This is a genomic window from Pseudomonas paraglycinae (assembly GCF_021601625.1).
In the GTDB taxonomy this organism is placed as follows: Bacteria; Pseudomonadota; Gammaproteobacteria; order Pseudomonadales; family Pseudomonadaceae; genus Aquipseudomonas; species Aquipseudomonas paraglycinae.
Genome location: NZ_BQHR01000005.1, coordinates 168,614 through 225,439, shown reverse-complemented (window position 1 = coordinate 225,439; position 56,826 = coordinate 168,614). Strand labels below are relative to the sequence as shown.

The 56,826-nt window shown below is 61.4% G+C and carries 51 protein-coding genes (2 of these 51 only partly in view); 28 read left to right on the top strand and 23 right to left on the bottom strand.

Going from position 1 to position 56,826, the window contains the following annotated elements:
• Nucleotides 1-1,034, bottom strand: partial view of an acetaldehyde dehydrogenase ExaC gene (gene exaC / locus L6D82_RS09750; protein WP_007958625.1) — the 5' portion only. The gene continues 487 nt to the left of window position 1, outside the view; the window shows 1,034 of its 1,521 coding nt (coding positions 1-1,034); its start codon is at nucleotides 1,032-1,034; its stop codon lies beyond the left edge, outside the window.
• Between the two features lie 299 nt (nucleotides 1,035-1,333).
• Here exaC and L6D82_RS09745 point away from each other — a divergent pair, with 299 nt between their 5' ends.
• From L6D82_RS09745 to L6D82_RS09730, 4 genes are all read left to right on the top strand, one after another.
• Nucleotides 1,334-3,253 carry a sigma-54-dependent Fis family transcriptional regulator gene (locus L6D82_RS09745; RefSeq protein ID WP_236188894.1) on the top strand — a complete coding sequence of 640 codons (1,920 nt, stop codon included), beginning with the start codon at nucleotides 1,334-1,336 and terminating at the stop codon, nucleotides 3,251-3,253.
• A gap of 298 nt (nucleotides 3,254-3,551) precedes the next feature.
• Nucleotides 3,552-4,901 carry a UDP-N-acetylmuramate:L-alanyl-gamma-D-glutamyl-meso-diaminopimelate ligase gene (gene mpl, locus L6D82_RS09740; protein ID WP_007958628.1) on the top strand — a complete coding sequence of 450 codons (1,350 nt, stop codon included), beginning with the start codon at nucleotides 3,552-3,554 and terminating at the stop codon, nucleotides 4,899-4,901.
• On the top strand, nucleotides 4,898-5,545 hold the full coding sequence (gene ubiX / locus L6D82_RS09735) for a flavin prenyltransferase UbiX (RefSeq protein ID WP_007958630.1): 648 nt from the start codon (nucleotides 4,898-4,900) through the stop codon (nucleotides 5,543-5,545). Before mpl ends, ubiX begins: the two co-directional genes overlap by 4 nt.
• Nucleotides 5,538-5,822 carry a YceK/YidQ family lipoprotein gene (locus tag L6D82_RS09730; protein ID WP_236188892.1) on the top strand — a complete coding sequence of 95 codons (285 nt, stop codon included), beginning with the start codon at nucleotides 5,538-5,540 and terminating at the stop codon, nucleotides 5,820-5,822. The genes ubiX and L6D82_RS09730 overlap by 8 nt, the downstream gene beginning before the upstream one ends.
• Nucleotides 5,823-5,865: 43 nt before the next feature.
• Here L6D82_RS09730 and L6D82_RS09725 read toward each other — a convergent pair whose 3' ends face one another.
• The 4 genes from L6D82_RS09725 to L6D82_RS09710 form a co-directional block, all read right to left on the bottom strand.
• Complete coding sequence (locus L6D82_RS09725) at nucleotides 5,866-8,451, bottom strand: hypothetical protein (RefSeq protein ID WP_236188889.1); 2,586 nt, start codon at nucleotides 8,449-8,451, stop codon at nucleotides 5,866-5,868.
• A 244-nt stretch (nucleotides 8,452-8,695) separates the two neighbouring features.
• Nucleotides 8,696-9,337 (bottom strand): oxidoreductase, encoded by a 642-nt coding sequence (locus tag L6D82_RS09720; RefSeq protein ID WP_134020942.1) that lies wholly within the window; start codon nucleotides 9,335-9,337, stop codon nucleotides 8,696-8,698.
• A gap of 27 nt (nucleotides 9,338-9,364) precedes the next feature.
• Complete coding sequence (locus tag L6D82_RS09715; RefSeq protein ID WP_236188887.1) at nucleotides 9,365-11,092, bottom strand: C13 family peptidase; 1,728 nt, start codon at nucleotides 11,090-11,092, stop codon at nucleotides 9,365-9,367.
• Nucleotides 11,093-11,202: 110 nt separating this feature from the next.
• Complete coding sequence (locus L6D82_RS09710) at nucleotides 11,203-11,658, bottom strand: MaoC family dehydratase (RefSeq protein ID WP_007909575.1); 456 nt, start codon at nucleotides 11,656-11,658, stop codon at nucleotides 11,203-11,205.
• Between the two features lie 193 nt (nucleotides 11,659-11,851).
• Between L6D82_RS09710 and L6D82_RS09705 the strand changes: the two genes are divergently transcribed.
• From L6D82_RS09705 to L6D82_RS09695, 3 genes are read left to right on the top strand one after another with little or no spacing between them, the layout of a single operon-like run.
• Entirely contained in the window at nucleotides 11,852-12,214 is a 363-nt protein-coding gene (locus L6D82_RS09705; protein ID WP_007958636.1) for a CidA/LrgA family protein, read from the top strand.
• Nucleotides 12,214-12,930 (top strand): LrgB family protein, encoded by a 717-nt coding sequence (locus L6D82_RS09700; protein WP_007958637.1) that lies wholly within the window; start codon nucleotides 12,214-12,216, stop codon nucleotides 12,928-12,930. Before L6D82_RS09705 ends, L6D82_RS09700 begins: the two co-directional genes overlap by 1 nt.
• Before the next feature lie 10 nt (nucleotides 12,931-12,940).
• Nucleotides 12,941-13,531 (top strand): LON peptidase substrate-binding domain-containing protein, encoded by a 591-nt coding sequence (locus tag L6D82_RS09695; RefSeq protein WP_085747646.1) that lies wholly within the window; start codon nucleotides 12,941-12,943, stop codon nucleotides 13,529-13,531.
• Between the two features lie 12 nt (nucleotides 13,532-13,543).
• Here L6D82_RS09695 and L6D82_RS09690 read toward each other — a convergent pair whose 3' ends face one another.
• Together L6D82_RS09690 and L6D82_RS09685 are read right to left on the bottom strand one after the other, a co-directional pair.
• Entirely contained in the window at nucleotides 13,544-14,953 is a 1,410-nt protein-coding gene (locus tag L6D82_RS09690) for a hypothetical protein (RefSeq protein ID WP_236188885.1), read from the bottom strand.
• Nucleotides 14,954-15,218: 265 nt separating this feature from the next.
• The gene (locus L6D82_RS09685; protein WP_236188883.1) at nucleotides 15,219-18,668 is read right to left on the bottom strand and encodes a phage tail tape measure protein; all 3,450 of its coding nucleotides are present in this window, start codon (nucleotides 18,666-18,668) and stop codon (nucleotides 15,219-15,221) included.
• Between the two features lie 166 nt (nucleotides 18,669-18,834).
• Between L6D82_RS09685 and L6D82_RS09680 the strand changes: the two genes are divergently transcribed.
• Complete coding sequence (locus L6D82_RS09680) at nucleotides 18,835-19,044, top strand: hypothetical protein (protein WP_236188882.1); 210 nt, start codon at nucleotides 18,835-18,837, stop codon at nucleotides 19,042-19,044.
• Nucleotides 19,045-19,092: 48 nt separating this feature from the next.
• Entirely contained in the window at nucleotides 19,093-19,671 is a 579-nt protein-coding gene (locus L6D82_RS09675; RefSeq protein ID WP_236188881.1) for a hypothetical protein, read from the top strand.
• Here L6D82_RS09675 and L6D82_RS09670 read toward each other — a convergent pair.
• Entirely contained in the window at nucleotides 19,668-20,984 is a 1,317-nt protein-coding gene (locus tag L6D82_RS09670) for a bifunctional DedA family/phosphatase PAP2 family protein (protein WP_085608764.1), read from the bottom strand. The two genes, L6D82_RS09675 and L6D82_RS09670, sit on opposite strands and share 4 nt — an antisense overlap.
• A gap of 54 nt (nucleotides 20,985-21,038) precedes the next feature.
• Nucleotides 21,039-21,734: a DNA-3-methyladenine glycosylase gene (locus L6D82_RS09665; RefSeq protein WP_007958648.1), complete on the bottom strand. Its 696-nt coding sequence runs from the start codon at nucleotides 21,732-21,734 to the stop codon at nucleotides 21,039-21,041.
• 177 nt (nucleotides 21,735-21,911) lie between these two features.
• Between L6D82_RS09665 and L6D82_RS09660 the strand changes: the two genes are divergently transcribed.
• The 13 genes from L6D82_RS09660 (at nucleotide 21,912) to L6D82_RS09600 (ending at nucleotide 34,486) form a co-directional block, all read left to right on the top strand.
• On the top strand, nucleotides 21,912-23,183 hold the full coding sequence (locus L6D82_RS09660; protein WP_236188880.1) for a glutamate-5-semialdehyde dehydrogenase: 1,272 nt from the start codon (nucleotides 21,912-21,914) through the stop codon (nucleotides 23,181-23,183).
• The gene (gene nadD / locus L6D82_RS09655; protein ID WP_039771865.1) at nucleotides 23,152-23,874 is read left to right on the top strand and encodes a nicotinate-nucleotide adenylyltransferase; all 723 of its coding nucleotides are present in this window, start codon (nucleotides 23,152-23,154) and stop codon (nucleotides 23,872-23,874) included. Before L6D82_RS09660 ends, nadD begins: the two co-directional genes overlap by 32 nt.
• A 72-nt stretch (nucleotides 23,875-23,946) precedes the next feature.
• Complete coding sequence (rsfS, locus tag L6D82_RS09650) at nucleotides 23,947-24,441, top strand: ribosome silencing factor (RefSeq protein ID WP_007958654.1); 495 nt, start codon at nucleotides 23,947-23,949, stop codon at nucleotides 24,439-24,441.
• A 9-nt stretch (nucleotides 24,442-24,450) separates the two neighbouring features.
• Nucleotides 24,451-24,918, top strand: coding sequence for a 23S rRNA (pseudouridine(1915)-N(3))-methyltransferase RlmH (gene rlmH, locus L6D82_RS09645; RefSeq protein WP_003185785.1), 468 nt, complete (start codon nucleotides 24,451-24,453; stop codon nucleotides 24,916-24,918).
• 9 nt (nucleotides 24,919-24,927) lie between these two features.
• Entirely contained in the window at nucleotides 24,928-26,823 is a 1,896-nt protein-coding gene (gene mrdA, locus L6D82_RS09640) for a penicillin-binding protein 2 (RefSeq protein ID WP_007958656.1), read from the top strand.
• 31 nt (nucleotides 26,824-26,854) lie between these two features.
• Nucleotides 26,855-27,958, top strand: coding sequence for a rod shape-determining protein RodA (gene rodA / locus L6D82_RS09635; RefSeq protein ID WP_052026248.1), 1,104 nt, complete (start codon nucleotides 26,855-26,857; stop codon nucleotides 27,956-27,958).
• 17 nt (nucleotides 27,959-27,975) lie between these two features.
• Complete coding sequence (mltB, locus tag L6D82_RS09630) at nucleotides 27,976-28,986, top strand: lytic murein transglycosylase B (protein ID WP_007958658.1); 1,011 nt, start codon at nucleotides 27,976-27,978, stop codon at nucleotides 28,984-28,986.
• Entirely contained in the window at nucleotides 28,986-29,993 is a 1,008-nt protein-coding gene (locus L6D82_RS09625; protein ID WP_011336096.1) for a septal ring lytic transglycosylase RlpA family protein, read from the top strand. The genes mltB and L6D82_RS09625 overlap by 1 nt, the downstream gene beginning before the upstream one ends.
• 183 nt (nucleotides 29,994-30,176) lie before the next feature.
• Nucleotides 30,177-31,334: a D-alanyl-D-alanine carboxypeptidase family protein gene (locus tag L6D82_RS09620; RefSeq protein WP_011336095.1), complete on the top strand. Its 1,158-nt coding sequence runs from the start codon at nucleotides 30,177-30,179 to the stop codon at nucleotides 31,332-31,334.
• 84 nt (nucleotides 31,335-31,418) lie between these two features.
• On the top strand, nucleotides 31,419-31,694 hold the full coding sequence (locus tag L6D82_RS09615; RefSeq protein WP_007958664.1) for a DUF493 domain-containing protein: 276 nt from the start codon (nucleotides 31,419-31,421) through the stop codon (nucleotides 31,692-31,694).
• Nucleotides 31,694-32,341, top strand: a complete 648-nt coding sequence (lipB, locus tag L6D82_RS09610) for a lipoyl(octanoyl) transferase LipB (protein ID WP_039771855.1) — start codon at nucleotides 31,694-31,696, stop codon at nucleotides 32,339-32,341. Before L6D82_RS09615 ends, lipB begins: the two co-directional genes overlap by 1 nt.
• Before the next feature lie 25 nt (nucleotides 32,342-32,366).
• Nucleotides 32,367-33,365, top strand: a complete 999-nt coding sequence (lipA, locus tag L6D82_RS09605; protein WP_162130488.1) for a lipoyl synthase — start codon at nucleotides 32,367-32,369, stop codon at nucleotides 33,363-33,365.
• A 173-nt stretch (nucleotides 33,366-33,538) separates the two neighbouring features.
• The gene (locus L6D82_RS09600; protein WP_236188879.1) at nucleotides 33,539-34,486 is read left to right on the top strand and encodes a S66 peptidase family protein; all 948 of its coding nucleotides are present in this window, start codon (nucleotides 33,539-33,541) and stop codon (nucleotides 34,484-34,486) included.
• 51 nt (nucleotides 34,487-34,537) lie between these two features.
• Here L6D82_RS09600 and L6D82_RS09595 read toward each other — a convergent pair whose 3' ends face one another.
• The 5 genes from L6D82_RS09595 to leuS form a co-directional block, all read right to left on the bottom strand.
• Nucleotides 34,538-35,860 carry a lytic murein transglycosylase gene (locus L6D82_RS09595; protein WP_102716652.1) on the bottom strand — a complete coding sequence of 441 codons (1,323 nt, stop codon included), beginning with the start codon at nucleotides 35,858-35,860 and terminating at the stop codon, nucleotides 34,538-34,540.
• Nucleotides 35,861-35,921: 61 nt separating this feature from the next.
• The gene (gene arfA / locus L6D82_RS09590) at nucleotides 35,922-36,086 is read right to left on the bottom strand and encodes an alternative ribosome rescue factor ArfA (protein WP_134020947.1); all 165 of its coding nucleotides are present in this window, start codon (nucleotides 36,084-36,086) and stop codon (nucleotides 35,922-35,924) included.
• 141 nt (nucleotides 36,087-36,227) lie between these two features.
• Nucleotides 36,228-37,265, bottom strand: coding sequence for a DNA polymerase III subunit delta (holA, locus tag L6D82_RS09585; protein WP_007958673.1), 1,038 nt, complete (start codon nucleotides 37,263-37,265; stop codon nucleotides 36,228-36,230).
• A gap of 39 nt (nucleotides 37,266-37,304) precedes the next feature.
• The gene (locus L6D82_RS09580; protein WP_085747653.1) at nucleotides 37,305-37,910 is read right to left on the bottom strand and encodes an LPS-assembly lipoprotein LptE; all 606 of its coding nucleotides are present in this window, start codon (nucleotides 37,908-37,910) and stop codon (nucleotides 37,305-37,307) included.
• 87 nt (nucleotides 37,911-37,997) lie between these two features.
• The gene (leuS, locus tag L6D82_RS09575) at nucleotides 37,998-40,604 is read right to left on the bottom strand and encodes a leucine--tRNA ligase (RefSeq protein WP_236188878.1); all 2,607 of its coding nucleotides are present in this window, start codon (nucleotides 40,602-40,604) and stop codon (nucleotides 37,998-38,000) included.
• A 254-nt stretch (nucleotides 40,605-40,858) separates the two neighbouring features.
• On the opposite strand from leuS, the gene L6D82_RS09570 reads away from it, so the two are divergent.
• Nucleotides 40,859-41,182, top strand: coding sequence for a hypothetical protein (locus L6D82_RS09570; protein ID WP_085747655.1), 324 nt, complete (start codon nucleotides 40,859-40,861; stop codon nucleotides 41,180-41,182).
• Nucleotides 41,183-41,287: 105 nt separating this feature from the next.
• Nucleotides 41,288-42,067, top strand: a complete 780-nt coding sequence (locus tag L6D82_RS09565; RefSeq protein WP_085747656.1) for a YdcF family protein — start codon at nucleotides 41,288-41,290, stop codon at nucleotides 42,065-42,067.
• A 35-nt stretch (nucleotides 42,068-42,102) separates the two neighbouring features.
• Here L6D82_RS09565 and lnt read toward each other — a convergent pair whose 3' ends face one another.
• The 5 genes from lnt to miaB all read right to left on the bottom strand — a co-directional run bounded on the left by lnt (nucleotide 42,103) and on the right by miaB (nucleotide 47,504).
• Nucleotides 42,103-43,626: an apolipoprotein N-acyltransferase gene (gene lnt / locus L6D82_RS09560; RefSeq protein ID WP_102716649.1), complete on the bottom strand. Its 1,524-nt coding sequence runs from the start codon at nucleotides 43,624-43,626 to the stop codon at nucleotides 42,103-42,105.
• A 17-nt stretch (nucleotides 43,627-43,643) separates the two neighbouring features.
• Entirely contained in the window at nucleotides 43,644-44,483 is an 840-nt protein-coding gene (locus L6D82_RS09555) for an HlyC/CorC family transporter (protein WP_007909641.1), read from the bottom strand.
• Nucleotides 44,484-44,488: 5 nt separating this feature from the next.
• Complete coding sequence (ybeY, locus tag L6D82_RS09550; protein WP_007958682.1) at nucleotides 44,489-44,983, bottom strand: rRNA maturation RNase YbeY; 495 nt, start codon at nucleotides 44,981-44,983, stop codon at nucleotides 44,489-44,491.
• Nucleotides 44,976-45,980, bottom strand: a complete 1,005-nt coding sequence (locus L6D82_RS09545) for a PhoH family protein (RefSeq protein WP_085747658.1) — start codon at nucleotides 45,978-45,980, stop codon at nucleotides 44,976-44,978. Before L6D82_RS09545 ends, ybeY begins: the two co-directional genes overlap by 8 nt.
• Nucleotides 45,981-46,175: 195 nt before the next feature.
• Nucleotides 46,176-47,504, bottom strand: coding sequence for a tRNA (N6-isopentenyl adenosine(37)-C2)-methylthiotransferase MiaB (gene miaB / locus L6D82_RS09540; RefSeq protein ID WP_074691567.1), 1,329 nt, complete (start codon nucleotides 47,502-47,504; stop codon nucleotides 46,176-46,178).
• Nucleotides 47,505-47,636: 132 nt separating this feature from the next.
• Between miaB and L6D82_RS09535 the strand changes: the two genes are divergently transcribed.
• The gene (locus tag L6D82_RS09535; RefSeq protein ID WP_007958692.1) at nucleotides 47,637-47,966 is read left to right on the top strand and encodes a DUF1820 family protein; all 330 of its coding nucleotides are present in this window, start codon (nucleotides 47,637-47,639) and stop codon (nucleotides 47,964-47,966) included.
• Nucleotides 47,967-48,064: 98 nt separating this feature from the next.
• On the opposite strand, the gene L6D82_RS09530 is transcribed toward L6D82_RS09535, so the two are convergent.
• From L6D82_RS09530 to L6D82_RS09515, 4 genes are all read right to left on the bottom strand, one after another.
• Complete coding sequence (locus tag L6D82_RS09530; protein WP_003228518.1) at nucleotides 48,065-48,619, bottom strand: tetratricopeptide repeat protein; 555 nt, start codon at nucleotides 48,617-48,619, stop codon at nucleotides 48,065-48,067.
• A 226-nt stretch (nucleotides 48,620-48,845) separates the two neighbouring features.
• Complete coding sequence (gene hemL / locus L6D82_RS09525; protein ID WP_064382167.1) at nucleotides 48,846-50,129, bottom strand: glutamate-1-semialdehyde 2,1-aminomutase; 1,284 nt, start codon at nucleotides 50,127-50,129, stop codon at nucleotides 48,846-48,848.
• Nucleotides 50,130-50,139: 10 nt separating this feature from the next.
• A complete protein-coding gene (thiE, locus tag L6D82_RS09520; protein ID WP_007958698.1) occupies nucleotides 50,140-50,763 on the bottom strand; it encodes a thiamine phosphate synthase in 624 nt (207 codons plus the stop codon).
• A 24-nt stretch (nucleotides 50,764-50,787) separates the two neighbouring features.
• Entirely contained in the window at nucleotides 50,788-51,585 is a 798-nt protein-coding gene (locus L6D82_RS09515) for a hydroxymethylpyrimidine/phosphomethylpyrimidine kinase (RefSeq protein ID WP_236188870.1), read from the bottom strand.
• Between the two features lie 304 nt (nucleotides 51,586-51,889).
• On the opposite strand from L6D82_RS09515, the gene L6D82_RS09510 reads away from it, so the two are divergent.
• From L6D82_RS09510 to amn, 3 genes are all read left to right on the top strand, one after another.
• Nucleotides 51,890-54,238, top strand: a complete 2,349-nt coding sequence (locus L6D82_RS09510; protein WP_236188864.1) for a hybrid sensor histidine kinase/response regulator — start codon at nucleotides 51,890-51,892, stop codon at nucleotides 54,236-54,238.
• A 95-nt stretch (nucleotides 54,239-54,333) separates the two neighbouring features.
• Nucleotides 54,334-55,983, top strand: a complete 1,650-nt coding sequence (locus tag L6D82_RS09505; protein ID WP_236188856.1) for an acyl-CoA dehydrogenase family protein — start codon at nucleotides 54,334-54,336, stop codon at nucleotides 55,981-55,983.
• A gap of 59 nt (nucleotides 55,984-56,042) precedes the next feature.
• Nucleotides 56,043-56,826: the 5' portion of an AMP nucleosidase gene (amn, locus tag L6D82_RS09500; protein ID WP_162130486.1), read on the top strand. The gene runs 716 nt beyond the window's last position; the window shows 784 of its 1,500 coding nt (coding positions 1-784); the start codon lies at nucleotides 56,043-56,045; its stop codon lies off the right edge, out of view.

Here is a 56,826-nt window from a genome sequence, read left to right as displayed (position 1 = left end):
GATGCCTGGGCGCCAACCATGGTGTCGGTGTCGAGCGGGTCGCCACGTTTGATCTGGCTGACCTTCTTCATCACCGCTTCCATGAACTGCGGATAGATCGATTCCTGAACCAGTGCGCGGGACGGGCAGGTGCAGACTTCGCCCTGGTTGAAGAACGCCAGCACCAGGCCTTCGGCGGCTTTTTCGATGAAGCTTGGCTCGGCCTGCATGATGTCTTCGAAGAAGATGTTCGGCGACTTGCCGCCCAGTTCCACGGTGGACGGAATGATGTTTTCGGCAGCGCATTTCATGATGTGCGAACCGACCGGAGTCGAGCCGGTGAAGGCGATCTTGGCGATGCGTTTGCTGGTGGCCAGGGCTTCGCCGGCTTCTTTGCCGAACCCTTGCACCACGTTGAGCACGCCCGGCGGCAGCAGGTCGCCGATCAGTTCCAGCAGCACGCTGATGCCCAGCGGGGTTTGCTCGGCAGGTTTGAGCACCACGCAGTTGCCGGCGGCCAGGGCCGGGGCGAGTTTCCACGCGGCCATCAGGATCGGGAAGTTCCACGGGATGATCTGGCCGACCACGCCCAGCGGTTCATGGATGTGATAAGCGACGGTATTGCCGTCGATCTCGGCAGCACTGCCTTCCTGGGCGCGCAGGCACCCGGCGAAATAGCGGAAGTGGTCGGCAGCCAGCGGGATGTCGGCGTTGAGGGTTTCGCGGATGGCCTTGCCGTTGTCCCAGGTTTCGGTGATCGCCAGGGTTTCGAGGTTCTGTTCGATGCGGTCGGCGATTTTCAGCAGGATCAGCGAACGGGCCTGGGCAGAAGTGGAACCCCAGGCGTCGGCAGCAGCGTGGGCGGCGTCCAGGGCCTTTTCGATGTCTTCGGCCGTGGAACGCGGGAATTCGGCAATCGGTTGGCCATTTACTGGCGAGGTGTTGGTGAAGTACTGACCTTTGACAGGCGCGACGAACTCGCCGCCGATGTAGTTACCGTACTTGCTCTTGAACGAGACTTTGGCGCCTTCAGTACCGGGGTGAGCGTAACGCATGATGTTCTCCTTGGCTGTTGTACTTATCAGAGAGACGCGCATGAGCGCTTGCTATAAGCGTAGAGCAAAGGTCGGGCCACTGCCGTGCAGGTCAGGCAAATCAAGGCCTTGCGCGATTTGTGTCGGACAAGTGGCAAGCGTCCGTGACGGTATCGGTACAGCTCTGGTGACAGTTTGTACCGCTTCTGGCACAACCCGTGACCGGGCGGTCTTGCCAGCATTGCAAAGACCGGTTGGCTGGAGGATGCTGGGCACCACTTCACGCATGGGCCGATGAGCCTCGGGGAGAATAATAAGAAATGCACGACAACCATTTGAGTCGCCATGCCCAACAGGTTCTCACCGTCACCCAGGGCAAGCCGCACCTGCATGGCCCCGGTGCCGACCCGTCGATCGCCCGCTCGTGGCTGCGTTGTCTTGAGGACTATCACCTCGACCCGGCCCTGACCATGGCGCCGACCGTGCTCGAACACGGTCGAATCCTCGAAAGCCGCGAGCGTTTGCAACAGGTGTTGCAGATTGCCGGCAATGAAATGAGCAGCCTGCATCAACAACTCTCCGGCGCCGGCCACGCGGTGCTGCTGACCGACGCGCGCGGGGTGATCCTCAACTGCGTCACCGCCCCCGCCGAACGCAAGATTTTCGAACGCGCCGGCCTGTGGTTGGGTTCCGACTGGAGCGAGGCCTGCGAAGGCACCAACGGGATCGGCACCTGCCTGGTGGAACGTCAGGCCCTGACGATTCATCAGGACGAACACTTTCGCGGTCGTCACACCGGCCTGACCTGCTCGGCGAGCCCGGTGTTCGACCCGCACGGCGAGCTGCTGGCGGTGCTCGATGTTTCCTCGGCTCGGCATGACGTCTCGCGCCAGAGCCAGTTCCACACCATGGCGCTGGTCAATCTGTCGGCGAAGATGATCGAGAGCTGCTACTTCCTGCGCTGCTTCGATAACCAATGGTTGTTGCGATTCCATCTCCAGGCCGAGTCCGTCGGGCTGTTCAGCGAAGGGTTGCTGGCGTTTGACGGGGAAGGGCGGATCAGCGCGGTCAATCAGAGTGCCTTGAACCTGCTCGGCCATATTCGCGGTGGTTTGCTGGGCAAACCGGTGGAGGCGTTTTTCGATTGTTCGCTGGATGAGTTGCTCGGGCGCGCCAGTGCCAATGCCAGCGCCAGTTGGCCGCTGCGTACTCGCGATGGGCGGCATCTGTTTGCGGTATTGCGCGGCGAAACCCGTCGGCCGCTGCCAGCAGTGCCGGCTCCGGCGCCTTTGGAAGCGCCGCGTCTTGCGGGCATTTGCCTTGGTGATGCGGCGTTGCAGTCGGATTTCCGCAAGTCGCTGCGGGTGTTCGAGCGTGACGTGCCGCTGCTGATCAACGGCGAAACCGGTTCTGGCAAGGAAGCATTCGCCAAGGCTGTGCATAACGCCAGTCAGCGCGCCGGCAAAGCGTTCGTCGCCCTCAACTGCGCGGCAATTCCCGAAAGCCTGATCGAGAGCGAACTGTTCGGTTATCGCGGCGGCAGCTTCACCGGCGCGCGCAAGGACGGCATGCGCGGCAAGCTGCAGCAGGCCGATGGCGGCACGTTGTTCCTCGATGAAATCGGCGACATGCCGCTGGCTCTGCAGACTCGCCTGTTGCGGGTGCTGGAAGACCGGCAGGTGGTGCCGATCGGCGGCGAGCCGGAAGCGGTCAACGTGCGAATCATCAGCGCCACCCACCGCAATTTGCTGGAGCGGGTCGGTGATGGCAGTTTCCGGGAAGACCTTTACTACCGGCTCAACGGGCTGGAAGTGGCGCTGCCGCCGTTGCGCGAGCGCAGTGATAAGTCCCAGCTGCTGGATTTTCTGCTGGCCGAAGAGGCGGGCGGGGAAACGATCCTGATCGAGGAACCGGCGCGCCAGGCTTTGCTCGGGTTCAACTGGCCGGGCAATGTGCGGCAGATGCGCAATGTGCTGCGTACGCTGACGGCGTTGTGCGATGAAGGGCGGATCGGGCTGGAGGATCTGCCCGCGATGTTTCGGCATGTGCAGCCGCTGTTGGTGAAAGCCGATGAAACTGCATCCGAACATCCGCTGGAAGATGCCGAGCGGCTGGCCTTGCTCAGTGCGCTGGAGCAAACGCGCTGGCACATGACCCACACGGCGCAGCAACTGGGCGTCAGCCGCAATACGCTCTATAGAAAGCTGCGCAAGCACGGGATTGAGCGGCGTGTCAGTTAAAAGCCCCTCACCCTAGCCCTCTCCCAAAGGGAGAGGGAACTGACCGCGGTGTCTTTTGGCATACATCGACCTGAGCGACCGAGTCGATTATGGATTCGGGCCGGAGTTCACCGTGATGTGTCAGGTCGGCGTACCTCGAGAGAACACGACGGTCGGTTCCCTCTCCCTTGGGAGAGGGCCAGGGTGAGGGGCGCGATCTCAAGTCGGACACAAATCCAGACCTCCACCCTCAATCAGCTAAAGAGTGCGATTTCCCCCTCCCTGCGCTAACCTGCGGCCATGTTTTACGAGGTCGACTATGCACATTCATATTCTGGGTATCTGCGGGACTTTCATGGGCTCGATGGCGGTTCTGGCCAAAGAGCTGGGCCATCACGTGACTGGCTCCGATGCCAACGTCTATCCGCCGATGAGCACCCAGCTCGAAGCCCAGGGCATTCAGCTGACCCAGGGTTACGACCCGGCGCAGCTTGATCCGGCACCTGATCTGGTGGTGATCGGCAACGCCATGTCCCGCGGCAATCCGGCAGTGGAATATGTGCTGAACAAAGGCTTGCCGTACGTGTCCGGCCCGCAATGGCTGGCCGACCATGTGCTGCAAGGTCGCTGGGTGCTGGCGGTTGCCGGTACGCACGGCAAGACCACCACCAGCAGCATGCTCGCCTGGGTGCTGGAGCACGCCGGCATGAGCCCGGGTTTCCTGATCGGCGGCGTGCCGCAGAACTTCTCGGTGTCGGCGCGTCTGGGCGGCACGCCCTTCTTCGTGATCGAGGCCGACGAATACGACAGCGCGTTTTTCGACAAGCGTTCGAAGTTCGTCCACTACCGTCCGCGCACGGCGATCCTCAACAACCTCGAGTTCGATCACGCTGACATCTTCCCCGATCTGCCAGCCATCGAGCGGCAGTTCCACCACTTGGTGCGCACCATTCCGAGCGAAGGCCTGGTGATTCACCCGACCACCGAACCGGCCTTGCAGCGTGTGATCGAGATGGGCTGCTGGACCCCGGTGCAGACCACCGGTGCCGGCGGTCAATGGCAGGTCAAGTTGCTGAAAGACGATGGCTCGGCGTTCGAAGTGATGTTCGAAGGCGTTTCCCAAGGCGTGGTCGAGTGGGAATTGACTGGCCAACATAACGTTGCCAACGCCCTGGCCACTCTGGCCGCAGCACGTCACGTCGGCGTTGTGCCGTCGATGGGCATTGCCGGATTGAGCGCATTCAAGAGCGTCAAACGCCGGATGGAAAAAGTCGCGGAAGTGCGCGGTATTACCATCTACGACGACTTCGCCCACCACCCGACCGCGATTGCCACCACCCTTGATGGCCTGCGCAAACGTATCGGCGATGCGCCGCTGATCGCGATCATCGAGCCGCGCTCCAACTCGATGAAGCTCGGCGCCCACCGTGACGGTCTGCCGGACAGCGTGGTCGATGCCGATCAGGTGATCTGGTACGCCCCGGCCAACCTCGGCTGGGATCTGGCAGGCACCGCCGCACTTTGCACCGTGCCGTCGATTGTCAGCGATTCGCTGGAAGGCATCATCGAACGCGTGAAGAGCCAGGCTCAGCCCGGTACTCACGTGGTGATCATGAGCAACGGCGGCTTCGGCGGCCTGCACGGCAAACTCGCCGAGGCGCTGAAATGAACACTCGTCTGGCGAGCAATGGCCCGGAACGCATAACGCTGGCGATGACTGGCGCGTCCGGCGCCCAGTACGGCTTGCGCCTGCTGGATTGTCTGGTGCGCGAGGATCGCGAGGTGCATTTCCTGATCTCCAAGGCCGCGCAACTGGTTATGGCCACCGAGACCGACGTGTCGCTGCCGGCCAAGCCACAAATGATGCAGGCGTTCCTCACCGAATACACTGGCGCGTCCGCCGGGCAGATCCGTGTGTACGGCAAGGAAGACTGGATGTCGCCGGTGGCCTCGGGCTCTGGCGCCCCCGCCGCCATGGTGGTGGTGCCGTGCTCGACCGGCACCTTGTCGGCCATTGCCACCGGCGCCTGCAACAACCTGATTGAGCGGGCGGCGGACGTCACCTTGAAGGAGCGTCGCCAGTTGATTCTGGTGCCGCGCGAAGCGCCGTATTCGAGCATTCACCTGGAGCACATGCTCAAGTTGTCGAACATGGGCGTGACCATCCTGCCGGCCTCGCCGGGCTTCTATCACCAGCCGCAGACCATCGATGACCTGATCGATTTCGTGGTGGCGCGGATTCTCAATCTGCTGGGCATTCCCCAAGACATGCTGCCGCGTTGGGGCGAACACCATCTGAGCAGCGATGAATAAGCTGCTGGCGATGCTGCTGATCTTGCAACTGACCGGCTGCGCCACCGTGCGCACGCTCGATGCCGCCAAGTCCGGCGCGCCGGTGGTGTATTCCGGCACGCGGCTGGATCTGTATGCGATGAATGGCGGATGTTGTGCGATGGATCGATTCGGCGTCGAGGCACCGAGCTATCCCGGTGTGGATCTGCCGGCCAGCGCATTGCTCGATACGCTGCTGTTGCCGTTGTCGTTGCTGACGGTCATCGGTGTAGGGTTTCAGGCGACTGGCGGGTTATGAAAATCAATGGCACGACCCCGCAGGGGCGTGCCATTGAAGCTCCCTATAACGTGATCGTTTCGGGCGGAAAGACGATGTCGTCGGAGAATATGTCCTGTCCCGCCGGCAATTCGATAACGCGCTTGCCGGCGTTCGCCACTTCATCGATCAACCCGTCATATTCGTCCCGGTTCAATTCTCCTGCCCGCGTGCGGGACTCGATGGCGTCGGCAGGGTTTTGATCCGATCCCGTGGCGTGCTTCAACGCCTGCAAATGGATATCTTCCACTGTCGCCGCGCGGGTCATGCCCGAGTTGACCAGCCAGACGCGCCTCGACGTGAAGCCGATCGACGACATCGATACATGGCCTTCCATCTTCATGCTCGGGAACCACGTTTTGCCATCCGCAGGGCTTCGTTCGAGCCGCGTCGGGTTGTAGACGCGGTTGTCCTGTCCCGCAACGACTTCCACATTGCGGGTATCGAGCAGGTAGCAAAACCGGATGCGTTGAGCGGGGGGCGTCGAAGTGCCGCTGGTTGTCTGGTGCGCCTCTATGCCTGTCACTCCTCTGGTTTCATTCGCAAAGTCCATGGCGGTCTTCAGGCTGAACATTGCACTGACGGGTGTCTCGCTCGTGGTGCCCACAGCCGATACCACGCTTGGGACCATGGCCCCGGGCCGGGCTATTTCGAAAGGTGTCCGGTCATCCACTTTGAACACGGCAGGAATGTCGGTTCTGTACAGATAATTGTGCGTGTTGCGCTTGAAGCCGCTGAGCCGCAACAGCTCCTGAAAGAAGGGTTCGGTCAGACTCGCCTTCAGCAGGCTGGTGCCTTCTCCCTGATTTCTCAGCTGGATGATTTCAGCATCGATTTCCGGCAGAAACGGTTCGAAGAGTTTTTCGTTGGTTACCAGCCGGGTGCGATCCTGATAGGTCTTGACCCATCCAGGCATTTCATCATTGATCAGGTTCTTGAACTGCCCTGTCGGCGACAGCTCCTTGCACAGTCGTATTAGTTGCTGGACGGAAAGATTGTAGGGCTGGAACCGGGCGAGGATTTGCTCTCGTGTTTTGAGCGGAGAATCAGGGTTGGTCCACAGCCGCAGGTAGTCGAACAGTTGTTCACGCTGGGAAGGGTATTCCCGTTGTTTGACCCAGGCAGGCGGTTTCTGATGGCGCGCAACCTCCCGACGAAAGCGCACGATGTCGGGTCCTTCGATCCGATAGAGGTTCCAGATGTCGATGTCCCGCCAGAACGGGCGCAGAACATTCTCTTTGTAGATCGGATAATCGGTGGCTTTGACGACAGTCAGTCTGGCACCTTCACGAAACGCCAGTTGTGTGAGCGGTCCATGATTGTCATTCAAGCCAGGCTTGCGTTGCATTTCGACATAACCATGGAAATTCGACTTGTCGAGATCCCAGGTGTAGTGGCGCTGATCACCGTAGGCAAGCGTGGCGTCCGCTGTCCCGGACGTGTCGGGTGTTGATGTGCGTGGAGAGGGCGAGCCGGGTGTTGGCGGGCTTGGCAATGGCGTTTGTGGGCCAGATGGGCTGCGGTGCAAGGTGACGGACTGGAGGTGTTCTGCCCATTGGGCGGGCGTGCGGTTCTGATGGTTCAGGAGGCTGTTGAACAGGTCGCGATCCATGTCCATGCCAGACCAGCGGTACAGCTCGTCAAACAGGTAGGCGTTTTCCATCCGTTGTGTCCGAACGGTAGCCCATAGAGGTTTCTTCCCGGTGCTGTGCGCTTCGCTGCGGAAACGGGTGATTTCTGCGCCCTGTATCCCGTAGAGATCCCAGATATCGCGGTCTGTCCAGGCTGTTAACAGTTCGGCTGGCTGATCGATTCGCGAAGCGGAAGGCTCGACACTGACAAACGAGCCGCTTTCGTCCATGAATGCATGATGCAGCGGCGGTCCGATCTCTTCGGTCCGGCGCATTTTTCGGTGCAGGACCACATAGCCATGGTGATTGTTGGCCTTCTCGTTCCATACGTAATGTTGGGTATCGACGTAAATCGGTGCAGTGTTCGGCTGCGTCCTGGCCGGTCCCGGCAGGTGGGGCTGTGCTGCGTTATCGTCGGTATTGTCTGCCTGCCGGTGTACCGTGGACTCGAGGGCCTGACTGATAACCCATGGCTCAGCGACCCGCCAGGTATTGCTTTCGGTGTCGAATTGCAGGACGGGGCCCGAGGGCTGCGCTTCCTGTGGGCGCATCGCTCGGTAGGTTCCTAGGCCTTCGTCCCAGGCCACCATGACCGTCGTGGTCGTGGTGTATTGGACCTCGGCATAAATGCGTCCCCTGTGAACCCGCAACCCTTCGGTGTTGACGGCGGGTAATCGCGTTCGCAGTTGCGCCGGTAACTCGTAGTGACGGATCGATCCGCTCGCATGTGGGTCGCTGGATGAGCTTCCTTGAGTGTCTCCAGGCGGGTGGGTCAGATCCTGAATCTGTATCGCGGGCAATGTGTCACTTGAAGAAAGTGGGGCAGGCGCCTCCGTGGGGCGGCTGGCGCTGTCTGTTTCCGGGGATCGAATCAAACCCGGGAAATCATGACGCTGAGTCGGCGATGTTTCCGGAGTCGACCTGTCGAGGGTGGGTGGCGTTTTGCTGGTGCCTTTCGACGTTTTTGTTTGCGGTGCCATCAAGGAGTCCTTTCATTGATTGCCTGACGTGCTGTGGTGTCATCCCATGGCGGAATGGCCGTAGACGCAGGTGTGCTGGAGGGCACGTTATCCATGAAAGGGAAGGGGCACGTGGTAGATAGCTACGACACGCGGGTTGATTCGATTCACTTTATTTCGAATGTCGGCCAGTTCACGCAAGATCCTCGGGCTTCATTGGAAATGGTTACCCGGGATCCGCGTTGAACCGCTGTGGCGAGTGAGCTTACTTGCCGAGTTTTCTCAGTTCGTCCGACTCGACAATCCGCACACCATCCTGCTCCTCCAGCGCCAGACGCCACATGGCGCGGGCCAGTTGGCAGGCTTCGATGCCACGGTATTTGCCGGGGATCAATTTAGAGAATGGCGCGGCGAGCTGTTCGCCCAGACGGGGCTCGCTGCGTTCGCCGAGCAACAGCGATGGCCGGCAGATGGTCAATTGCGGCCAGTCCTGCGCGCGCAATGCGTATTCCATTTCTCCTTTTACCCGGTTGTAGAACACCGAGGACCGGCGATCTGCCCCCAGGGCGCTGATCACGATCAGGTGCCGTGCTCCCATTTCCCGGGCGCGCTTGGCGAACGCCACCACCATGTCCAGATCCACGGCGCGAAACGCCTCTTCGGAGCCGGCCTGTTTGATCGTGGTGCCGAGACAGCAATAGGCAATGTCGACCCGACCGGTCAGTTGCGGCAGGAAGGTCTGTGGATCGCCGACCGGGTTTTCCAGATGCGGATGTTCAGCCAGCGGCCGGCGTGAGGGGGCAAGGACGCGGCTGATCGTCGGCTCGTTGAGCAGGCGGTCGAGCAGATGTTCACCGGTCAATCCGGTGGCTCCGGCAAGCAAGACATGCTGAGGCGTCAAGTACATAGTGTCTCTCCCTTGATACTGTTCAGCTTAGTTGCTCTTTATCGCTCCGTCGTTCAACGCAGCACTTTGCAATGCTTTTCTCGCTTGCTGTTTACGCAGCAGTTGCCAGTGCGCCAGCACGGTTTTCGGCGCCCAGATCTGCGGTTCAGAGGCTTCGAAGTTGTCCGCCAGTTCGCGCTCGGCGACGGTGGCCTTGGCCAGTTTGAAGGCTTGCTCCAGGTCGTCGGTCTGGTTCAGCGCCTGGGCAAACAGGGCATCGCCGAAGTAGGTGAAGTTGGCCTCCTCGGAGCAACCGAACGACACGCGATCGGCGCGCGAGGCGGTCATGATCAGCGTGCGCTCGTCCTTCAGCGCCGGAATGAAACCGCCGGAATAGCACGAAGAGATGACGATGATCTTGTCGCGATTCTTCAGCGGTGCGAGCACAGCGGCGAGTTCGTCGGCGGGCAGGTCGGCCAGTTCCATGCGCGGCTGGTCGAGCACCAGTTCGTGTTCGGCGGTGCCGTGGCTGGTCAGGTAAATGAACACCAGGTCTTCCGGGCCGCTGCGTTCGGCCAGGGTTTGAGCGGCGCGCCGCAGGTTTTCGCGGGTGGCCATCGGCCGGTCGCCGAGGTGGTCGCGATGGTTGACCAGGCGAATCTGGCCAAACGCGCCGAAACGGCTGGTGAGCATGTTGGCCACGTAATCGGATTCGCGCAGGAACACGCTCTGCTTGCCGTCGCCGCCGAGGGTCAGGGTGTACAGCTCCACCGCCGGAGTCGAGGCCGGCACATTGGCCAGCGCCTCGTCGAGCAGGCGACCCTGGGCCAGCAGGCCGAGTTCTAGGGTGTCCGGCAGCAACTTGCCGTCGGCATCGCGTACCCGCTGGCCGTTGATCCAGGTACCGCTGAGCACACTGCCATCGGTGAGCACCAGGGTGCCGCGTCCGGAATAACTGTCGCTGTCGAATCCACCGACGTAGAAGCTGCCATCGGACAGGTTCAGGCGACCCTGACCGCTGAAGCGCCAATCATTGAAGTAACCGATGTAGTGGCTGCCGTCGGCGCCGATCAGTTCGCCCTTGCCGGTCAGCGCGCCTTCCTTGAACTGCCCGAGCCAGACATCGCCATCGGCGTTTTCGTAGCGACCCTTGCCGTGCAGTTGATTGTTCTTGAAGCCGCCGACGTAGATGTCGCCGTCGGCACTGTTGAAGGTGCCGTTGCCTTCGAGCTGGCCGTTGACGAAGTGGCCGGTGAACTGATTGCCGCTGGCATCGCCGCGCTGGCCTTCGCCGTTGGGTTTGCCGTGGGCGAACTGGCCCTGATAGGAACTGCCGTCATCCAGCTCGAGGCGACCGAGCCCGGAATACTGGTCGGCCTTGAATTCGCCGCGATAGGTCATCGCGTTTTCTTTAAGGGTGCCTTCGCCGTCACGTCGGCCCAGCTTGAAACCGCCGGTGTAGCTGCCGGCCGTGGTGGTCAGCGCGCCCTGGCCGTCGAACAGCCCTTGCTGGAAGTTGCCGCGATAGACCTCGCCATTGCTGCCGTGCCATTCGCCCTGACCATGCCATTGCCCCTTGTCGAACGCCCCGGCGTACCAGCTGCCGTTGGGGTAGTCGACCCGGCCCTGGCCTTGCAGCAAACCATCGACCAGTTCACCGCGATAGCGGCCGCCGTCGGGCAGGCGTGCATCCGGCGGCAACAGCGATTCGCCGTCGCCACACGCGGCCAGCAACAGGGTCAAGGCAAGGGGAGCAAGAGGAGCGAATGAGCGCATAGCGGGATCCGGGCAATTAGGCGACCGAGTATGCCGCAGCTATGTGACCTAATACAGCCGGCGGGGAGGAGCGGATGCGAAACAGCGTGAGCCGCTTCGCATCCAGGCGCTTAAACGAAGCAGAGCGACAGCGGTTCGGCGATGTAGGCCGGTTTGTCCGAGCCTTCGATCTCCAGGGTGGCGGTGGCCTTGAGCAGCCACTGGCCAGGTTTTTTCTCGGTCACTTCACCGAGGTCGACCTTGAGCCGGACCTTGGAGTTGACCTTGACCGGCTGGATGAAACGCACGCTGTCCAGGCCGTAGTTGACCACCATCTTCACGCCTTGCGGCAGGATCAGGATGTCTTCCATCAGTTTGGGGATCAGCGACAACGACAGGAAACCGTGTGCAATGGTGCTGCCAAATGGCGTTTGCGCGGCTTTGACCGGGTCGACATGGATGAACTGGTAATCCCCGGTGGCTTCGGCGAACAGGTTGATGCGCTCCTGATCGATGGTGAGCCATTCGGAACGTCCGAGTTCCTTGCCGACATAATCTTTGAGCTCTGCAACTGGAACATAGGGCATTGAGACTCTCCTTGGGTTCATCGGTTTTATAGTTTTTCAGGTGGGGGATTTGACCGCCCTGCGAACCACTGTAGATCATCATGGCGATTTGCTCAGGTCAACCGACCATGCTTTTGGCGAATGCCGATCCATAGCGCAGGCGTGCTTATAATGCGGGCGACTTGCGAGGCGAAAAGTAAGACGGAGATGACGGATGTTGCTACGCGGCCTGACCATGCTGGTGCTGTTTCAATTGCTCGGCACGGCCCTCAATCATTTGCTGTTGCCGGTACTGCCGGGGCCGATCATCGGCCTTTTGCTGTTGCTGGTATTTCTGATCGTGCGCGGTGAAGTCGGCGAGCCGCTGAACCTTGCGGCCGGCAGCCTGCTGCGTTATCTGCCATTGCTGCTGGTGCCGCCGGCGGTGGGCGTGATGGTGTATGCCACGGCGATTGCCGCGGATTTCTGGGCCATTGTCGGTGCGCTGGTGGTCTCGCTGATTCTGTCGATGGCCTTCGCCGGCGTGCTGATGCAACGGCTGGTCAAGCGTCACGCGCCGCATTCGGAGGAGTCCTGATGCTGTTCGACTGGCAAGGTGCCTGGGCTTCGGTGATTCACCATCCCCTGTTCGGCATCGGCATCACCCTCGGTGCCTATCAACTGGTGCTGGCGGCATTCGAGAAAACCCGCTGGATCTTTCTGCAACCGGTGCTGGTCTCGATGCTGTTGGTGATCGGCGTGCTGGTCGGCTGCGGCCTGACCTACGCCGAGTACCGCAAGAGCACCGAGATCCTCAGTATTCTGCTGGGCCCGGCGACCGTTGCGCTGGCAGTGCCGCTGTATCTGAATCTGCGACGCATCCGGCAATTGTTCTGGCCGATTTTTACTACGCTGGTGATAGGCGGCGTGGTCGCCACGGGCATGGGCGTGGCGCTGGGCTGGTGGTTCGGTGCCGATCACATGATCCTGATGACCATGGCGCCCAAGTCGGTGACCTCACCGATCGCCATGCTGGTGGCCGAACAGATCGGCGGTGTCGCGGCACTGGCGGCGGTTTTCGTGTTGATCACCGGGGTGATCGGCGCGATCTTCGGGCCGGCGCTGCTGACCCGTCTCGGTGTGCACAGCCCGGAGGCGCGCGGCATGGCGCTGGGCATGACGGCACATGCGGTCGGCACCTCGGTGGCGTTGCAGGAAAGCGATGAGTGCGGCGCCTTCGCGGCGCTGGCGATGAGTCTGATGGGCGTGGCCACGGCGGTGTTCCTGCCGTTGGCGGTGTCGATGGTGGTGTAAGGAAATGTCTATGAGTCTGCCGCTTTTTCCGCTGAACACGGTGCTGTTTCCCGGCTGCAATCTGGATCTGCAGATCTTCGAAGCACGCTACCTGGACATGATCGGCCGCTGCATGAAACAGGGCGGCGGGTTCGGCGTGGTGTGCATCCTGGAAGGCAGCGAAGTCGGCGTCGCGCCGGAAGGTTTCGCCATGGTCGGCTGCGAAGCGCGCATCACCGATTTCCAGCAGCAGGACAACGGACTGCTGGGCATCCGGGTGCAGGGCGGGCGGCGCTTCATCGTGCAGAGCACCGACGTGCAGCGCGATCAATTGATCATGGCCGAGGTCGAGTGGCTGGACGAAGAACCCGAGCAACCGCTGCAGGATGAAGACGCCGATCTGGTGGCGCTGCTCAAGGCTCTCGCCGAGCACCCGATGGTCGAGGCGTTGAACATGGGCATCGAAGCGGCGGGGCAGCAATCACTGGCCAATCAGTTGGCGTATCTGCTGCCGTTCGCCGAGGAAGACAAGATCGATTTGCTGCAACTCGACGACCCGCAGCAGCGACTGGATGCGATTCAGGCGCTGCTCGATGAATTGCAGGGCGAGTTGTTCGCTTAAGACTCGACCCGGTTATACGGGCCAGACGATGTCATTGGCGAACCAGTCCCGGCCACCTGGAAATGCAAGGATCGGCTTGCCGGCCCTGGCCACCGCATCGATCAAAGCGTCGTATTCATGTTGATTGGAAATGCCGCTGTGGGTCCGCGCCTCGATGTCATTGCCGATGTAGCTGGTTTGGGCTTGAGCGGCGACATCGTCGACTCTGGCGGCACGCGTGAAGGTCGAGTCGAGCAGCCACAGACGCTCTGATTCGATACCTCGCTTGGACGTTGAAATCAGGGCTTCGAGTTCGTCATCTGGAAACCAGGCATTCCTTTCCCGTGCCGCCAGATTGAGCAAATGGTTCTCTTCGTTGAGGACCACCTCCATCCTTCGGGTATCGATGACGTAAGAGAAGATGAACTGCTGATCGTGGCGGATCGTCTCGTAATTGCGTTCGGTGTCCAGTTCTACGTCCGATGCATCGGACCAGTCGTTGTCGGAGTTCCCTGACTCGTTGTCCGATTCACCCGGTTTTTTGCCGGGATATTTGTTTCTCTGGCTGTTGTAGCGCAGGTACTCCGGATCGGGAGCCTCGGTGCCCCTGGCGCTATATCTCTTGACCAACTGATGGCTGACCGTGGCACTGATCGGTTTTTCGGTCGTGGCGCCGCGCGGGTGTTTCAGGCGAGGCAGCATGCGTCCGTCGTTGTAGAACTCGAAAGGCGTGCGTTCATCGGCCCTGAACAGACCCGGAATATCCGTGCGATACAGGCAGTCGCTGCTGTTGCGCAGGTAACCGAGTCGGGTCAGAAAGGCGTCGAGAAATTCCCGGGTGACGCTTTTGTCGAAGTCGATCAGGTCGCTGCGCAGTGTTCCGTTCCGCACGGGCAGTAGCAGCGGTTCGATTTCTTCATACAGTTGATCGAAGCGGGTCGGATCGTTCTCGTCCCGAGAGCGTAAGTGATGCTGCTCGGCCCACTCCGGCATCACCCGGGGATCGGCGGTCAGATCACTGTGCAACCGGATGTGTTGTCGTGGCGACAGGTTATAGGCGCGCAAAAACTCGACGCGCTGGCCGAGCGTCATCAGTGGATGCATCGTGAGCAACGAGTCGTTCAGCAGTCGGGTGGTGGCTTCATGCGCCGACAAAGGAGAGGTCTGCGCTTGTTTGGCTGGCTCCGGCGTATCAACGTCACTGACCTGGGAATGGGGGCGTTTCGAGGGGGTATGTGAGGCCGGGCTCCAGGTCGATTCACCGGTATTTCTGTAGAGCACCGGCCCGGGAGACAGCTTTTTGTATAGATCCATGGCCCGATAGGTGCCCAGGTTCGCATCGAATTCCACATACACCGTGCCGCTGTCTTTCACATCGACGAACGCGCGTCCGACGATGTAGCGCAGACCCTCCTCGTTGGGCGGTTGCAGGTTGCGCAGCAATCCGGGGTTCAAACGGTAACTGTCCAGTCCGGTCGCCGTTTCACGGGAAGCGACCGGCAGGTCAGACACTTCGATTTTCGGTGTGTCCGCGAGGGGCGGGGTGTGTCCCGGGTTTCGCGGATGCGCGGCCGTCAGGTCTGGCGACGAATGCGGTAGCTGTGGGTCTGGCGCTTGCGGTCGCAATCGTGGGAGTTCAGCAAGCGAGTCGGCGGGCGTATTACCCTTGGAAAAGCCTGGCGGTGAGGGTGGTTTTGGTCGCATGGTGTCATTCCTTGACGATGATCAGGTGCTCGACAGGTATCGAGCGGGTCGGAGCGGTTTCGCTGCTCCAGACGTGGGTGGCAACGTTGTATGAAATCTTGCCGGCAGCGGTTTCGCTCAGGCGAATGTGGTGAACGGACACTTCGTCGGACTCAAGCTCTTCACGCCGTTGATGCTCACGAATGTCCTGGGCGATGGCCTGAACCGATGGGTAGGCTCGGGCATTGATGGCGCACAGACCGATCACCTCGAACAGTGCATTGATCCGATAACGGTTTCCCGAGGAGACCACGACTTCGATGGTTTCCAGTGGCGTCAGCGGATCGTTGCTGTCCGGCAGTTGAATCCGGATGCTGCCGATTCTGAGCAGGTTGTCCTTGATGGAAAGATCGCGGTGGCTGATCTGCTCTTGCAGATGTTGCGTGTGAATGAACCAGGTGGAAGAGCCCGAGACGTTGGCATCCGCTTCTGCGGTGGACAGCCGGATGGACGTGGCGCTGGCGGGAAACAGTTCATAGCTCGACGATCGTCCCTCCAGCCAATAGGTCGCATTGTGCTCGGCTGCCTGAAAGTCGACCCGCTGCGAGGTTGCCTTCAGCGTGCGCTTCTCGACAGAGGGCCTGACGAAAATATACCGGCCGGCTCGCTCGCGCAGCGAGGTGCGGCTTTGCACTACGGTATAACCCGGGTTCCTTGCGTCGTTTAGATACGTGGGATGTGGAAAGTCGAGGTGATAGGAAATCCCGTCTCGCATGACCAGCGTCATCGGGTGATTCATCTGCCAGCCGGAGGCCAGGATTCCGGCTCCCATGTCGCGTTTCTTGCCCGGATTTTCTCTTGCAGCACCGTGCAACGAGAGCAAGCCACCACTTTCGTGGAACGTGATGGTGTGGTGAATGTCCGTGTAGCTGAGCAGCGTGAATGCGTTTGGCCTGGTTTTGGTAACGGTATAAATCGCCCGGACTTCATCGATTTCCGTGCTGTCGCGGTCGACGTACAGAGTGCTTCGGGTCGGATTTGCGTGTGGCGTTGCCATCAGGATTGCATGACGGATCTGGCGCGAGATGAAGTAGTACGAGTGCGGTTTGTTGGAAATCCTGCGAGGGAGATCATTGACCGGCACCGGCGAGGATTTCGTTGTGCCGACGGTCAGAACGGTCACTTTCACGGTCAGGTCGGCCAGGTCCGGGGTATCGGCAGGCCACGCCGGCAGCAAGTGGTAGCCGTCCTGTGTAATGAACGTCCATTTGTCGTTGCGCAAGGTGCGTTTGCCATCGACCGTCCGGTACACCGCCTCCAGCACCAGTTCCCGCATGGGCGACCGGATGTCGTCGTCGCGCAGGGATTCAATGACCAGCGCGTCATTGCGCACGTACCAGCGCTGGATGGCTTCGAGCGTCACGCCCAGATAGACCGTGCTCGGTTCCTGACCATCCTCGTGGAGGGAAACCTTGAGGCAGTTCGGGGCAATTTCGTAGGTGTCGCGGCCGCTGCCTCCATCGACGGTGCTACGAAGGCCGCGGACGGCGATGCGGTCATCGCCGGCTCCGGCATCGACGCGGTCATCGCCATTGGCGGCAATGGTGTCGGCGTGGTCGGAACCGGTCACGCGGTTGAGCGCGCCAGCCAGTGTCTCGACCTTTTCGACGGACCTGAAGGTTGAATGCAGCACCGGCGCACGCGCCGGATCGACAGGACGCACCGCCAGCCTGCCTTTTTTCAGGTCGACATCAAAACCGATATGGCGCGGCGGGCTAGCGAGAGGGTCTTCGTTTTTATGTTTGCCTTGCAGCCAAAGCAGGTCGGTGCCGTCACCACCGGACAGCTCACTGACGGTGGTCGGGTCATCAGACAGCGCTTCGGAAGCCGACTGAAACAGAAAGGAGTCATCCTTGTTGCCGCCGTCCAGGGTTTTACGGCCACTGGCATAGCTGAAGAAATTCGGCTTGTCCTCGACGCCTTGCACCGTGTCATGGCCGCCGCCCAGGTTCCAGAAGACCCCTTTCGCCGGGTCGCTTTTGGTCTGGGCGATGACGGCGTCCGAGCCTGATACGCCCTTCCTCGCATCGCAGGTATCGTCCGTATCACTGATGACGGGGAGATTTTCGGTGGTATAGGGTGTTTCTCCTTTGGCCTCATCCCATTGGAAGCGATAAAGACGAGTTGGCTGCAACGTGACCTCGTAACGGCCATTGACGATCACATCGACACTTTCCTTGAATTCATTGTCGAGCCAGCCAAGGCTGCGGGTTTTCAAGGCTTTGGCATAATCGCTCGTGGTCTTGGCGATCAGGTAGCGCTCCATCAGCGCCTTGTCCTGGCTTTGTCCGGTGAACGCGAACCAGCCGGCACGCCAGCGTTCGTTCACGGTCAGCTCGATGTATTCGTCGATATCTTCGACCATGCGGGCGGCACCGTAGATTCGGGCACCGACAATCATGATCGCCGCCGCTGCAATCCCCACCGGGCCCGCCGCCTGAAAACCCATCAGTGCTGCGCAGCCAAGGGCAATGGACAGGGCACCGCTGAACACGCTCAAGCCGCCGGTGACGTACAGATCCTGAGCTTCCTTGCCCTGGGCCCTGGCCGCATCGTTGAAGGATTTGATGGCGGTGTAGATGTCGAAGGGCAACGTCAGCAAGCTGGCGATCAGGCCTGCGCCCCGGCACAGCCATTTGCCCATGGTGGTCTTGCCGAATTGTTCGAGGGCCATGGAACCCTGACGGATCATCTGTTCGCCGGTCTTGTTCAGCGCGTATTCGAGGCCCAGTGAAGTGATCTCTGCGAAAGCGCCCCCCGCATTGATCAACACTTCGCCCATCTGACCTTTCTTGAGGCCGTCGATGGCGCCCATGTAGGCGCTGTACAAACCGTAGGCCTGCAGCCCGGCGCCCATACTGGTCATGCCGCGACTCTTGGCTTTGTCTACCCAGCCCGGCAAATGTTCGGGCAGCGGGCTTCTTTGGATATCCAGCTGTTGAGTGGCGGTCAGCAGTTTGCCGATTTTCTGCATGGGGTGCTCAGCATCACTGGCGGATATTTCGCGCAGAAGCGGTGCTGCGTCGGGGGAGCGCAGAGTGACGATTTCGTAGAGTAATTCCGGTACCCGTTGGTGCTCCTGACCATCGACTGACTTGATCCGCCGCTCAACCTGGGCGGGATCGAATTGCAGCCCATCGATAAAGGCCTGATCGGGCTCGGGGAAGTACGTGTTGGCTGCTGTAATGGCCTCGCCGTTGACCCGGGCACCCAGCGCCTGAAGTGTCTGGCGGCTCACGGTCAGTTCGCCAAATCGCAGGGGCCCGAACAGTTTGTCCAGATCGTTCAGGTCCGACATTTTGCCGGACGGTACATCGGTTTCCGCCGTTGCTGAATTTGATGGAGTGTTAATGTCGGAAATTGTTATGGGGGCTGTAAGAATAGTTTCAGAGTTGATGTTAAAAGGTTTGGCCAAAATCAATACTCGTTGATGAAGTGTCTGGAGACTTTGGCATGTTGAGCAGGTGTGTTCGGTTGTTATTGTTTTTCCGTTTGTATTGTTGTTTTTTGTATTGTCTTTGAAGTGGTTTGTCGGGTGCTTTTGATTTAGCGTTGAACCCGGCTCGCAGGAAGCGGGTTTCATGAACAAGGAGAACAATGTGACAATTTATGAAGATGAATGGGCGTTCTGGGATGATATTGCCGGGAAGTATATTTTTAAACATGCAGGCGTTGATCTGAATATCGACATTGTCCTCAAGGCCGCCGGCTACTACGCGGATTCCATGGTGCTTGAGCGCCGCAAACGCAGACGTGTGAAGAACGATCCGGCCCAGGCTGCTGGTAAATGAAATCCTGTCTGTTGTTCAGTCCGTTTTTAACAAGAAGAGAACCTTCACATGTCTGATGCCAATAATATTACCTTCACGGGGCAACTGTTCGCGGATGGACTTCCGCTGGTGCTCAATTATCAAGTCATGGAACAACGTTTGAAGCAGCCGCGGATCACCACGGGGCAGAGGTTGAATGCGGAGATTTCCCTGAATGACGAAATCAGTTCGCCAATCGTGACACTCGCGGATCATGATGATGCCGAGCCGCTGTTATTGGAGTTTGTTCCGGATTATCAGGGGCGATATGCCCTTAATGTCAAAGCGGCCGGTCGTTACTTTAATTGGCAGCTGCGACTTGATCAAAGTACAAGGCATCTTCTGGCCGCGAAAAGTGGCGGTAGTTACTTTGAGCTGGAAACTTATGCCGGAAAGCTCAAGTCGTTTGGTGACTTGCCGTCCAATCCGGTTTCTGTGGCGCTGTTCAGCGTAGAGAAGAAGATGCGCCTGTTTCAGCATGAGACAAAGGAAGGGCTCACCTACTTCCTGGACAAGAATCCGAACGACACCGGGCACAATGCCTACAACCCTTCGTCGGTATCGTTCGTCTTGAGGAGCAATCCTTCGCTGCTGTCTGCCGTCGCCTAGTACGAATAGCGCAGCATGGTATGCGGCAAGTGTCGCAGCACGAAGAAACCGAACAGGGCGACCAGCGCCGGCAACACCAGCCACCAGACTCTCTGCGGCATGGCGCCGAGCGGTGATTGCCGCTGGCTGAGCCAGAGCCCGGCGGCACACACGCACGCGGCAAGCATGGCGCCGGCCAGCACATCCGTCGGCCAGTGCGCGCCCAGATACACCCGCGACAAGGCAATCGCCAGTGCCGGAATGCAGCCGATCAGCAACCATGTCAGTCGCAGTCTCGGCGGTTGCCCGCGTCCGGCGAGTACGGCCAGGGTCAGGAACAGCGCGAACGATCCGGACGCATGGCCGCTGGGCATGCTGTAGCTGGTGAGCGGATCGGTCAGGACTTCCGGGCGCACCCGGGCGAAAAACATCTTGGTGCCGGTGTTGGCCAGGGCCGTGACGAGCAGGGTGCCGCCCACGAAGATCGCGTGGCGCCACTGACGGCACAGCAACAGCAGCGCGGTCAGCAGGGCACTGAACAGCAGCATGTTGCGGAACTCGCCGATCAGGGTGAACACCACCGCCACCTCATCCAGCGCCGGGCGGCGGTGTTCCTGCACCAGGGTCATGACGCCCTGATCGAGGGCGGTCAGATACGGGTAACCGATGAACAGGCCGATCAGGATCAACAGGCTCATGCTGCTGATCCAGATCGTCGCCCGCCGATGGCGGCGCAGGCTGCTGTTGGCGCTCAGGCCGACCATCACCGCAATGCTGCCGGCGACGATTCCGGCCTGCAGCCAGAAACCTTCCGGCAACGGCAGGCGAATCGCCGCCCCGGTGGCCCAGCCCGGCAGCAGGTACGCGAGGCTCCAGCCGGCCGCTGCCAGCAGACTCACGGCCGCGAAGCGCGGGAAGGGCATGTCGCACATCCCGGCGACCATCGGCAGCATCGGCCGCAACGGCCCGATGAAACGCCCGACCAGCAGGCTGGCGATGCCGTAGCGCTGGAAATAGGTTTCCGCGCCGGCCATCCATTCCGGATGATGGCGCAGGCCCGGCAGACGCCGGATGTTCTGGTGGAAGTGGCGGCCGAGGAAATACGAAATCACGTCGCCGAGAATCCCGCCGAGGAAACCCAGCAACAGGGTTTCGCTCAATGACAATGCACCGCTGCCGGCCAGCACCGCCACGGCAAACAGCAGCACCGTGCCGGGCACGATCAAACCGGCAATCGCCAGGCATTCCACGCAGGCCACGACAAACACTGCAGCGGCCAGCCACTGCGGATTGGCGGCCAGCCACCCGGTCACGCTATCGAGCCATGGGCCCATACAAACCACTCCATTTCATTGATGTCCCTGATCGGCGAGCCGAAGGGTGTGCATTCACAGCAAAAAATAATCGCGACCTTCGACCTGACCCCGGCGCAGCGGGTTCCGCGTGCACCACTGGGCATAGGCGGCATCGACGAAGCGATACATCAAGTGTTCGTCACGGCCATGGGGAATGCCCAGGCGGGTGGTCTGAATCACATGAGTTGGCGCAGGGCCGGTGTCCTCCACCAGCAGAATTTCGTGGTCGAAGCGCTTGGCATCCCACACCGGCACTTTCAGCCCCAGCGCCTTGCACAACAGCGTCTGTCCGGCACAGAGTTTCTGCGACGGACGCGGGCGCCCCTGGGCATCGGGGTTGTTCAGCAGCATCTGCGCCAGACTGGCCGGGCCACTGATCTCGTCGACCCACGGATAAGCCGATTTGATCAGCACCGCATTGCCCGGGCCCTGCGCGCTGAAGTTCAGCGAATCGCCGCCACGGGCGTAGTACATATAGATGTGGCCGCCGTCCAGAAACAAAGCCTTACGCTTTTCTGTGTAGCCGAGGGACGCGTGGCTGCCTTTTTCTTCGCAGTAATACGCTTCGGTTTCGATGATTCGGGCGCTGAGCCACAAATCGCCGACGCGGTGGCGGATGACTTTGCCGAGCAGATCGCGGGCCAGTGTCTGGGCGTCACGGTCGAAAAAAGCGTCCGCAAGGCCGACAGGCTGGCGCGCGGAGGTGGCGCGAACGGTCAGGTTGGACATGGCAAACAATGTTTATCCAGGCGAAGGAGGTCGTGATGATAACAATTGACGGCTTAATCCCGGCTGAACGTCGGCAAATCGCCGTCCATTTCGACCATCCGCCCGTCACCGCTGTTAGTCCCGGGACGCGACAGCTATAATCTGCCGCTTTCCTCTTTGCCAAGACCCCAGCAGACTATGACTGAGTCCGTTCTTGACTACATGACCCGATTGGGTCGCGCCGCCCGCGAAGCTTCCCGCGTCATCGGCCGTGCCAGCACCGCGCAGAAAAACCGCGCCCTGCTGGCTGCCGCCAATGCCCTGGACGCCGCCCGCCCCGAGCTTGCGGCAGCCAATGAACAGGATCTGGCCGCCGGTCGCGCCAACGGTCTGGAGCCTGCGCTACTGGAACGTCTGGAACTGACCCCGGCGCGCATCGACGGCATGATCGTCGGTCTGCGTCAGGTCGCAGCGCTGCCGGATCCGGTCGGTGCGATCCGCGACATGAGCTTCCGTCCGTCGGGCATTCAGGTCGGCAAGATGCGCGTACCGCTGGGCGTGATCGGGATCATCTACGAATCCCGTCCCAACGTGACCATCGATGCCGCGAGCCTGTGCCTGAAGTCCGGCAACGCGACCATCCTGCGCGGCGGTTCCGAAGCGATTCATTCCAACCGCGCGATTGCCGCCTGCATCCAGCGCGGTCTGGCTGTAGCCGAACTGCCGGCTGCCGTGGTGCAAGTGGTGGAAACCACCGACCGCGCCGCCGTCGGCGCGCTGATCACCATGCCTGAATACGTCGACGTGATCGTGCCGCGCGGTGGCCGTGGCCTGATCGAGCGCATCAGCCGTGACGCCCGGGTGCCGGTGATCAAGCATCTTGACGGCATCTGCCACGTGTATGTCAGCGAACACGCCGACCTGCCGAAAGCCCAGCGCATCGCCTTCAATGCCAAGACCTACCGCTATGGCATCTGCGGTGCGATGGAGACCTTGCTGGTCGATCAACGTGTTGCGAAGGATTTCCTGCCGTCGATGGCGAAGCAGTTCCGCGAAAAAGGCGTCGAGCTGCGCGGTTGCGAACGCACCCGGGCGATCATCGAGGCCGTAGCGGCAACGGAGGAAGACTGGAGCACCGAGTACCTGGCGCCGATTCTGTCGATCCGCGTGGTGGATGGCCTGGATCAGGCCGTCGAACACATCAACCATTTCGGCTCCCACCACACCGACTCGATCGTCAGCGAAAACCTCGCCGACACCCGTCAGTTCGTGGCTCAGGTCGACTCGGCGTCGGTGATGATCAACACCCCAACCTGCTTCGCCGATGGATTCGAATACGGATTGGGTGCCGAGATCGGCATTTCTACTGATAAGCTGCACGCCCGTGGCCCGGTGGGCCTGGAAGGACTGACCTGCGAGAAGTACATCGTGGTAGGTGATGGCCAGTTGCGCGGCCAGGCGACGGTCTGACTTGTCCGACCTCGACCTGAAAGCGCCGAAACCCGGCAAGAGGTCCCGTCCCCGGCGCATTGGCGTTCTGGGCGGGACGTTCGACCCGGTGCACGTCGGCCATTTGCGTGGCGCGCTGGAAGTCGCCGAAGCGCTGGGGCTTGATGAGCTGCGCATGATGCCCAGCGCCCGGCCGCCGCACCGCGATACGCCGCAGGTGTCGGCGCAGGACCGGCTGGCAATGGTTGAATGTGCGGTGGCCGGTGTGCCGCCGCTGGTGGTGGACGCCCGCGAATTGCAGCGGGACAAACCGTCCTGGACCATCGATACCCTGGAGTCGCTGCGTGCCGAAATGGCCGCCGAGACCCAGGTTTTTCTGCTTCTGGGCTGGGACGCATTTTGCGGCCTGCCCACTTGGCACCGCTGGGAAGAGTTGCTCCAGCATTGCCACATCCTGGTGCTACAGCGCCCGGACGCCGACAGCGAACCGCCGGATGCCTTGCGCAACCTGCTGGCAGCGCGTTCGGTGAGCGACCCGCTGGCCCTGAAGGGGCCGAGCGGACAGATTGCATTCGTCTGGCAGACACCGCTCGCGGTTTCCGCCACCCAGATCCGTCAACTGCTGGCCAGCGGTAAGTCGGTACGTTTCCTGGTGCCCGACGCGGTCCTGGCCTACATCGATGCGCACGGTCTGTACCGTGCGTCGAACTGAACAAGGCGTGCTTCACTGATACGAATCCACGTGTCGCCAAGCCGCCGAAAATATGAGCAAAACGAGTTTTATATGACTGACAAAGACCAAACCAAAGTAAAGCGCAAAGGCACATTCAAGAGCGCCCCGCTGCCAGAACCGGTCAACACCAACGAACCGCTGAAGGGCGACGAGCTGGTCAAGGTGGCCGTTGCAGCCCTGGAAGACGTGAAGGCCCAGGATATCCAGATCATTGATGTGCGCGACAAGCAGAGCATCACCGACTACATGATCATCGCCACCGGTACTTCCAACCGCCAGATCAACGCGATGCTGGACAAGGTTCGCGAAGAGGTCAAAAAGAACGGCGCCAAGCCGCTGGGCGAAGAAGGCAAGGGCGACAGCGACTGGGTGCTGCTGGACCTGGACCTGGTGATCGTGCACATGATGACCGCCTCGGCACGTCAGTTCTACGACCTGGAGCGCCTGTGGGCCGGTGCCGAGCAAAGCCGTGCGGCGGACGCCAAGCACCACAGCCCGGAAAACACCCACGAGCATTTCACCAAGCTCAACAAAGACCAGCTGTAAGGGATTGCTGTGCGACTGCGACTGATCGCCGTCGGTTCACGCATGCCCAAGTGGGTGGAAGAAGGCTGGCATGAATATGCCAAGCGTCTTCCGTCCGAGCTGGCGCTGGAACTGGTGGAAATTCCGCTCAATACCCGTGGCAAGAACGCCGACGTGGCCCGCTTCATCCGTCAGGAAGGCGAAGCCATGCTGGCCAAGGTCGGGCCGAACGAGCGGATCGTCACCCTCGAAGTTCATGGCAAGCCGTGGAGCACCGAGCAACTGGCGGTCGAACTCGATCGCTGGCGCCTGGACTCGCGCACGGTCAACTTCATGGTCGGTGGCCCGGAAGGGCTGGCGCCGGAAGTCTGTGCCCGCGCGGATCAGCGCTGGTCGTTGTCGCCGCTGACGCTGCCGCACCCGCTGGTGCGCATCCTCATCGGCGAGCAGTTGTATCGTGCCTGGACCGTGCTGTCCGGCCACCCTTACCACAAGTAATCCGCCCTCATGTCTCAGCCGATCCGCATCAAGGACCACGAAAAAGACGCCCGTCTGGTGCGTGGTCGCGTCGTGTTCGGTGCAATTGCGGTGGTGGCGCTGATCTGCGTGCTGATTGCGCGGCTGTATTACCTGCAGGTGATTCAGTACGAATATCACTCGACCCTGTCGGAAAACAATCGGGTGCATGTCCAGCCGATCCCGCCGACCCGTGGCCTGATTTTCGACCGCAACGGTGTGGTGGTGGCGGACAACCGTCCGAGCTTCAGCCTGAGCATGACCCGCGAGCGCTCCGGCGACTGGCAGCAGGTGCTCGACGTGATCGTCGAGGTCTTGCAGCTGACGCCGGAAGACCGGGTGATCTTCGAGAAACGCATGCGTCAGGGTCGCCGGCCGTTCGAACCGGTGCCGATCCTGTTCGAGCTGAGCGAAGAGCAGATCGCCCGGATCGCGGTGAACCAGTTCCGTCTGCCGGGCGTCGAGGTGGTCGCGCAACTGGTGCGTCATTACCCGCAGGGCGCGCATTTCGCGCACTCGGTGGGTTACATGGGGCGGATCAACGAGAAAGAGCTGAAGACCCTCGATCCGGTCAACTACAGCGGCACCCACCATATCGGCAAGACCGGCATCGAGCGCTTCTATGAAGCCGAGCTGCACGGCCAGGTGGGTTACGAAGAGGTCGAGACCAACGCCCGTGGCCGCGTCCTGCGCGTGCTCAAGCGTACCGATCCGGTGCCGGGCAAGGACATTGTCCTGAGCCTCGACATCAAATTGCAGGAAGCTGCCGAGGCCGCGCTTGGCGGTCGACGTGGGGCGGTGGTGGCGCTCGATCCGAAAACCGGCGAAGTGCTGGCGATGGTCAGCCAGCCGAGCTTCGACCCGAACCTGTTCGTCACCGGCATCAGCTTCAAGGCTTACGCCGAGCTGCGCGATTCGATCGACCGGCCGCTGTTCAACCGCGTGCTGCGCGGCCTGTACCCACCGGGTTCGACGATCAAACCGGCGGTGGCGATTGCCGGTCTCGACGCGGGCGTGGTGACGGCGTCGAGCCGGGTATTCGACCCCGGTTACTACATGCTGCCCAACTACGATCACAAGTACCGCAACTGGAACCGCACCGGCGACGGCTTCGTCGACCTCGACACGGCGATCATGCGGTCCAACGACACCTACTTCTATGATCTGGCGCACAAGCTGGGCATCGATCGGTTGTCGGCCTATATGAACAAGTTCGGCATCGGCCAGAAAGTCTCGCTGGACATGTTCGAAGAGTCCCCCGGCCTGATGCCGTCCCGCGAGTGGAAACGCGCGACCCGGCGTCAGGCGTGGTTCCCCGGCGAAACCCTGATTCTCGGGATCGGCCAGGGCTACATGCAATCGACCCCGCTGCAACTGGCCCAGGCCACGGCGCTGGTGGCCAACAAGGGCGTGTGGAACCGTCCGCACCTGGCAAAATCCCTCGAAGGCGTGAAACCGGTGGATGAGAATCCGATGCCGGACATCATCCTGCGCGATCCGTCGGACTGGACCAAGGTCAACCATGGCATGCAACAGGTGATGCACGGCGCACGGGGTACGGCGCGTAAAGCGGCCATCGGCGCGCAATACCGGATCGCCGGCAAGTCGGGTACGGCGCAGGTCGTGGCGATCAAGCAAGGTGAAAAGTACGACCGCTCCAAGGTTCAGGAACGCCACCGCGACCACGCCTTGTTCGTCGGTTTCGCGCCGGCGGATGACCCGAAAATCGTGGTGTCGGTGATGGTCGAGAACGGTGAGTCCGGTTCCGGCGTCGCTGCACCGGTGGTGCGGCAGGTCATGGATGCCTGGCTGCTGGATCAGGACGGACGGTTGAAGGCCGAATACGCCAGCCCTATCAGTGCGGAGGCTACGGCCCGTGATGAATAATTTCGATCGCATGCTCTCCAGCGAGGATGTGATGCGTCGCCGGGCGACGCTGTTGCAACGTTTGCATATCGACGGCCCGTTGCTGGTGCTGCTGCTGATTCTCGCGGCCGGCAGCCTGTTCGTGCTGTATTCGGCCAGCGGCAAGAGCTGGGATCTGCTGGCCAAACAGGCCACGTCGTTCGGTATCGGTCTGGTGTCGATGATCGTCATCGCCCAGTTCGAGCCAAGGTTCATGGCGCGCTGGGTGCCGCTCGGCTACGTGATCGGGGTGGTGCTGCTGCTGGTGGTGGACATCATGGGCCACAACGCCATGGGCGCGACCCGCTGGATCAACATTCCCGGGGTGATCCGCTTCCAGCCCTCGGAGTTCATGAAGATCCTGATGCCGGCGACCATCGCCTGGTACCTGTCCAAGCGCACGCTGCCGCCGCAGCTCAAGCATGTCGGCATCAGTCTGCTGTTGATCGGCGTGCCGTTCGCCCTGATCGTGCGTCAGCCGGATCTCGGCACTTCGCTGCTGATTCTGGCCGGCGGCGCCTTCGTACTGTTCATGGGCGGGCTGCGCTGGCGCTGGATTCTCAGCGTGCTGGCGGCGGCGATTCCGGTATCGGTGGCGATGTGGTTCTTCATCATGCACGACTACCAGAAGCAGCGGATCCTGACGTTCCTCGACCCGGAAAGTGATCCACTCGGCACTGGCTGGAACATCATCCAATCGAAAGCCGCCATCGGTTCCGGCGGCGTATTCGGCAAGGGCTGGCTGCTGGGCACCCAGTCGCACCTGGACTTCCTGCCGGAAAGCCACACCGACTTCATCATCGCCGTGCTCGGCGAAGAGTTCGGGCTGGTGGGCATCTGCGCACTGTTGCTGATCTATCTGTTGCTGATCGGTCGCGGCCTGGTGATTACCGCCCAGGCGCAGACGCTGTTCGGCAAATTGCTGGCCGGCGCTCTGACCATGACGTTTTTTGTTTACGTTTTCGTCAACATCGGTATGGTCAGTGGCCTGTTGCCGGTGGTGGGGGTGCCGTTGCCGTTCATTAGCTACGGCGGAACTTCGCTGGTGACGCTGCTGTCAGCGTTTGGGGTTTTGATGTCGATCCATACCCATCGCAAGTGGATCGCACAGGTTTGAATAAGGTGAAGAGTTCAATGCAAGTAATGCGTGACTGGGCGACACGATACGCACCGTGGCTCGGCCTGGTAGGCATCCTTGGCAGCGCGCAGGAAGCGTTGGCCGGCGATTACGAAGGCTCGCCCCAAGTGGCCGAATTCGTCGGTGAAATGACCCGCGACTACGGTTTTGCCGGCGAACAGCTGATGGCTGTGTTCCGCGAGGCCCAGCGCAAACAGGCGATTCTCGACGCCATTTCCAAACCGGCCGAACGGGTCAAGCAGTGGAAAGAATACCGGCCGATGTTCATCACCGACGCGCGCATCGCCCGCGGTGTGGACTTCTGGCGCCAGCATGAGGCGACCTTGGCCCGCGCCGAGCAGGAATACGGCGTTCCGGCCCAGGTGATCGTGTCGATCATCGGCGTTGAGACCTTTTTCGGACGTAATACCGGCAATTACCGGGTGATCGATGCCTTGTCCACGCTGGGTTTCGACTATCCTCCCCGTGCCGAATTTTTCCGCAAGGAGCTGCGTGAGTTCCTGCTGCTGGCGCGTGAAGAGCAGGTCGACCCGCTGACCCTCAAGGGTTCCTACGCCGGGGCGATGGGTCTGCCGCAGTTCATGCCGAGCAGTTTCCGCGCCTATGCGGTGGATTTCGACGGCGACGGCCACATCAATATCTGGAACAACCCGGATGATGCGATCGGTAGCGTCGCCAGCTATTTCAAGCGTCACGGCTGGGTCGCCGGCGAGCCGGTGGTCAGTCGCGCGGATGTACGCGGCGAGCAGGTGGATGAAGGCCTGACCACCGGCATCGAGCCGACGAAAACCGTCGGGGAGTTGCGAGCGCTGGGCTGGTCGAGTCATGATGCGCTGCGCGATGACATGCCGGTCACCGCATTCCGCCTCGAAGGCGACAATGGCCCGGAATACTGGATGGGCCTGAAGAATTTCTACGCGATCACGCGTTATAACCGCAGCGTGATGTACGCCATGGCCGTACATCAACTGTCTGAACAGCTGGTACAAGCACGGGGCGTCAAGTAATGCGGGCATTGCCTATCAATAAACCCCTGAAGCTGGTGGCTTTCGCTGCGTTGGCGGTGCTGGTCGCCAGTTGTTCGACCAGCCGTTCGCCGAGCCAGAAGCCGACCACCGCCGTTCGCTCGCAGCCGGGCCTGGACATCAACCGGGCCCACAAGGACGGCGCGCCGTGGTGGGACGTCGACGTATCGCGCATCCCGGATGCCACGCCGACCCTGCACACCGGCCCGTACAAGGCCAACCCGTACACCGTGCTGGGCAAGACCTACTTCCCGTTGCAGGAATCCAAGACGTACGTGGCTTCCGGCACCGCGTCCTGGTACGGCACCAAGTTCCACGGTCAGAACACCGCCAACGGCGAGGTCTACGACCTGTACGGCATGAGTGCCGCCCACAAGACATTACCGCTGCCGAGTTACGTTCGGGTGACCAACCTGGACAACAACAAGAGCGTGATCCTGCGGGTCAATGACCGCGGGCCGTTCTACTCGGACCGGATCATCGACCTGTCCTACGCCGCCGCCAAGAAGCTCGGTTATGCCGAAATCGGTACCGCGCGGGTCAAGGTCGAAGGCATCGACCCGCAACAATGGTGGGCCGCCAAGGGCCGCCCGGCGCCTTTGATGCTCAACGAGCCGCAAGTCGCGCAGAATAGCGCCCCGGTGATCACGGCCTCGGCCGGTACCGTCGAGCAATGGACTCCACCGCCGCAGCAGCACGCCGCGGCCGTCGTGCCAGTTCAGCTCGATGCAAAAAAAAACGCTTCTGCACCAGCGTCTGGCCAGTATCTGCAGGTGGGCGCGTTCGCCAACCCGGACGCTGCAGAACTCCTGAGGTCGAAGCTCAGCGGGATGGTGAGCGCTCCGGTGTTCATCAGCTCGATCGTGCGCAATCAGCAGACCCTGCACCGGGTTCGCCTGGGACCGATCGGTTCGCCGGGTGAAATTGCCCAGGTACAGAACAGCGTGCGCCTGGCCAACCTGGGTTCGCCAAGTGTGGTCACCGAGTAAACGTAGGACTTGATTGACGGTTCACCAGCGATTGGGGGGTGAACCAGGTTGTTGGCTCGTCGAAGAACAAAAGCCCGGCAAGGGTGACTGGAGTGAGCAACTGAACACGCGATGGCCCGTTAGAAAGCCATCTGATTAATTTTGCCCGCAAGGGCAGTTTCCATTAGCGATTTCGAGAGACGGATGAACATCACCACCTTTGCCAAACGCCTGTGTCTGCTAGTCCCGCTGCTCCTCTCGCCTGCCGCGTTCGCGGCCGAGATGATGCCGTCGCCACCACAACTGGCCGCCAAATCCTACGTGCTCATGGATGCCAACAGCGGCAACGTGCTGGTGGAGAACAACGGTGACCAGCGCCTGCCACCGGCCAGCCTGACCAAGCTGATGACTGCGTACATTGCCACGCTGGAAATCCGTCGCGGCCAGATCGGTGAAAACGACCCGGTGACCGTCAGCGAAAACGCCTGGCGCACCGGCGGTTCGCGGATGTTCATCAAGGTCGGCTCACAAGTCACTGTCAGCGACCTGCTGCACGGCATCATCATCCAGTCCGGCAACGACGCCAGCGTCGCGGTGGCTGAACACATCGCCGGCAGCGAAGACGCGTTCGCCGACCTGATGAACAAGACCGTCGCCGATCTGGGCATGACCAATACCCACTTCATGAACCCGACCGGTCTGCCGAACCCTGAGCACTACTCGTCGGCTCACGACATGGCGATCCTGGCTCGCGCGATCATCCACGAAGACCCGGCTCACTATGCGATCTACTCGCAGAAAGAGTTCTTCTGGAACGGCATCAAACAGCCTAACCGCAACCTGCTGCTGTGGCGCGACAAGACCGTCGACGGTCTGAAAACCGGTCACACCGACGAAGCCGGCTACTGCATGGTGTCCTCGGCCGTACGTGACGGCATGCGCCTGATCGCCGTCGTGTTCGGCACCAACAGCGAAGTGGCCCGTGCCGCCGAGACCCAGAAGCTGCTGACCTACGGTTTCCGCTTCTTTGAAACCCAGACCTTCTACCAGAAGGGCACTGAACTGGCTCAGGCCCCGGTGTGGAAAGGTACCACCAGTCAAGTCAAGGCCGGCCTGGCACAAGACCTGACCATGACCCTGCCGAAAGGCCAGCTGAAGAAGCTCGCTGCCAGCATGACCATGAACCCGCAACTGACCGCGCCAATCGCCAAGGGCGACGTGATCGGTAAAGTCGAAGTGAAACTGGACGACAAGGTGGTGCACAGCGCCGACCTGATCGCCCTGGACGCTGTCGAGGAGGGTGGTATCTTCCGCCGCATGTGGGATAGCATCCGTCTATTCTTCTACGGCTTGTTCAACTGATTCGAGTTGACCTGCATGGCCCCGTTCCGGTCCGGAGCGGGGCCTTGTTCGTTACCGGGCTTACGCTTACGAGGCCGTTACGCCATGACCGATACCGAAGTAAAGGCGCCAAAGATCGAATTTCCCCAGGTTGATTATCCGGTTAAGGTGATCAGCGATACGGGCGTCGGCAACAAAGACAAGATCATCGACATCGTCAAGAAACACGCCAAGATCAACGATGAGCGTGTCGACGAGCGTCAAAGCAGCAACGGCAAGTACACCACCATCCAGTTGCACATCGTCGCGACCGACCAGGATCAGCTGTACAACATCAACAGCGAACTGCGGGCCACCGGTTTCGTGCACATGGTGCTGTGATGCCGGGCACGCTGGGCTTTCGCGAGCTTGGCCAGATGGCTTACGAGCCGGTCTGGCAGGCCATGCAACGTTTTACCAACGAGCGTGGCACCACGGCCCCGGACGAAATCTGGCTGGTGGAACACCCGCCGGTGTTCACCCAGGGCCAGGCCGGCAAGGCCGAGCACCTGTTGCTGCCGGGGGATATTCCGGTGGTGCAGGTCGACCGCGGCGGTCAGGTGACCTACCATGGCCCAGGCCAGTTGGTAGCCTATCTGCTGCTGGACGTGCGCCGACTCGGTTTCGGCGTGCGCGATCTGGTCAGCCGCATGGAGCGCTGCCTGATCGAACTGCTGGCCAGCTACGGCGTGACCGCCGTGGCCAAGCCGGATGCTCCCGGCGTCTACGTCGACGGAGCGAAGATCGCTTCTCTGGGTTTGCGGATTCGCCATGGTTGTTCCTTTCATGGCCTGGCCCTGAACGTGGACATGAACCTGGAGCCGTTTCGACGGATTAATCCCTGCGGCTATGCCGGGCTGGCGATGACCCAGCTGAGCGAGCACGCAGGATCGATTGAATTTGCCGAGGTAAGTGCCCGGCTGCGCGCGCAGCTCGTCAAACACCTCGACTATGCTGAGCAGACGACCCTGACGGGCGGAATCGACTGATATGACTACTGATGCAGTGCAAACCATGATCCCGACGCTCGACGTGACCGAGCGCCCGGCCCCGCGTCCCAAGGTTGAAGCCGGCGTCAAGCTGCGCGGCGCCGAGAAGGTTGCACGCATCCCGGTGAAGATCATTCCGACCACCGAACTGCCGAAGAAACCCGACTGGATCCGCGTGCGCATCCCGGTTTCGCCGGAAGTCGACCGCATCAAGAGCCTGCTGCGCAAGCACAAGCTGCACAGCGTCTGCGAAGAGGCGTCCTGCCCGAACCTGGGCGAGTGCTTCTCCGGCGGCACCGCGACCTTCATGATCATGGGTGACATCTGCACCCGTCGTTGCCCGTTCTGTGACGTTGGCCACGGTCGTCCGAAGCCACTGGACGTCAACGAGCCGGAAAGCCTGGCCATCGCCATCGCCGACCTGAAACTCAAGTATGTGGTGATCACCTCGGTTGACCGCGACGACCTACGTGACGGCGGTGCCCAGCACTTCGCCGACTGCATCCGCGAAATCCGCAAACTGTCGCCGAACGTGCAGCTCGAGACCCTGGTCCCGGACTACCGTGGCCGCATGGACATCGCCCTGGAAATCACCGCGGCCGAGCCGCCGGATGTGTTCAACCACAACCTGGAAACCGTACCGCGCCTGTACAAGGCTGCGCGTCCGGGTTCGGATTACCAGTGGTCGCTGACCCTGCTGCAACGCTTCAAGCAGATGATGCCGCACATTCCGACCAAATCCGGCCTGATGCTGGGTCTGGGCGAGACCGACGACGAAGTCATCGAAGTCATGAAGCGCATGCGCGAACACGACATCGACATGCTGACCCTGGGCCAGTACCTGCAACCGTCCCGCAGCCACTTGCCGGTGCAGCGTTTCGTGCACCCGGACACCTTCGCCTGGTTCGCCGAGGAAGGTTACAAGATGGGCTTCAAGAACGTCGCGTCCGGCCCGTTGGTACGTTCTTCGTACCACGCCGACGAACAGGCGAAACTGGTCAAGGCCGAGCTGCTCGGTTCCTGATTCAGCGCTGAATAAAAAATGCCCGCCGGGGTTTATCGCCCGGCGGGCATTTTTTTGCCTGGCTTACACTCTTTACTGACTTTTCCTGCAATTTGCGGCGCGGCCGAGCCTCTTCTGTTTGTCGCCGTTCCTGACTACTGTGTGAGCATGACTTCACACAGGGAGATCCATGGATGACCGTTCGACCGACCCACACCCTTTTTCCGCACAAGCCCGTGCCCGCGCTGCCGTCGGAAGGGCTGATAGGCGTCATTGCGCCCGCCGGCCCCGGCACGCTCGATACCGAAAAGGCCGTTCAGTGGATGCGCGCCCGGGGTTACGGTTTGCGGGTGTTCCCTAGCGTCTACGAGAAGGATGGCTATCTGGCCGGCAGCGACGAGGTGCGGCTCAACGATCTGCACGCGGCGTTCGCTGACGAGGAGGTGGATGCAATCATTTGCCTGCGCGGTGGTTACGGCACGCCAAGGTTGCTGGACCGGATCGACTACGACTTGCTGAGCCGCCATGCCAAGCCCTTTGTCGGTTACAGCGACATCACCGCTCTGCACCTGGCCATCAGTCGCTACGCCGGGTTCGTGACCTTTCATGGGCCGTTATTGAATGCCGATCTGCTGGGTGACAAGGAACCGCCGACGGTGACGTCGTTCTTCGCCATGCTGCGCGGTCAGTTGAAGGCCGGCAGTGTGCTGAGTCATCCGGCGGCTTATCCATTGACCACCGTGGAGCCCGGCATTGCTCACGGGCGTTTGCAGGGTGGCAATCTGGCGATGATCGCCGCGACCCTGGGCACGCCTTACGAAATCGACGTCGAAGGGGTGATTCTGCTCATCGAGGACATCAACGAGCCGCTGTACCGGATCGACCGCTTGCTGACCCAGATGCGCCTGGCGGGCAAATTGGCCCGATTGCGTGGCGTGTTGGTCGGGGACGTGGCGGGCGTGGATGTCGAGGCCTTGAACCGCTTGCTCAAGCAGACCTTTGAACCCCTGCGGATTCCGGTGCTTTCAGGATGGCGTAGCGGGCACTGTAATCCGAACCTGACGCTGCCGTTGGGGGCGCTGGTTCGACTGGACGCAGGGAAGAAGGAGTTGATGCTGGAACAGGATGTGGTGATTCGCTGATCGAGCCGCAAAAAAAGACCGCCGCCTGAAGAGGCGGCGGTCTTTTGGTTTTTACTGGTTACGCAGGCTTTCCAGCAGCTTGTGCGTCGGATAACCGTCCGCCGGCCAGCCGAATGACTGCTGCGCAGCGCGAATCGCCTTGCGCGTATTGGCACCGATGATGCCGTCGGCGGTGCCTGCGTCGTAGTTGCGCGCGGTCAGCAGGTTTTGCAGTTCGATCCGCTCGGTGCGGCTCAACGGCAGGTCATCCTTTGGCCAACTGCCATTGATCAGGCCGGCACCGTTGAAGCGCTCGGACAAAAGGCTGACGGCCAGTGCGTAAGACGACGAATTGTTGTACTTGAGGATCGCCCGGAAGTTATCGAGGATCAGGAACGCCGGACCGCGGTAGCCAGCCGGCAGCAGCAGGGCGGCGGACAGTTGCTCGGAGCCGGCCGGCACCTGGCCGCCGTTCGGCAGGATCACGCCCAGTTGCCGCCATTCAGCGACGCTCTTGCGAATTGCGCCGTCAGCCAGGGTGTAGTTGAAACCGCTCGGCAGTTGCACTTCGAAGCCCCACGGCTGGCCACGCTGCCAGCCGGAGCTTTGCAGGTAATGCGCGGTGGAGGCCAATGCGTCAGCGGGGCTGCCCCAGATGTCGCGGCGACCGTCACCGTCGAAATCCACGGCATGAGTGTTGTAGGTGGTCGGGATGAACTGGGTCTGGCCCATGGCGCCGGCCCAGGAGCCGAGCATTTTCTCCGGCGTGATGTCGCCCTGTTGCAGGATCTGCAGCGCCGCAATCAGCTGCGCATGTGCAAAGCCCGGGCGGCGGCCTTCATAGGCCAGGGTCGCCAGCGAGTTGATCACCGACTTGCTGCCCTGGAACTGGCCGAAGTTGCTTTCCATTCCCCACACCGACACCAGTGCCTGACGATCGACGCCGTAACGCTGTTCGATGCTTTGCAGAATATCGGCGTACTGGCTGATCAGCGCCTGGCCTTTGCGCACGCGCAAGGGCGAAAGGGCGCCGTCCAGGTATTCCCAGACCGGCCGGGCGAATTCCGGCTGGCTGCGGTCGGCGCGAATCACGCTGGCATCGAAGCTGACATTGGCGAACGCGCGGTCGAACAGGTCGGCACGAATGCCGGCAGCCAGAGCTTCCTTGCGGAAACCGGCCTGCCATTCGGCAAAGGTCTGGGTCGGTTGCAGGTCGAGGTTGTCACCGGACGGCACTACCGGCGGGATGACCGCTGGGGCTGTGGCAACGGGAACGGTCTGAAGCGGTTGAGCGTCGGCGGCGGTGGGTTTTTCCGCGCAGGCGACGAGCAGTACGAAGCTGGAGGCAGCGATCAGTTGGCGCAAGGGCCAACGACGGGAAAGACTGAGGGGCATGCACAGGTCCAGGGGATACGAATCAGGTGCAGACCTTAACATGAGGAAGGGGTGCTGTGCTTCAAGCGGCCAGAAAGTAAGAAGCCTCCCAGCTGTCAGACTGGAAGGCTTCGCGGCGGTAGCTGCCTTTACCCTTGGTGGGTCGTTCCTGGCGACTGCGGAACAGGGGTTGGGCGACGATGGATTTGGCCTTGTTGTGGCCATGTTTCGCTGGCTTTTTACTCATGATGATTCTCTCGATTGAGTGAGGTTTTGCGCGGCAGATAATCTGCCGATCCAGAGCGTCTGTCTATAGGACCGACGGCGGGATGTTCTGTAGGAAATGGACTCGGTAAAAAAACGGGATCGCAGAGCGCGATCCCGGATTTCATTCGGCAGGCAAGGTCAGGCGCTGACCGGCCATCAGCAGCGCCAACCGGCTCAGGCTCATCCACGGTGAGCCGGCTGCCTGGCCCTTGATCTGCGCATCGATGCGCTGGGCTTCGAGCAGCAACTGCGCCCAGCGTTGCGCCGAGTAGCGTTGCAGGGCCTTGCTCATCAGCGGTTTGCGCTTGTCCCAGACCGGCGGCTTGGCCTGACTGAAGCACTTGTCCAGCGGTGTGCCCTGACTGTATTGCAACGAGATGTTGGCCAGCAGGCGCAACTCACGGGCCAGGGCCCAGAGAATCACCGGCGGCTCGACCCCTTCACCGCGCAGCCCTTCGAGCATGCGCAGGGCGTGGGCTGGTTCACCGTTGAGCACCGCGTCGGTCAGGCCGAACACGTCGAAGCGCGCACTATCGGCCACGGCCGCCTGCACGGTTTCGACGGTAATCTGCCCGCCCTCGGCCATCAGCTTGAGCTTTTCGATCTCTTGCGCAGCGGCCAGCAGGTTGCCTTCGACCCGCGCGGCAATCAGCTCGACCGCGTCCTGGCTGGCTGACAGGCCGGCCTGGGACAGGCGCTGACGAATCCAGCTCGGCAACTGGTTGGCGTCTACCGGCCAGATCTGCACGAACTGGGTCTGCTGACCTTCGACCAGCGCCTTGCCCCACTTGGTCTTCTGCGCGCTGCCGTCCAGCTTCGGCAGGCTGATCAACAGCACCGTGTCTTCAGCCGGGCGCGAGCAGTATTCGATGAGGGCGGCCGCGCCCTTGTCACCGGGCTTGCCCGAAGGCAGGCGCAGTTCCAGCAGGCGTTTTTCGGCGAACAGCGACATGCTGGCACCAGCCTGCAGCAACGTCCCCCAATCGAAATTGGCGTCGGCGGCAAAGACCTGGCGTTCGTCGAATCCTTGCTGACGGGCGGCAGAGCGAATGGCGTCGGCGGCTTCCTGGCACAGCAGCGGGTCATCGCCGCTGATGATGTAGACCGGCGCGAGAGCGCCTTGCAGGTGTTTGCCGAGTTGGGCGGGAGCGAGCTTCATAAGAGAGGGCGAACGGGGCGCCTGAGCGCCCCGAACGTCTTACTGCTGCGGTAGTTCGAGCGGCGACTGGCGCGGGGTTTCCGCTTCAGCCTTCTGTGCCGCTTCGAGGGCGTCGGCTTCTGCCTTGGCCCGTGCATTGGCGGTTTGCTGCAGAGCGTCAAGCTGTGCCGGCGTCAGTTGTTGCAGACGCAGCATCATGCGCTGTACCAGCTCGCGGCGGGTTTCACGGCGGGCATCGTTGGCTTCCTGGTCGGAACCCACCAGGTTGTTGCCGTCGTGGATGAACACTTTCTGCACTTCAAGCTTGTCGCTTTTCAGCAGCAGATCTTTTTCGCCACGGATATCGTAGGTAAGGACGGTGCTGACCTGGTACTCGCCGGTACGACCGGCGCCGGCGTAGCTGAGAATCCGCTGGGATTCCTGCTCATCGGCCAGATACAGCTTGTACGGTGCACCGGTAACGACCTTGACGCCGCTGGACTCCAGCACCTGACGCAGTTGCGTCACGGTTTCGCCGTAGGCGTTGCGGGCGCTCAGGTCGAGCTCCTTGATCGATAGCTCATTGGTGCCGGTGCCACGCAGCTGGAAACCGCAGGCGCTCAACAGGACGGCGAGGCCCATCACCAGCAGATTGCGTTTGATCATTGTGTTGCTCCCCTTGAAACCATGTGGGCCGACTCTGTGGCCCGAAAGGTTTTACTGGGCGTCAGGCACACCTGACGCCCGATCCAATTAGCTGGCGACGATATTGACCAGTTTCCCAGGCACTACGATCACTTTGCGAATCGTCAGGCCGTCAACGAAACGCAGCACGTTTTCGTTGGCGCGCGCTGCCGCTTCGACTTCTTCACGGGTGGCGGCGGCCGGCATTTCGATCTGGCCACGCAGCTTGCCGTTGACCTGGATCACCAGGGTCAGGCTGTCCTGGACCAGCGCGCTTTCGTCCAGCACCGGCCAGCAGGCGTCGATCACCGGATCGGCGTGGCCCAGACGGTTCCACAGCTCGTGGCTGATGTGCGGCGTGATCGGTGCGAGCAGCAGCGTCACGGTTTCCAGACCTTCCTGAACCAGTGCGCGATCCTGTTCGGTCGCTTGCGCAGCTTTTTCCAGCACGTTCATCAGCGTCATCACCTGGGCGATGGCGGTGTTGAATTTGTGGTTCTGGCCGACGTCGTGGCTGGCCTGCTTGATCGCCTGGTGGATCGCGCGGCGAATGACTTTCTGCTCGTCATTCAGTGCGGCGATGTCCAGTTTGCCCGGCAGGCCCTGAGTGATGTGGGCCTGAGCCAGACGCCAGACGCGCTTGAGGAAGCGGTGCGAACCTTCCACGCCGGAGTCTGACCATTCAGCGCTCATGTCAGGTGGCGAGGCGAACATCATGAACAGACGGCAGGTGTCGGCGCCGAACTGATCGATCATCGACTGAGGGTCGACGCCGTTGTTCTTCGACTTGGCCATTTTCTCGGTACCGCCGATTTCCACCGGCAGACCGTCGGCGATCAGCTTGGCGCTGATGACCTTGGCCTTGCTGTCGCGCTCGAGTTCCACGTCCGCCGGGTTGAACCAGGTGTAGGCACCGTTGGCTTCGCGACGATAGTAAGTCTCGGCGACCACCATGCCCTGGGTCAGCAGGTTCTTGAACGGCTCGTTGGAGCTCACCAGGCCTTCGTCGCGCATCAGCTTGTGGAAGAAGCGCGCGTAGAGCAGGTGAAGAATGGCGTGTTCGATACCGCCGATGTACTGATCCACTGGCAACCAGTGGTCGGCCGCGGACTTTTCCACCAGGCCGCCTTCGAAGTGCGGCGAGGCGTAACGGGCGTAGTACCAGGACGACTCGACGAAGGTGTCCATGGTGTCGGTTTCACGCTTGGCAGGCTGACCGCATTTCGGGCAGGCGCACTCGTAGAACTCGGGCATGCGCGCCAGCGGCGAACCGGCGCCGTCCGGCACCACGTCTTCCGGCAGGACGACAGGCAGTTGATCTTCCGGCACCGGCACGTCACCGCAGGCATCGCAGTGGATGATCGGGATCGGGCAACCCCAGTAGCGCTGACGGCTGATGCCCCAGTCGCGCAGGCGGAACTGGGTGCGCGAGGCACCGAGGTTTTTCTTGATCAGGGCGACTTCCATGGCGTCGAACGCGCCAGCGAAGTCCAGGCCGTCGAACTCGCCGGAGTTGATCAGCGTGCCGTGCTCGCCGTAGGCGTCCTGCCATGGCGCCGGGTTGGTTTCACCGGAGCTGGTGCGCACCACGGATTTGACCGGCAGATTGTACTTGTGGGCGAATTCGAAGTCGCGCTCGTCGTGCGCCGGCACCGCCATGACCGCGCCGTCGCCGTAGTGCATCAGCACGTAGTTGGCGACCCACACCGGCAGTTTTTCGCCGGTCAGCGGGTGCTCGACGAACAGGCCGGTCGGCAGGCCTTTCTTCTCTTGAGTGGCGACGTCGGCTTCGGCGACGCTGCCGCCCTTGCATTCGGCGATGAACGCTTGCAGCTCAGGGTTGTTCTTGGCGGCGAGAGCAGCCAGGTGGTGCTCGGCAGCCACGGCGACATAAGTCGCGCCCATCAGGGTGTCCGGGCGGGTGGTGAAGACTTTCAGGGTGCCGCTTTCGCCGATCGAATCGACGTTGTACGGGAACTGCACCTCCATCCCGCGCGACTTGCCGATCCAGTTGCGCTGCATGGTCTTGACTTGCTCGGGCCAGCCGGTCAGTTCGTCGAGGCTCTCCAGCAGCTCATCCGCGTAAGCGGTGATCTTGAAGTAGTACATCGGGATTTCGCGCTTTTCGATCAGCGCGCCGGAACGCCAGCCGCGACCGTCGATGACCTGCTCGTTAGCCAGAACGGTCTGGTCGATCGGGTCCCAGTTCACGGTGCCGTTCTTGCGGTAGATCACGCCTTTTTCGAACAGGCGAGTGAACAGCCATTGTTCCCAGCGGTAGTAATCCGGTTTGCAGGTGGTGACTTCGCGCGACCAGTCCACCGCCAGGCCCAGGCTGCGCAGCTGGGATTTCATGTAGGCGATGTTTTCGTAGGTCCACTTGGCCGGAGCCACGTTGTTCTTCATCGCGGCGTTTTCCGCCGGCATGCCGAAGGCGTCCCAACCCATCGGTTGCAGAACGTTCTTGCCGAGCATGCGCTGGTAGCGGGAGATCACGTCGCCGATGGTGTAGTTGCGCACGTGCCCCATGTGTAGCTTGCCGCTGGGGTAAGGGAACATCGACAGGCAGTAGTAAGTCTCCTTGCCTGGCTGTTCACTGACTTCAAAGGACTTTTGCTCGTCCCAGAACGACTGGGCGGCGGCTTCGATTTCACGGGGCTGATATTGTTCGTGCATGGCTACTTTTGTACTGGATAGGGGTGGCCTAATCCTCTTCAATGCGACGTTCGGGGCGTGCCGGACGAGCTGGAAGTGGAGTTACAGGAAGCGCCGTAGCATACATGACCGCGCTCGGCCTAGGGAAACCCTGATTGCAGCCGTTTGACCGGCTGAAATCGCGGCGAGGGCCGTTGGTCGCGGCGTGCAGCCGGTTTGTGCAGCGAAGCTAAGCTCTAACTGGGGAGTGAGTCTTATCTTCAATGAGGTGAGGGATGGTGGAGTCACAGCAAAAAAACGTTACCAAACCCGAGTTGTACGAGCGGTTGATTGATCGTCTGGGTATGGCCCTGGACGCGGCAAAAACCGCTGGAAGGCTGCGCGACGAGCGCCCCCTGGAGCTGGAATTGCGTGGCTTGAGTCCCGCCGAGTTCAAACTGGTCAAGGCCTATCTGGATCGCAGTGAGCGTGAAACCCACGGATACCTGTCACAAGCCGTGAAACAACTCGATGCAGCCCATACGGCCAAGGTCATCTGGCTCAAGGACAAGGCGCCCGGCAGAGACACCGTCAAGGTGCGGACTCTGCAGGCCAAGTAAACGCATGGCAGGTCAAAAAGCGGATCTTTTTCAACGGGATCCGACCCTACTGGTTGTCGCACGGTATCAACCCACTTAGGCTTCGGGCATCTTTGGAGATGCTCGATGCCTTTTCGTTATTTCATTAAACAACTTCTATTGCCACCCGGCCTTCTTTTGCTGCTGTTGCTGGCGGCCTGGTGGCTGCGTCGCTCGCGGCCACGGCTGGCGGGGCTGTGTTTTGCCCTGGGGTTTGGCGGTTTCTGGCTGATGAGTCTGCCGGTGGTCGTGCAGTGGGGCGCCAAGGCGTTGGAGCGTGAGCCGCCGCTGGCCCGGGAAGCATGGACAAGCCTGGCGCAGCGCGCCGATGCGATTGTGGTGCTGGGCTCCGGTCGTGAGCGCGGCGATCTCGCCTGGGGCGAAGATCAGCCGACCGGTGTCGGGCTGGAGCGCCAGCGTTACGCGGCGCGACTGGCCAAGGCTTCGGGGTTGCCGATTCTGACCAGTGGTGGCCTGCATTACGGTACGCCGCCGACTGAAGCCAAATTGATGGCCGACTCGTTGCGTGATGATTTCGGTGTGACGGTGCGCTGGCAGGAAGGGGAGAGCCGCACCACGTGGGAAAACGCCGAATTCAGCGCCAAAGTGCTGTTGCCGGAAGGCGTCAAACGCATCGTGCTGGTGACCCAGGCCTGGCACATGCCGCGAGCGGTGTGGAGTTATCAACAGGCAGGATTCGAAGTCGTGCCGGCGCCGGTTGGTTTTCTAGGTACGGACAATGCCCGGCCGTTTGGCGGCTGGCTGCCTGAGTTCAAGTCGATCTGGCAGAGCGGGCAGTTGATGAACGAAGCGGTGGGGCAGATCGGTTATTCGATGTTCTATCGAGGGGGTGACAGCGCCGATTGATCACTCCCGCGCAGGACGCGGGAGTGAGCAGGTTTTCAGAGCGTCTTGGACATCCGATTGGTCATCAGCGCCCAGCCGAACAGCACCACGCACAGGATGATCAGCGGCCACGAGCGCCATTGCAGATACGGTGTCAGGTTGTGCATCGGCACCACTTCGCCGTACAGCACGCCCTGTTCGAACTGCGGGATACGCTCGGTGATCTGGCCAAACGGGTTGATCAGTCCGGTCACGCCGTTGTTGGTCGCACGAATCATCCAGCGTCCGGCTTCAAGCGCGCGCATCTGCGCCATTTGCAGGTGTTGCAACGGGCCGATGGACGTACCGAACCAAGTGTCGTTGCTGATCGTCAGCAGCAGATCGCTGCGTGCCGCCAGGCCTGCGGCGAACTCCGGATACACCACTTCGTAGCAGATGAACGGCGCGATCTGATATCCCTTGGCCTGCAACAAGGCCTGATCGGCAGGGCCGCGGGCGAAGTCGGACATCGGCAGGTCGAAGAATGCGATCAGCCCGCGCAGGATGTCCTGCAACGGTACGTACTCGCCGAACGGCACCAGTTTCTGCTTGAGATAGGTGCCATCGCCTTCGCCAACCACGGTGATGCCGTTGTAGAAGCGTCTCTCGTGGTGAACCATTTCGCGGATCGGTACGCCGGTGATCAGCGCCGATTTACGCTCGGCGGCGAAGTTGCCCATCATGGTCAGGTAGCCCTCGGCGGACTCCTTGAGCACCGGGACGGCGGTTTCCGGCCAGATCAGCAGGTCCACCGGTTTGGAGCGGAAACTCAGGTCGCGGTACAGCGCCAGTTGCGCATTGAGTTCGGCCGGGTCCCATTTCATGCTTTGCGCGACGTTGCCCTGAATCGCGGCAACGGTCAGCGGCGCGCCCGCCGGGCTGGTCCAGGCATGGCCCTTGAGCGCAATGCCCGCCGCCCATGGCCCGATCAGCAATACCAGGCCGGCAGCGATGAAGGCTTTGCGGCGGGTTTGCAGCAGGCGCGGTGCGTTGTAGATCAGTGCAGCGGTCAGTGCCAGGACGAACGACACCAGCCACATGCCGCCTACTGGAGCGAGCCCGGCCAGCGGGCCGTCGAGCTGGCTGTAACCGGAATACAGCCACGGGAAACCGGTGAGGAACCAGCCACGGAAAGCTTCCTGACCCACCCACAGCGCCGCGAACGCCAGGGCATCGGCCACCGGCGCTTCGTTACGCCGCAGCCAGCGCGCCCACAGCCACGCGGGCAGGGCGAAGAACCAGGCAATGGCCGCCGTGAAGATCAGCATCAGGAACCCGGCCAGCAGCACCGACGCGCCGCCGAAATGGTGGATGCTGTAATAGATCCAGCTGGTGCCGGCGCCGAACAGGCCGAAACCGAAGCACCAGCCACGGCCTAGGGCTTGTCGCGGGCTCAGCTCGCGCAGGCCGGCATAGAACAGGCCGACCGCCAGCAACGCCAGCGGCCAGAGATCGAACGGTGCCAGAGCGAAGGTGGTGATTGCACCGGCCGCCACGGCCAGCAGGTTACCGGGCCAGCCGGGGCGGGTTGTCCAGCGCATTTCAATCCTTAGATTTTTTACCGGGCGATTGGGGTCAGTCGCAGCAAATGAATCCGACGGCTGTCGGCGTTCAGGATGCGGAAACGATAGGCGCCGATTTCAGTGATTTCGTTGCGTTTTGGCAAGTGCCCGAACGCGCTCATCACCAGCCCGCCGACGGTGTCGAACTCGTCGTCGGAGAATTCGCTGTCGAAGAACTCGTTGAAGTTCTCGATCGGCGTCAGGGCCTTGATCAGGAAATCACCGCTGGGCAGCGGCTTGATGTAGCTGTCTTCTTCGACGTCGTGCTCGTCTTCAATGTCGCCGACGATTTGTTCAAGCACGTCTTCGATGGTCACCAGACCGGCCACGCCGCCGTATTCGTCGATCACGATGGCCATGTGGTTGTGGTTGGCGCGGAATTCACGCAGCAACACGTTCAGACGCTTGGACTCCGGCACGAACGTGGCCGGGCGCAGCAGGTCCTTGATGTTGAAGCTGTCGCCGTTCTCCTTGAGGATCAGTGGCAGCAGATCCTTGGCCAGCAGCACGCCCATCACGTCGTCATGGCTTTCGCCGATGACCGGGTAGCGCGAGTGGGCCGAGTCGACAACGGCAGGGAGGAATTCGCGGGGTGTCTGGGTCGCCTTGATGCTGATCATCTGCGAGCGCGGCACCATGATGTCGCGAACCTGCAGGTCAGCCACCTGGATGGCGCCTTCGACGATGGCCAGCGCTTCGCTGTCCAGCAGTTTGTTCTGATGTGCATCGCGCAGCAGCTCAAGCAGCTCCTGGCGGTTCTTCGGCTCGTGGGCAAAAGCCTGGGTCAGTTTACCCAGCCATGACTTTTGCCCGTTGCTCGATCGATCTTCGCTCATAGCGATTACTCTGAATCCTTTGTTGTAACAGTAGGGGATGTTTCGGTTTCGTCGTCCGCGTACGGATCGGGATAACCCAATTCGGCAAGCAACTCGCGTTCCAGTGCTTCCATTTCCTCGGCTTCCTCGTCATCTATATGGTCGTAACCCAGCAGATGCAAGCAGCCGTGAATGACCAGATGTGCCCAGTGGGCCTTTAGTTCCTTGCCCTGTTCGGCGGCTTCGCGCTCGACCACCGCCACGCAGATCACCAGATCGCCCAGCAGCGGGATGTCTAGGAACTCGTCGGGCACTTCGGCGGGAAAGGACAGGACGTTGGTCGCGTAATCCTTGTGGCGCCAGGTGTGATTCAGTTCGCGGCCTTCTTCCTCGTCGACCAGACGAATGGTCATTTCCGAGTCGGCGGTGCGCTGACGCAAGGCCAGTTCGCACCATTGGCGGAATTCGGCTTCGGTCGGCGCAGACGCTTCGGTCGCGATTTGCAGGTCAAGCTCAAGCATCGTGGCGGGTGTCCTTTGGCGCTTCATCAGCAACACGCGTCTCGAAGCGCTCGTAGGCTTCGACGATGCGTTGCACCAACGGGTGGCGCACCACGTCTTTGGGCTGGAAGTGGGTGAAGCTGATACCCGGCACATCCTTCAGGACTTCGATGACGTGATGAAGTCCGGATTTGGTGCCGCGCGGCAGGTCAACCTGGGTGATGTCGCCGGTGATCACGGCCGTGGAGCCGAAACCGATCCGGGTCAGGAACATCTTCATCTGCTCGACGGTGGTGTTCTGACTTTCGTCGAGAATGATGAAGCTGTTGTTCAGCGTGCGACCGCGCATGTAGGCCAGCGGCGCGACTTCGATCACCTGACGCTCGATCAGCTTGGCCACGTATTCGAAACCGAGCATCTCGTAGAGCGCGTCGTAGAGCGGGCGCAGGTACGGGTCGATCTTCTGCGACAGATCGCCGGGCAGGAAGCCGAGTTTCTCACCCGCTTCGACCGCCGGACGCACCAGCAGGATGCGCCGGATCTGCTCGCGCTCCAGCGCATCGACGGCGCAGGCGACAGCCAGGTAAGTCTTGCCGGTACCGGCCGGGCCGATGCCGAAGTTGATGTCGTTGCCGAGAATTTCCTTCACATAGCGCAGCTGGTTCAAGCCGCGTGGGCGAATCATGCCTTTCTTGGTGCGCAGGGCGACGGAGGCTTCGGCGGGGGCGGGGTTGTCCAGTTGCTCGACGGCCGATTCCTGGAGGAACAGGTGAACCGTATCCGGCGACAGCTCTGAACCCTTGGTTTCCCGGTACAGGCGGCGAATCAGGTTTTCCGCGGAAGTGGTGTGCTTGGGCTCGCCGATCAGCTCGAACTGATTGCCGCGATTGCGGATCTCGATGGCCAGGCGCTGTTCGATCAGCCGCAAGTGCTCGTCGAACTGCCCGCACAGATTGGCGAAGCGGCGAGCCTCAAAGGGCTCGAGGATGAAACGATGTGGTTCGATGGGTGCGTTCAAGGTCGTATTTAGCCGCCCTGGGGCAATTAGGATGAAATCAAGGATAACGCCAGCGGCGTGGGTGCGAAAGCTCTTAAATTGATGCCGTTCCTGTGGGAGCGAGCCTGCTCGCGATGGGCATGAATGCGGTTCATCTGAAAAACCGCGTCATCGTTCATCGCGAGCAGGCTCGCTCCCACAGTTGAACAAAGGGTGTTACTGGATCAGCGAGCCGCGCAGCGAGTGCGGTTGCGCCGCGTCGATGTGGACGTCGGCGAACTGGCCGATCAGGGTCGGATTATCGCAGCGGAAGTTGACGATACGGTTATTCTCGGTGCGCCCTTGCAGCTCGCCCGGGTCTTTCTTCGAATAATCGGTCACCAGAATGCGCTGGACCGAACCGACCATTTGTCGGCTGATCTCGAACCCTTGCTGATTCAAACGGTGCTGCAAGGCGTTCAGGCGTTCTTTCTTCAGTTCTTCCGGGGTGTCGTCGGCCAGATCGGCGGCTGGAGTGCCTGGGCGCTGGCTGTAGACGAACGAGTAGGAAAAATCGAAACCGACATCGGCAATCAGCTTCATGGTCTGCTCGAAATCTTTCTCGGTTTCCCCCGGGAAGCCGACGATAAAGTCCGAGCTGATGCAGATGCCCGGTACGGCGGCGCGCAGTTTGCGCAGCTTGGATTTGTACTCCAGCGCCGTGTGGTTGCGCTTCATCGCGGCCAAAATCCGGTCCGAACCCGACTGCACCGGCAAGTGCAGGTGCTTCACCAGTTCCGGCACTTCGGCGTGGGCCTGGATCAGGCTGTCGGAGAATTCCAGCGGGTGCGAGGTGGTGTAGCGGATGCGGTCGATGCCATCGACCGCCGCGACGACGCGGATCAGTTCGGCCAGATCCGCCAGACGACCGTCGTGGGTCAGCCCGCGATAGCCGTTGACGTTCTGGCCCAGCAGGGTCACTTCACGCACGCCATGTTCGGCCAGGTGGATGATCTCGGCGATCACGTCGTCGAACGGTCGGCTGACTTCTTCGCCGCGGGTGTAGGGCACCACGCAGAACGTGCAGTACTTGCTGCAGCCTTCCATCACCGACACGTAGGCGCTCGGGCCGTCGATGCGCGGCTCGGGCAGGTGGTCGAATTTTTCGATTTCCGGGAACGAGACGTCGACTTGCGGCAGCTTGCTGATGCGCGCGGCGTCGATCATTTCCGGCAGGCGGTGCAGGGTCTGCGGACCGAACACCACGTCGACGTACGGGGCGCGATCACGGATCGCCGCGCCTTCCTGGCTGGCCACGCAACCGCCGACGGCGATCACCATGTCCGGGTTGGCCAGTTTCAGTTCGCGCCAGCGGCCGAGCTGGGAATACACCCGGTCCTGGGCGCGTTCGCGGATCGAGCAGGTGTTGAGCAGGATCACGTCGGCATCTTCGGCGCGCGCCGTGACTTCCAGGGCCTGGTGTTCGCCCAGCAGATCGACCATGCGCGAGCTGTCGTACTCGTTCATCTGGCAACCGTGGGTTTCGATGTAAAGCTTCTTGGCCATGGAATAGGGTCGTCACGTGGTTCAAAGAACCGCGCATTATAGGGAACATGTCCCCAGGTTCCTACCGCTGCGCGTCCGGTGGCTATGCTATAGTTCGCGCCCTCATTTTTACCCCGATGTCGTCCGCCCGCCATGACCAAACGCGAAGCTCCAATCTACAAGGTGATTTTCCTCAACCAGGGCCAGGTGTTCGAAATGTACGCCAAGCAGATCTATCAAAGTGATCTGTGGGGTTTCCTGGAAGTGGAAGAGTTCGTCTTTGGCGAGCGCACGCAAGTGGTCGTCGACCCGAGCGAAGAAAAGCTCAAGGCGCAGTTCGAAGGCGTGGTGCGCAGCTTTGTGCCGATGCACTCGATCGTGCGCATCGATGAAGTCGAGCGACTGGGGACGCCAAAGATCAGTGAAGCCCGTGGCGGTGTTGGCAATGTGATGCCGTTTCCGGTGCCGATGCCCGAGAAGTAAAACCGGGTTTTATGGAAGTGATCGTTCCCATGCTCTGCGTGGGAATGCCGCCTTCGACGTTTCGCGTCGGTGACGAAAAGCGCGGGAACTATCGTTAGTCAGGGCAGGGGCGAGAACGGCGTACGCCCGTCGGCGCTCTGCAGTTCCATCAGGTATTTACGGAAAATTTGCCCGAGCACCTGGGTCGCGGTTTCCAGGTCTTCGCGGGACATCTTTTCAGACACTTCGTCGGCGGTGTCGAGCGCGTCTTCGGCGCCGTTGACCGCGGCCATCTTCAGCACGATATAAGCCTGAATGTTGTTGGCCTGCACGCCTTCACCGTGGAAGAACATGGTGCCGAGCTTGAATTGCGCCTGGGCGTGACCTTGCAGCGAGGCCTTTTCGAAATAGCTCAGGGCTTGATTGAGGTCGCGCGGCGCATTCTTGCCGTCGTAGTAGAACTCACCCAACTCGTATTGCGCTTGCGCATCCCCCTCATCCGCTGCCTTTTGGCAGGCGGCGAGTGCCTGCGTGACATCTTGCGGCTGAGTATTGAGGGTGCAGCGACCCATCGCCGGGATCAACAACGAGTTGCCGCCTGCTTGTGCATGTGCGAGCAGCGGCTGAAGGAGCAACAGGCAGCCCAAGGCAAGGGTGCGGCCGGTGCGGTTCATGGGAATCGACTTACCTCTGAAGGGCGCGCGGACCCGTCGAGGGATCCAATAAGCGCGCATTATGAAATAAGCAGGGCCATCCTTACAAAGTCTTTACTCGATTTTCTGCTGCGCGGGAAATATATCGCCCACTTTATGGGGGATTTTTGGCAGGTGTGTCGGAAAAGACGTGCGGATGTAGGAGAACGCTGACGCTGGCAATGGCCAACGTCAGCGGCGGGGCGTTTTACTTCAATTTGGCGAAGGCGCGCTCAGCGGCGTCGAGGGTCAGTTTCAGCTCGGCTTCGCCATGGGCGATCGAGGTGAAACCGGCTTCGAAAGCGCTCGGTGCCAGATACACGCCACCTTCCAGCATCAGGTGGAAGAATCGACCGAACAGCGCTGCATCGCTGGCCATCACGTCTTCAAAAGTAACAATGTCGTCGGCACCGCTGAAGTACAGACCGAACATGCCGCCCGCCTGGGTGGTCACGAACGGAATGCCGGCGGCATCGGCGCGCTGTTGCAGGCCATCGAGCAGACGGGTGGTGTAGTCGGTCAGCTCGGCGTGGAAGCCCGGACGGCTGATCAGGCGCAGGGTGGTCAGGCCGGCGGCCATCGCCAGCGGGTTACCCGACAAGGTGCCTGCCTGATAGACCGGGCCGAGCGGCGCGATGCGTTCCATGATCGAGCGTTTGCCGCCGAAACAGCCGACCGGCATGCCGCCGCCGATGATCTTGCCGAAGGTGGTCAGGTCCGGGGTTACGCCGTAGTAAGCCTGGGCACCGCCGAGGGCGACGCGGAAACCCGTCATCACTTCGTCGAAAATCAGCACTACGCCGTGCTTGTCGCACAGGCTGCGCAGGCCTTCGAGGAAACCCGGCGCCGGCGGCACGCAGTTCATGTTGCCGGCCACTGGCTCGACAATGATGCACGCGACGTCCTGGCCGACTTCGGCGAGCATTTTTTCAACCGCGTCGATGTCGTTGAACGGCAGGGTCAGGGTGTGTTTGGCGAATGCCGCCGGTACGCCGGCCGAGCTTGGTACGCCCTGGGTCAGTGCGCCGGAACCGGCCTTGACCAGCAGACTGTCGGAGTGGCCGTGGTAGCAGCCTTCGAACTTGATGATGCTGTCACGGCCGGTGAAACCACGGGCCAGACGGATCGCGCTCATGGTCGCTTCGGTGCCGGAGCTGACCATGCGTACCATTTCCATCGACGGCACCAGCGAGCAGACCAGGTCGGCCATCTCGGTTTCCATCGCGGTCGGCGCGCCGTAGGACAGGCCGTGCTGCAACTGGTTGCGCACCGCATCCAGCACTTCCGGGTGGCTGTGGCCGAGGATCATCGGGCCCCAGGAGCCGACGTAATCCACATAACGCTTGTCGTCTTCGTCAGTGACGTAGGCGCCTTCGGCGTGCTTGAAGAACAGCGGCGTGCCGCCAACGCTCTTGAACGCGCGCACCGGCGAGTTCACGCCACCGGGAATGTGTTTCTGGGCGTTGGCAAACAGGGTTTCGGAACGAGACATGATCGGGCTCTCAGACTTTTAGTAATTCATTGAAGGCGCGGGCGCGGCGGGTCACTTCGGCGGTGCTGTCGGCGCCGAACAGGCCATGGACCACGGCCAGCAGATCGACACCGTGGGCCACCAGTGGCGCAGCGTTGTCGAGGGTGATGCCGCCGATCGCGCAGATCGGCAGGTGCAGGGTACGTTTGGCCTCGTCGAGCAGATCGAGGCTGCAACTCGGTGCACCGGGTTTGGTACTGGAATTGAAGAAGCGACCGAAGGCGACGTAACTCGCGCCTTCTTTGGCGGCCTGTTCGGCCAGTTCAAGCTGTGCGTGGCAGGTCGAGCCGATGATCGCCTTGGAGCCGAGCAGGGCGCGGGTCGGCGACAGCGGGCCGTCGGTCTGGCCCAGGTGCACGCCGACGTTCAGGCGCGCGGCCAGTTCGGCGTCATCGTTGATGATCAGTTGCGTCTTGTAGCGTTCGCACAGGTCGCGCAGGGCCTCGGCCTCACGCAGGCGGCGGGCTTCGTCGCTGCTTTTGTCGCGGTATTGCAGCAGGGTGACGCCGCCTTCCAGCGCCGCCTCCACGTAGGACAGAAACTTGCCGGCCAGCAACTGGCTGTCGGTGATGGCATACAGGCCTCGTAGTTTCATCGCGCAGACCTCAGGCTCGAAACATCAGGAACAGAAATCCAGCGGCAGGCGACGCGGCACGAACTGGCCTTTGCCCAGCTGTTCGGCATCGCGCAGGGTGCGCCAGGTGTAATCCAGCGCAGTACGCACCGCGCTCGCAAGGTTTTCGCCCAGTGCCAGGCGGCCGGCGAGGGTGCTGGCCAGGGTGCAGCCGGAACCGTGATAGCTGCCCGGCAGGCGCTGGCACTTGAACGTTTCGCGCAGGCCGTAGCGGCTGTACAGGCGATTGTGGATTTCGGTTTCGTCGCCGTGACCGCCAGTGATCAGCAGGTTCTTGATGTACGGCAACAGTTTTTCAGCACACTCGTCCGCGGTGCCTTCTGGCAGTTCGGCGAGGATCCGGGCTTCGGGAAGATTGGGGGTGGCGATGATCGACAGCGGCAGCAGGCGTTCGCGCATGGCGTAGCCGACTTCGTCCTTGCCCAGGCGTCCGCCGCCGCCGGCGCGCAGCACCGGGTCGCAGACCACTGGCAAGTGCGGGTGCGCCTGGAGCAGTTCGACGACGGTGTCGACCATTTCCAGAGAACCGAGCATGCCCAGTTTCACTGCCGCGACTTCGGAATCGTTGAGCACGGCATTGGCCTGGGCCAGTACCCACTCACGGTCGAGGACGCGAAAGTCAGTGACGTTGACCGTGTCTTGCACGGTCAGGGCGGTGACGGCCGGAGCCGCATGGCAACCCTGAGCGAGCAGGGCTTCGATATCTGCCTGCAGGCCGGCGCCACCACTGGGGTCGTGGCCGGAGAGACAGAGGACAACGGGGCGTGAGCTGTAGATATTCATGGTGCGCGAGCTTACCACCAAACCTGTTTTCCGGGTGTTGTGGCGCAGCGCGCGGCCGATAACCCGGGTAGCGAGATCCACAGCGCTTGTCACAATCTGACCGAGCCAACAGCTCTAGCCCGGTGTTTTGCTCTGGAACGCCCGTTCTAGAGCCTTCCTTGGAAAAATTTCCATGGTGCTCAATGGCCATCAACGGCTATGCTAGAGTGGATCCAAACCAATAACAGGTAATACCGGTTTTACGTCATCTCAAAGGGAATGGGGGGCTTCCTGACACAACCGGCCAAGCCACGCTGGGGCTTCAATGCGCTATTTGTTGATGTTGCTGTTCTGCTTGCCCCTCCTGGCAAGCGCCGTCGAGTTCGACGAGTTCACCCAGAGCCTCCCGCTGGGTCGATCCCTGCAAGTGTTCGAAGACCCGAGCGGTCAGGCGAGCATTGCCGATGTCCGCGCGCAAGCCGCCGCCGGAAACTTCAAACCCCATGACAAAGCCACGCTCAATGCCGGTTATTCGCGCTCGGTGTTCTGGCTGAAGATCGATCTGCATTACCGCCCGACCAACCCGTCGGCGCAACGCAGCTGGCTGCTGGAACTGGCGTATCCGCCGCTCGATCATCTCGATCTGTATCTGCCCGATGCGGCCGGTGACTACCGTCTGGTGCGGCAGACCGGGGACGCCCTGCCGTTCGCCAGTCGCGAGATCCGCCAGAACAATTACCTGTTCGACCTGGCGTTCAAGCCGGATCAGCAACGAACCGTTTACCTGCGGTTGTCCAGCGAGGGCTCGATCCAGGCGCCGGTAACGTTGTGGTCGAGCACCGCGTACCTTGAAGACCAGCCGGTGCGCCTGTACGTGCTGGGGGTCATTTATGGCGTGCTGCTGGGGATGCTGGTCTACAACCTGTTCATCTACCTCAGCGTGCGCGACACCAGTTACCTCTATTACATCTTCTATATCGCTTCGTTCGGCCTCTATCAGCTGTCGGTCAATGGCGCGGCGGTCGAGTATTTCTGGCCGGACAACCCATGGTGGGCCAACGCCGCCACGCCGTTCTTCATCGGTTGCGCGGGGCTGTTCGGCAGCCAGTTCGCCCGCAGTTTCCTGCAGACCAGGAACCACAGCCGCTGGCTCGATCGCCTGCTGATCGCCCTGATCGCGTTCGGCGCCGTTGTGATCGGCCTGTCGTTGATGACCAGTTATGGCCTGGCCCTGCGTCTGGCGACGACCCTGGCGCTGACTTTTACCGTGGTGATTTTCGCCGCCGGGATCCTGGCCTGGTGGCGTGGCCTGCGGGTGGCGCGTTATTTCATCATCGCCTGGTCGGCGTTCCTGATCGGCGGCATCGTCAACACCATGATGGTGCTGGGCCTGCTGCCGAACGTGTTCCTGACCATGTACGCCAGCCAGATCGGCTCGGCCATCGAAGTGGCGCTGCTGTCGCTGGCCCTGGCCGACCGCATCAACGCGATGCGCGAACAACAGGCGCAGACCCTGTTCGACGCCGGCCAGAAACTTGAAGTGCTGAACCAGCAACTGGCCCACAGCAACAAGCTCAAGGACGAATTCCTCGCGACCCTGACCCACGAACTGCGCACGCCCATGAACGGGGTGATCGGTTCGCTCGAGTTGATGCAGACCGTCGAACTCGATCCGGAACTGGAGCAATACCAGCAGACTGCCGCCGGTTCGGCGCGGGACATGATGCGCATGGTCAACGGCATCCTGACCCTGACCGAATTGCAGGCCGGCAAGCTCAAGGCGACGCCGGGCAGTTTCAGCCTGCGCGGGGTGGTCGAGGCGTTGCGGATGCAGTTCGATGGCAACGCTTCGAGCAAGTCGCTGGACTTCAAGATCGACGTGCTGCCGACCCTGCCGGATCGCCTGCATGGCGACAGCGCCAAACTCGCGCAATGCCTGGAGTGCCTGCTGGACAATGCGATCAAGTTCACCCGCGTCGGCGGTCTGGCATTGCGGGTGACGGGCAAACCGTCGACGGACAATCGGCTGGCGCTGTCCTTTGCGGTGATCGACACCGGGATCGGCTTCACCGATCTGGGCGAGGCGACGATGTATCAGCGGTTCTTCCAGCTCGACGGTTCGATGACCCGCGAATACGGCGGGCTGGGTGTCGGTCTGGCGATCTGCCGTCAATTGGTGGAATTGCTCGGTGGCAAGCTCACGCACCGTTCCGAACCGGGGAGTGGCAGCCGCTTTCAACTGGATGTCGAGTTTGAGTTGCCGGAAGTGGAAGCCGTGCCCGCGTTCAGCCGCGACACCGTGCGCGCGCCGCAGGATTGCACCGTGCTGCTGGTGGACGACAACAGCGTCAACCAACTGGTGATGCGCGGCATGTTGCTCAAGCTCGGTTTCCGCGTGCGCACCGCCGACCACGGCGCGGCGGCGCTCGACTGTTTGCAGCGCGAGCGCTTCGATGCCGTGCTGATCGACTGCCAGTTGCCGCCGCTCGATGGGGCATCGCTGTGTTGCCAGATTCGTGACCTGCCGGGATGCGCCCATTTGCCGGTGTTCATGATCGCGCTGGGGGCGGATCGCGAGCATTGCGCGTCGGGTGGCTCGATCGATTATCTGAGCAAACCGGTGAAATTCGAGGATCTGCAGGTTGCGATGCAGCGGCGGGTGTTGAGTTGCTGATAGGGTGAAAGCGCCGGTATTTAGGCCGATATGACACTTTGATCGGTTCGGGGGCGGTGCTTAACTGAAGCTCTGGCCGATCAAGGAGCCCCGTCATGAACCTGCATCAGTTCGCCGAAACTCACGAAGTCACCAACCAGCCACCGTCGCTGGACGGCACCAACCTGTACCGCATCGACCTGCCGTTGCAGGAGTGGTCGCGGCGGTTCGGCGCCGGCTGGGCCGAGTCGCGGATCGACGCCTACGGCGCGCTGGCCGGCGGGCCGCTGATGGAGGCCGGGTTCCTCGCCAACCAGAACAAACCGGTGTTTGCCAGTCATGACCGCTATGGACATCGCATCGACCTGGTGGAGTTTCATCCGGCGTATCACGAGCTGATGCGCACCGCCATTGAACATGGCTTGACGTCGTTGCCCTGGGCTCATCCACAGGACGGCGCCCATGTCGCCCGCGCTTCCATGTCCTATCTGCACAGTCAGGCCGAAGCCGGCAGCGGTTGCCCGCTGACCATGACCTTCGCCAGTGTCCCCGCGATGCGTTTGCAGCCGAATCTGGCTGAGCAATGGCTGCCGAAAATCCTCTCCACCGAATACGATCCTCGCAATGTCGGCATGGCCCACAAGGCGGGCGTCACCATTGGCATGGCGATGACCGAGAAGCAGGGCGGCACCGACGTGCGTGCCAACACCACCAAGGCTTATCCGGTCGGCGCCAGCGGCCCGGGCCAGGCCTATGAACTGGTGGGGCACAAGTGGTTCTGTTCGGCGCCGATGTGCGATGCGTTCCTGACGCTGGCGCAAACCGACAAGGGCTTGAGCTGCTTCCTGCTGCCGCGCCATCGCCCGGACGACACGCGCAATCAGTTCTACATCCAGCGCCTGAAAAACAAGCTCGGCAACCAGTCCAACGCTTCCAGCGAAGTGGAATTCCGAGGCGCGCTGGCGTGGATGGTCGGCGAAGAAGGGCGCGGCGTGCCGACCATCATCGAGATGGTGGCGATGACCCGTTTCGATTGCATGGTCGGCTCCAGCTCGCTGATGCGTCAGGCGCTGACTCAGGCCAGCCATCACTGCGCCCATCGCAAGGTCGGCGGCAAACTGCTCAGTGAACAGCCACTGATGCAGAACGTGCTGGCCGATCTGGCGCTGGAAAGCGAAGCCGCGCTGGCGCTGAGCCTGCGCATGGGCAAGGCGCTGGATCATCTGGACGATCGCCATGAAGCGCAGTTTGCCCGACTGGTGACGGCGGTGGGTAAATACTGGATCTGCAAACGTGCGCCGGGGATGATCAACGAAGCCGCCGAGTGCATGGGCGGTGCTGGCTATGTCGAGGAGAGCATCCTGCCGCGGCTGTACCGCGAAGCGCCGGTGAACTCGACGTGGGAAGGCTCCGGCAACGTGCAATGCCTCGATGTGTTGCGCGCCTTGTCGAAAGAGCCGGGCGTACTCGATGTGTTGTTCAGCGAGTTGGGCGACGGTCATGGCGACAAGCGACTGGCCGCGCACATTCAGCAATTGCAGGCACAGTTCAAGGACACCAGCGACATTCAATACCGCGCTCGGCAACTGACCGAAGACATCGCTTTGGGACTGCAAGCGAAGTTGCTGCTGGAGGCCGGGAATTCGGCGGTCAGCGATGCGTTCATCGCCAGTCGTCTGAACGGAGGCGGGCGGGCCTACGGCGCGTTGCCGCGCGGACTGGATGTCGAAGCCATCGTCGCCCGCTCGACGCCGAAAGGTTTCTGAAGGGGGATCGCAACAAAGCCACAACGCCACTGTTTCCGTGACGCCACGATGCAGGCAAGATGAAGCTCTGCAAGTCAGAACACAGGAAGCTGATCGTGACCGAAGCGTTTATTGTCGTTCAAACCGCCGAACAGGCCGTGGATCGTCTCGCCGAGCTGCATGAGCGGGCCACCACGGCGCTGAACTCGGCGCTCAAGCGTTATCTCAAGGATCGCGTCGAGCCCGACGCCGAGCAACGTGCCCTGTTCCGTTATCCCGAACTGCGTCTGACCTACCACTGCCAGGGCGAAGTCCCGCAGACCACCCGCGCTTACGCCAAGGTGCAGTTGCCGGGCACCTACAGCGTGACCGTTACTCACCCGGCGGCGTTTCGCAAATACCTGCTGGAACAGCTCACGCCGCTGATGCATGACTTCACCGTGACCGTCGAAGTCGGGGTCAGCGAGCAGAACATTCCGTACCCGTACGTGGTCGAGCAGGGTGATGAACTGGCCGGCTCTGGCGTCACTGCCGCCGTGCTGGCACGGGTGTTCCCGAGTACCGACCTGTCCGCCGCCACCGATGGCATCGCCGACGGTCTCTACGACTGGGAAAACACCGATCCGCTGCCGCTGGCGCTGTTCGATGCGGCCCGCGTCGATTTTTCGCTGCGTCGTCTGGTGCATTACACCGGCAGTGACTGGCGCCATGTGCAGCCGTGGATTCTGCTGACCAACTACCACCGTTATGTCGACCAGTTCATCGTCCATGGCCTGGAACAACTGCGCCGCGACCCGCGTTTCGTACGCATGGTCTTGCCGGGCAACGTGATCATCGAAAAGGGCATGGATCACGGCGAAGCCT

Excerpts from the sequence above, each read along its gene's own strand:
- L6D82_RS09615 (WP_007958664.1), top strand. The coding sequence starts at position 31,419 with ATGACCGATACCGAAGTAAAGGCGCCAAAGATCGAATTTCCCCAGGTT.
- L6D82_RS09700 (WP_007958637.1), top strand. The coding sequence starts at position 12,214 with ATGCTGTTCGACTGGCAAGGTGCCTGGGCTTCGGTGATTCACCATCCC.
- mltB (WP_007958658.1), top strand. The coding sequence starts at position 27,976 with ATGCAAGTAATGCGTGACTGGGCGACACGATACGCACCGTGGCTCGGC.
- mpl (WP_007958628.1), top strand. The coding sequence starts at position 3,552 with ATGCACATTCATATTCTGGGTATCTGCGGGACTTTCATGGGCTCGATG.
- lnt (WP_102716649.1), bottom strand. The coding sequence starts at position 43,626 with ATGCGCTGGACAACCCGCCCCGGCTGGCCCGGTAACCTGCTGGCCGTG.
- leuS (WP_236188878.1), bottom strand. The coding sequence starts at position 40,604 with ATGCACGAACAATATCAGCCCCGTGAAATCGAAGCCGCCGCCCAGTCG.
- L6D82_RS09530 (WP_003228518.1), bottom strand. The coding sequence starts at position 48,619 with ATGAACCGCACCGGCCGCACCCTTGCCTTGGGCTGCCTGTTGCTCCTT.
- rodA (WP_052026248.1), top strand. The coding sequence starts at position 26,855 with ATGCGTCGCCGGGCGACGCTGTTGCAACGTTTGCATATCGACGGCCCG.
- L6D82_RS09515 (WP_236188870.1), bottom strand. The coding sequence starts at position 51,585 with ATGAATATCTACAGCTCACGCCCCGTTGTCCTCTGTCTCTCCGGCCAC.
- rsfS (WP_007958654.1), top strand. The coding sequence starts at position 23,947 with ATGACTGACAAAGACCAAACCAAAGTAAAGCGCAAAGGCACATTCAAG.
- thiE (WP_007958698.1), bottom strand. The coding sequence starts at position 50,763 with ATGAAACTACGAGGCCTGTATGCCATCACCGACAGCCAGTTGCTGGCC.
- L6D82_RS09600 (WP_236188879.1), top strand. The coding sequence starts at position 33,539 with ATGACCGTTCGACCGACCCACACCCTTTTTCCGCACAAGCCCGTGCCC.
- L6D82_RS09580 (WP_085747653.1), bottom strand. The coding sequence starts at position 37,910 with ATGATCAAACGCAATCTGCTGGTGATGGGCCTCGCCGTCCTGTTGAGC.
- lipB (WP_039771855.1), top strand. The coding sequence starts at position 31,694 with ATGCCGGGCACGCTGGGCTTTCGCGAGCTTGGCCAGATGGCTTACGAG.
- L6D82_RS09510 (WP_236188864.1), top strand. The coding sequence starts at position 51,890 with ATGCGCTATTTGTTGATGTTGCTGTTCTGCTTGCCCCTCCTGGCAAGC.
- L6D82_RS09730 (WP_236188892.1), top strand. The coding sequence starts at position 5,538 with ATGAATAAGCTGCTGGCGATGCTGCTGATCTTGCAACTGACCGGCTGC.
- L6D82_RS09555 (WP_007909641.1), bottom strand. The coding sequence starts at position 44,483 with ATGAGCGAAGATCGATCGAGCAACGGGCAAAAGTCATGGCTGGGTAAA.
- L6D82_RS09715 (WP_236188887.1), bottom strand. The coding sequence starts at position 11,092 with ATGCGCTCATTCGCTCCTCTTGCTCCCCTTGCCTTGACCCTGTTGCTG.
- miaB (WP_074691567.1), bottom strand. The coding sequence starts at position 47,504 with ATGGCCAAGAAGCTTTACATCGAAACCCACGGTTGCCAGATGAACGAG.
- L6D82_RS09680 (WP_236188882.1), top strand. The coding sequence starts at position 18,835 with ATGAACAAGGAGAACAATGTGACAATTTATGAAGATGAATGGGCGTTC.
- L6D82_RS09745 (WP_236188894.1), top strand. The coding sequence starts at position 1,334 with ATGCACGACAACCATTTGAGTCGCCATGCCCAACAGGTTCTCACCGTC.
- L6D82_RS09725 (WP_236188889.1), bottom strand. The coding sequence starts at position 8,451 with ATGGCACCGCAAACAAAAACGTCGAAAGGCACCAGCAAAACGCCACCC.
- L6D82_RS09675 (WP_236188881.1), top strand. The coding sequence starts at position 19,093 with ATGTCTGATGCCAATAATATTACCTTCACGGGGCAACTGTTCGCGGAT.
- mrdA (WP_007958656.1), top strand. The coding sequence starts at position 24,928 with ATGTCTCAGCCGATCCGCATCAAGGACCACGAAAAAGACGCCCGTCTG.
- arfA (WP_134020947.1), bottom strand. The coding sequence starts at position 36,086 with ATGAGTAAAAAGCCAGCGAAACATGGCCACAACAAGGCCAAATCCATC.
- L6D82_RS09620 (WP_011336095.1), top strand. The coding sequence starts at position 30,177 with ATGAACATCACCACCTTTGCCAAACGCCTGTGTCTGCTAGTCCCGCTG.
- L6D82_RS09720 (WP_134020942.1), bottom strand. The coding sequence starts at position 9,337 with ATGTACTTGACGCCTCAGCATGTCTTGCTTGCCGGAGCCACCGGATTG.
- L6D82_RS09695 (WP_085747646.1), top strand. The coding sequence starts at position 12,941 with ATGAGTCTGCCGCTTTTTCCGCTGAACACGGTGCTGTTTCCCGGCTGC.
- L6D82_RS09710 (WP_007909575.1), bottom strand. The coding sequence starts at position 11,658 with ATGCCCTATGTTCCAGTTGCAGAGCTCAAAGATTATGTCGGCAAGGAA.
- ubiX (WP_007958630.1), top strand. The coding sequence starts at position 4,898 with ATGAACACTCGTCTGGCGAGCAATGGCCCGGAACGCATAACGCTGGCG.
- lipA (WP_162130488.1), top strand. The coding sequence starts at position 32,367 with ATGATCCCGACGCTCGACGTGACCGAGCGCCCGGCCCCGCGTCCCAAG.
- L6D82_RS09505 (WP_236188856.1), top strand. The coding sequence starts at position 54,334 with ATGAACCTGCATCAGTTCGCCGAAACTCACGAAGTCACCAACCAGCCA.
- nadD (WP_039771865.1), top strand. The coding sequence starts at position 23,152 with ATGGCCAGTTGCGCGGCCAGGCGACGGTCTGACTTGTCCGACCTCGAC.
- L6D82_RS09660 (WP_236188880.1), top strand. The coding sequence starts at position 21,912 with ATGACTGAGTCCGTTCTTGACTACATGACCCGATTGGGTCGCGCCGCC.
- L6D82_RS09570 (WP_085747655.1), top strand. The coding sequence starts at position 40,859 with ATGGTGGAGTCACAGCAAAAAAACGTTACCAAACCCGAGTTGTACGAG.
- hemL (WP_064382167.1), bottom strand. The coding sequence starts at position 50,129 with ATGTCTCGTTCCGAAACCCTGTTTGCCAACGCCCAGAAACACATTCCC.
- L6D82_RS09565 (WP_085747656.1), top strand. The coding sequence starts at position 41,288 with ATGCCTTTTCGTTATTTCATTAAACAACTTCTATTGCCACCCGGCCTT.
- L6D82_RS09595 (WP_102716652.1), bottom strand. The coding sequence starts at position 35,860 with ATGCCCCTCAGTCTTTCCCGTCGTTGGCCCTTGCGCCAACTGATCGCT.
- L6D82_RS09625 (WP_011336096.1), top strand. The coding sequence starts at position 28,986 with ATGCGGGCATTGCCTATCAATAAACCCCTGAAGCTGGTGGCTTTCGCT.
- ybeY (WP_007958682.1), bottom strand. The coding sequence starts at position 44,983 with ATGCTTGAGCTTGACCTGCAAATCGCGACCGAAGCGTCTGCGCCGACC.
- L6D82_RS09670 (WP_085608764.1), bottom strand. The coding sequence starts at position 20,984 with ATGGGCCCATGGCTCGATAGCGTGACCGGGTGGCTGGCCGCCAATCCG.
- L6D82_RS09665 (WP_007958648.1), bottom strand. The coding sequence starts at position 21,734 with ATGTCCAACCTGACCGTTCGCGCCACCTCCGCGCGCCAGCCTGTCGGC.
- L6D82_RS09705 (WP_007958636.1), top strand. The coding sequence starts at position 11,852 with ATGTTGCTACGCGGCCTGACCATGCTGGTGCTGTTTCAATTGCTCGGC.
- L6D82_RS09535 (WP_007958692.1), top strand. The coding sequence starts at position 47,637 with ATGACCAAACGCGAAGCTCCAATCTACAAGGTGATTTTCCTCAACCAG.
- holA (WP_007958673.1), bottom strand. The coding sequence starts at position 37,265 with ATGAAGCTCGCTCCCGCCCAACTCGGCAAACACCTGCAAGGCGCTCTC.